The sequence below is a fragment of the Catellatospora sp. TT07R-123 genome (genome assembly GCF_018327705.1).
Taxonomy (GTDB): Bacteria; Actinomycetota; Actinomycetes; order Mycobacteriales; family Micromonosporaceae; genus Catellatospora.
The window spans coordinates 288,358-344,513 of sequence record NZ_BNEM01000001.1 but is presented as its reverse complement, the minus strand read 5'-3'; the positions used below and the strand labels follow the sequence as shown (position 1 = coordinate 344,513).

51 protein-coding genes and 1 pseudogene (2 of these 52 only partly in view) are annotated in these 56,156 nt (G+C 72.9%); 30 read left to right on the top strand and 22 right to left on the bottom strand.

What is annotated here, in order from left to right; all coding sequences use genetic code 11:
• Positions 1–436: the 5' portion of an OsmC family protein gene (locus Cs7R123_RS01435; RefSeq protein ID WP_212822842.1), read on the bottom strand. The gene continues 110 nt to the left of window position 1, outside the view; only the first 436 of its 546 coding nucleotides appear in the window; the start codon lies at positions 434–436; its stop codon lies off the left edge, out of view.
• An 85-nt stretch (positions 437–521) separates the two neighbouring features.
• Here Cs7R123_RS01435 and Cs7R123_RS01430 point away from each other — a divergent pair, with 85 nt between their 5' ends.
• The 9 genes from Cs7R123_RS01430 to Cs7R123_RS01390 all read left to right on the top strand — a co-directional run bounded on the left by Cs7R123_RS01430 (position 522) and on the right by Cs7R123_RS01390 (position 10,252).
• Entirely contained in the window at positions 522–1,739 is a 1,218-nt protein-coding gene (locus Cs7R123_RS01430; RefSeq protein ID WP_212822840.1) for a homoserine O-acetyltransferase, read from the top strand.
• Positions 1,740–1,756: 17 nt separating this feature from the next.
• Positions 1,757–3,082 carry an O-acetylhomoserine aminocarboxypropyltransferase/cysteine synthase family protein gene (locus tag Cs7R123_RS01425; RefSeq protein ID WP_212822838.1) on the top strand — a complete coding sequence of 442 codons (1,326 nt, stop codon included), beginning with the start codon at positions 1,757–1,759 and terminating at the stop codon, positions 3,080–3,082.
• A 3-nt stretch (positions 3,083–3,085) separates the two neighbouring features.
• Positions 3,086–3,568 carry a CoA-binding protein gene (locus Cs7R123_RS01420; protein ID WP_212822836.1) on the top strand — a complete coding sequence of 161 codons (483 nt, stop codon included), beginning with the start codon at positions 3,086–3,088 and terminating at the stop codon, positions 3,566–3,568.
• Positions 3,569–3,723: 155 nt separating this feature from the next.
• The gene (locus Cs7R123_RS01415) at positions 3,724–4,449 is read left to right on the top strand and encodes a GntR family transcriptional regulator (protein WP_212822834.1); all 726 of its coding nucleotides are present in this window, start codon (positions 3,724–3,726) and stop codon (positions 4,447–4,449) included.
• 2 nt (positions 4,450–4,451) lie between these two features.
• A complete protein-coding gene (locus tag Cs7R123_RS01410) occupies positions 4,452–4,679 on the top strand; it encodes a ferredoxin family protein (RefSeq protein ID WP_212822832.1) in 228 nt (75 codons plus the stop codon).
• Positions 4,680–4,687: 8 nt separating this feature from the next.
• A complete protein-coding gene (locus Cs7R123_RS01405) occupies positions 4,688–6,079 on the top strand; it encodes an ABC transporter substrate-binding protein (protein WP_212822830.1) in 1,392 nt (463 codons plus the stop codon).
• Complete coding sequence (locus Cs7R123_RS01400) at positions 6,076–6,921, top strand: ABC transporter permease (protein WP_212822828.1); 846 nt, start codon at positions 6,076–6,078, stop codon at positions 6,919–6,921. The genes Cs7R123_RS01405 and Cs7R123_RS01400 overlap by 4 nt, the downstream gene beginning before the upstream one ends.
• A complete protein-coding gene (locus Cs7R123_RS01395) occupies positions 6,918–7,598 on the top strand; it encodes an ABC transporter ATP-binding protein (RefSeq protein ID WP_212822826.1) in 681 nt (226 codons plus the stop codon). The genes Cs7R123_RS01400 and Cs7R123_RS01395 overlap by 4 nt, the downstream gene beginning before the upstream one ends.
• The gene (locus Cs7R123_RS01390; protein ID WP_212822824.1) at positions 7,580–10,252 is read left to right on the top strand and encodes a fumarate reductase/succinate dehydrogenase flavoprotein subunit; all 2,673 of its coding nucleotides are present in this window, start codon (positions 7,580–7,582) and stop codon (positions 10,250–10,252) included. Before Cs7R123_RS01395 ends, Cs7R123_RS01390 begins: the two co-directional genes overlap by 19 nt.
• A 76-nt stretch (positions 10,253–10,328) precedes the next feature.
• Here Cs7R123_RS01390 and Cs7R123_RS01385 read toward each other — a convergent pair whose 3' ends face one another.
• From Cs7R123_RS01385 to Cs7R123_RS01340, 10 genes are all read right to left on the bottom strand, one after another.
• Positions 10,329–11,123, bottom strand: a complete 795-nt coding sequence (locus Cs7R123_RS01385) for an ABC transporter ATP-binding protein (protein WP_212822822.1) — start codon at positions 11,121–11,123, stop codon at positions 10,329–10,331.
• A complete protein-coding gene (locus Cs7R123_RS01380) occupies positions 11,107–12,165 on the bottom strand; it encodes a glycine betaine ABC transporter substrate-binding protein (RefSeq protein ID WP_244871540.1) in 1,059 nt (352 codons plus the stop codon). The genes Cs7R123_RS01385 and Cs7R123_RS01380 overlap by 17 nt, the downstream gene beginning before the upstream one ends.
• 25 nt (positions 12,166–12,190) lie before the next feature.
• The gene (locus tag Cs7R123_RS01375; protein ID WP_212822820.1) at positions 12,191–13,033 is read right to left on the bottom strand and encodes an ABC transporter permease; all 843 of its coding nucleotides are present in this window, start codon (positions 13,031–13,033) and stop codon (positions 12,191–12,193) included.
• Between the two features lie 63 nt (positions 13,034–13,096).
• Positions 13,097–15,520, bottom strand: a complete 2,424-nt coding sequence (locus Cs7R123_RS01370) for an FAD-dependent monooxygenase (protein WP_212822818.1) — start codon at positions 15,518–15,520, stop codon at positions 13,097–13,099.
• 74 nt (positions 15,521–15,594) lie between these two features.
• Positions 15,595–16,428: an ABC transporter ATP-binding protein gene (locus Cs7R123_RS01365; RefSeq protein WP_212822816.1), complete on the bottom strand. Its 834-nt coding sequence runs from the start codon at positions 16,426–16,428 to the stop codon at positions 15,595–15,597.
• A complete protein-coding gene (locus tag Cs7R123_RS01360; protein ID WP_212822813.1) occupies positions 16,418–17,266 on the bottom strand; it encodes an ABC transporter ATP-binding protein in 849 nt (282 codons plus the stop codon). Before Cs7R123_RS01360 ends, Cs7R123_RS01365 begins: the two co-directional genes overlap by 11 nt.
• Positions 17,263–18,138, bottom strand: coding sequence for an ABC transporter permease (locus Cs7R123_RS01355; protein WP_212822812.1), 876 nt, complete (start codon positions 18,136–18,138; stop codon positions 17,263–17,265). The genes Cs7R123_RS01360 and Cs7R123_RS01355 overlap by 4 nt, the downstream gene beginning before the upstream one ends.
• A gap of 1 nt (position 18,139) precedes the next feature.
• The gene (locus Cs7R123_RS01350) at positions 18,140–19,138 is read right to left on the bottom strand and encodes an ABC transporter permease (protein WP_212822810.1); all 999 of its coding nucleotides are present in this window, start codon (positions 19,136–19,138) and stop codon (positions 18,140–18,142) included.
• A complete protein-coding gene (locus tag Cs7R123_RS01345) occupies positions 19,135–20,652 on the bottom strand; it encodes an ABC transporter substrate-binding protein (protein WP_212822808.1) in 1,518 nt (505 codons plus the stop codon). The genes Cs7R123_RS01350 and Cs7R123_RS01345 overlap by 4 nt, the downstream gene beginning before the upstream one ends.
• A 29-nt stretch (positions 20,653–20,681) precedes the next feature.
• On the bottom strand, positions 20,682–22,052 hold the full coding sequence (locus Cs7R123_RS01340; protein ID WP_212822806.1) for an NtaA/DmoA family FMN-dependent monooxygenase: 1,371 nt from the start codon (positions 22,050–22,052) through the stop codon (positions 20,682–20,684).
• Between the two features lie 406 nt (positions 22,053–22,458).
• Between Cs7R123_RS01340 and Cs7R123_RS01335 the strand changes: the two genes are divergently transcribed.
• Together Cs7R123_RS01335 and Cs7R123_RS01330 are read left to right on the top strand one after the other, a co-directional pair.
• Positions 22,459–23,346 (top strand): LysR family transcriptional regulator, encoded by an 888-nt coding sequence (locus Cs7R123_RS01335; RefSeq protein ID WP_212822804.1) that lies wholly within the window; start codon positions 22,459–22,461, stop codon positions 23,344–23,346.
• Between the two features lies 1 nt (position 23,347).
• Entirely contained in the window at positions 23,348–23,863 is a 516-nt protein-coding gene (locus Cs7R123_RS01330; RefSeq protein ID WP_212822803.1) for a cupin domain-containing protein, read from the top strand.
• A gap of 68 nt (positions 23,864–23,931) precedes the next feature.
• Here Cs7R123_RS01330 and Cs7R123_RS01325 read toward each other — a convergent pair whose 3' ends face one another.
• A complete protein-coding gene (locus Cs7R123_RS01325) occupies positions 23,932–24,720 on the bottom strand; it encodes a hypothetical protein (protein ID WP_212822802.1) in 789 nt (262 codons plus the stop codon).
• 256 nt (positions 24,721–24,976) lie between these two features.
• On the opposite strand from Cs7R123_RS01325, the gene Cs7R123_RS01320 reads away from it, so the two are divergent.
• The 4 genes from Cs7R123_RS01320 to Cs7R123_RS01305 all read left to right on the top strand — a co-directional run bounded on the left by Cs7R123_RS01320 (position 24,977) and on the right by Cs7R123_RS01305 (position 27,845).
• A complete protein-coding gene (locus tag Cs7R123_RS01320) occupies positions 24,977–26,149 on the top strand; it encodes a threonine synthase (RefSeq protein ID WP_212822801.1) in 1,173 nt (390 codons plus the stop codon).
• A gap of 70 nt (positions 26,150–26,219) precedes the next feature.
• Positions 26,220–26,837, top strand: a complete 618-nt coding sequence (locus Cs7R123_RS01315; protein WP_212822800.1) for a GyrI-like domain-containing protein — start codon at positions 26,220–26,222, stop codon at positions 26,835–26,837.
• A 193-nt stretch (positions 26,838–27,030) separates the two neighbouring features.
• Positions 27,031–27,327, top strand: a complete 297-nt coding sequence (locus tag Cs7R123_RS01310; RefSeq protein ID WP_212822799.1) for an STAS domain-containing protein — start codon at positions 27,031–27,033, stop codon at positions 27,325–27,327.
• Positions 27,328–27,416: 89 nt separating this feature from the next.
• Positions 27,417–27,845 carry a DNA-binding protein gene (locus Cs7R123_RS01305; RefSeq protein WP_212822798.1) on the top strand — a complete coding sequence of 143 codons (429 nt, stop codon included), beginning with the start codon at positions 27,417–27,419 and terminating at the stop codon, positions 27,843–27,845.
• Positions 27,846–27,898: 53 nt separating this feature from the next.
• On the opposite strand, the gene Cs7R123_RS01300 is transcribed toward Cs7R123_RS01305, so the two are convergent.
• On the bottom strand, positions 27,899–28,849 hold the full coding sequence (locus Cs7R123_RS01300) for an RICIN domain-containing protein (RefSeq protein WP_212822797.1): 951 nt from the start codon (positions 28,847–28,849) through the stop codon (positions 27,899–27,901).
• 224 nt (positions 28,850–29,073) lie between these two features.
• Here Cs7R123_RS01300 and Cs7R123_RS01295 point away from each other — a divergent pair, with 224 nt between their 5' ends.
• Entirely contained in the window at positions 29,074–29,781 is a 708-nt protein-coding gene (locus Cs7R123_RS01295) for a YcnI family protein (protein WP_212822795.1), read from the top strand.
• Positions 29,782–29,883: 102 nt separating this feature from the next.
• On the opposite strand, the gene Cs7R123_RS01290 is transcribed toward Cs7R123_RS01295, so the two are convergent.
• Complete coding sequence (locus tag Cs7R123_RS01290; protein WP_212822793.1) at positions 29,884–30,465, bottom strand: sigma-70 family RNA polymerase sigma factor; 582 nt, start codon at positions 30,463–30,465, stop codon at positions 29,884–29,886.
• Positions 30,466–30,579: 114 nt separating this feature from the next.
• Here Cs7R123_RS01290 and Cs7R123_RS01285 point away from each other — a divergent pair, with 114 nt between their 5' ends.
• On the top strand, positions 30,580–31,389 hold the full coding sequence (locus Cs7R123_RS01285) for a zf-HC2 domain-containing protein (protein WP_212822791.1): 810 nt from the start codon (positions 30,580–30,582) through the stop codon (positions 31,387–31,389).
• Between the two features lie 27 nt (positions 31,390–31,416).
• Here Cs7R123_RS01285 and Cs7R123_RS01280 read toward each other — a convergent pair whose 3' ends face one another.
• Entirely contained in the window at positions 31,417–32,589 is a 1,173-nt protein-coding gene (locus tag Cs7R123_RS01280; protein ID WP_212822789.1) for an ankyrin repeat domain-containing protein, read from the bottom strand.
• Between the two features lie 120 nt (positions 32,590–32,709).
• Here Cs7R123_RS01280 and Cs7R123_RS01275 point away from each other — a divergent pair, with 120 nt between their 5' ends.
• Together Cs7R123_RS01275 and Cs7R123_RS01270 are read left to right on the top strand one after the other, a co-directional pair.
• Positions 32,710–33,297: a helix-turn-helix domain-containing protein gene (locus Cs7R123_RS01275; RefSeq protein WP_212822787.1), complete on the top strand. Its 588-nt coding sequence runs from the start codon at positions 32,710–32,712 to the stop codon at positions 33,295–33,297.
• 104 nt (positions 33,298–33,401) lie between these two features.
• The gene (locus tag Cs7R123_RS01270; protein ID WP_212822785.1) at positions 33,402–34,262 is read left to right on the top strand and encodes a trans-aconitate 2-methyltransferase; all 861 of its coding nucleotides are present in this window, start codon (positions 33,402–33,404) and stop codon (positions 34,260–34,262) included.
• 16 nt (positions 34,263–34,278) lie between these two features.
• On the opposite strand, the gene Cs7R123_RS01265 is transcribed toward Cs7R123_RS01270, so the two are convergent.
• On the bottom strand, positions 34,279–34,833 hold the full coding sequence (locus tag Cs7R123_RS01265) for a TIGR03086 family metal-binding protein (protein WP_244871539.1): 555 nt from the start codon (positions 34,831–34,833) through the stop codon (positions 34,279–34,281).
• Positions 34,834–34,979: 146 nt separating this feature from the next.
• Positions 34,980–35,810: a class I SAM-dependent methyltransferase gene (locus tag Cs7R123_RS01260; RefSeq protein WP_212822783.1), complete on the bottom strand. Its 831-nt coding sequence runs from the start codon at positions 35,808–35,810 to the stop codon at positions 34,980–34,982.
• A 217-nt stretch (positions 35,811–36,027) separates the two neighbouring features.
• On the opposite strand from Cs7R123_RS01260, the gene Cs7R123_RS01255 reads away from it, so the two are divergent.
• From Cs7R123_RS01255 to Cs7R123_RS01245, 3 genes are all read left to right on the top strand, one after another.
• Positions 36,028–37,488 carry an RNA-guided endonuclease TnpB family protein gene (locus Cs7R123_RS01255; RefSeq protein WP_212822781.1) on the top strand — a complete coding sequence of 487 codons (1,461 nt, stop codon included), beginning with the start codon at positions 36,028–36,030 and terminating at the stop codon, positions 37,486–37,488.
• A 409-nt stretch (positions 37,489–37,897) separates the two neighbouring features.
• Complete coding sequence (locus tag Cs7R123_RS01250; protein WP_212828707.1) at positions 37,898–39,790, top strand: adenylyl cyclase; 1,893 nt, start codon at positions 37,898–37,900, stop codon at positions 39,788–39,790.
• A gap of 105 nt (positions 39,791–39,895) precedes the next feature.
• Positions 39,896–40,627 carry a hypothetical protein gene (locus Cs7R123_RS01245; protein WP_212822779.1) on the top strand — a complete coding sequence of 244 codons (732 nt, stop codon included), beginning with the start codon at positions 39,896–39,898 and terminating at the stop codon, positions 40,625–40,627.
• A 63-nt stretch (positions 40,628–40,690) separates the two neighbouring features.
• Here the strand turns inward: Cs7R123_RS01245 and eno are convergent, their stop codons facing one another.
• Both eno and Cs7R123_RS01235 read right to left on the bottom strand, forming a co-directional pair.
• The gene (gene eno / locus Cs7R123_RS01240; protein ID WP_212828706.1) at positions 40,691–41,974 is read right to left on the bottom strand and encodes a phosphopyruvate hydratase; all 1,284 of its coding nucleotides are present in this window, start codon (positions 41,972–41,974) and stop codon (positions 40,691–40,693) included.
• Between the two features lie 75 nt (positions 41,975–42,049).
• A pseudogene (locus Cs7R123_RS01235) lies at positions 42,050–42,883 on the bottom strand (MerR family transcriptional regulator); the annotation flags it as partial.
• Between the two features lie 178 nt (positions 42,884–43,061).
• On the opposite strand from Cs7R123_RS01235, the gene Cs7R123_RS01230 reads away from it, so the two are divergent.
• The 4 genes from Cs7R123_RS01230 (at position 43,062) to Cs7R123_RS01215 (ending at position 45,831) form a co-directional block, all read left to right on the top strand.
• On the top strand, positions 43,062–43,718 hold the full coding sequence (locus Cs7R123_RS01230; RefSeq protein ID WP_212822777.1) for a hypothetical protein: 657 nt from the start codon (positions 43,062–43,064) through the stop codon (positions 43,716–43,718).
• A 4-nt stretch (positions 43,719–43,722) separates the two neighbouring features.
• Positions 43,723–44,253: a sigma-70 family RNA polymerase sigma factor gene (locus Cs7R123_RS01225; RefSeq protein WP_212822775.1), complete on the top strand. Its 531-nt coding sequence runs from the start codon at positions 43,723–43,725 to the stop codon at positions 44,251–44,253.
• Positions 44,246–45,007: a hypothetical protein gene (locus Cs7R123_RS01220; RefSeq protein ID WP_212822773.1), complete on the top strand. Its 762-nt coding sequence runs from the start codon at positions 44,246–44,248 to the stop codon at positions 45,005–45,007. Before Cs7R123_RS01225 ends, Cs7R123_RS01220 begins: the two co-directional genes overlap by 8 nt.
• Before the next feature lie 101 nt (positions 45,008–45,108).
• A complete protein-coding gene (locus Cs7R123_RS01215) occupies positions 45,109–45,831 on the top strand; it encodes a VOC family protein (protein WP_212822771.1) in 723 nt (240 codons plus the stop codon).
• 30 nt (positions 45,832–45,861) lie between these two features.
• Here Cs7R123_RS01215 and Cs7R123_RS01210 read toward each other — a convergent pair whose 3' ends face one another.
• From Cs7R123_RS01210 to Cs7R123_RS01200, 3 genes are all read right to left on the bottom strand, one after another.
• Positions 45,862–46,389 carry a GNAT family N-acetyltransferase gene (locus Cs7R123_RS01210; protein ID WP_212822769.1) on the bottom strand — a complete coding sequence of 176 codons (528 nt, stop codon included), beginning with the start codon at positions 46,387–46,389 and terminating at the stop codon, positions 45,862–45,864.
• Positions 46,390–46,440: 51 nt separating this feature from the next.
• Entirely contained in the window at positions 46,441–48,213 is a 1,773-nt protein-coding gene (locus tag Cs7R123_RS01205; RefSeq protein ID WP_212822767.1) for a sodium:proton antiporter, read from the bottom strand.
• 66 nt (positions 48,214–48,279) lie between these two features.
• The gene (locus Cs7R123_RS01200) at positions 48,280–48,756 is read right to left on the bottom strand and encodes a VOC family protein (protein WP_244871538.1); all 477 of its coding nucleotides are present in this window, start codon (positions 48,754–48,756) and stop codon (positions 48,280–48,282) included.
• 178 nt (positions 48,757–48,934) lie between these two features.
• Here Cs7R123_RS01200 and Cs7R123_RS01195 point away from each other — a divergent pair, with 178 nt between their 5' ends.
• The 4 genes from Cs7R123_RS01195 to Cs7R123_RS01180 all read left to right on the top strand — a co-directional run.
• Positions 48,935–51,391, top strand: a complete 2,457-nt coding sequence (locus Cs7R123_RS01195) for a tetratricopeptide repeat protein (protein WP_212822765.1) — start codon at positions 48,935–48,937, stop codon at positions 51,389–51,391.
• 142 nt (positions 51,392–51,533) lie between these two features.
• Positions 51,534–52,319: a M23 family metallopeptidase gene (locus tag Cs7R123_RS01190; RefSeq protein ID WP_212822764.1), complete on the top strand. Its 786-nt coding sequence runs from the start codon at positions 51,534–51,536 to the stop codon at positions 52,317–52,319.
• Between the two features lie 147 nt (positions 52,320–52,466).
• Positions 52,467–55,352 (top strand): fibronectin type III domain-containing protein, encoded by a 2,886-nt coding sequence (locus Cs7R123_RS01185; protein ID WP_212822762.1) that lies wholly within the window; start codon positions 52,467–52,469, stop codon positions 55,350–55,352.
• Positions 55,353–55,713: 361 nt separating this feature from the next.
• Positions 55,714–56,156 carry the 5' portion of a phosphopantothenoylcysteine decarboxylase gene (locus Cs7R123_RS01180; RefSeq protein WP_212822760.1) on the top strand. 502 nt of this gene lie beyond the right edge of the window, so the window shows 443 of its 945 coding nt (coding positions 1–443); the start codon lies at positions 55,714–55,716; its stop codon lies beyond the right edge, outside the window.

Genomic DNA, 56,156 nt, shown 5'->3' with positions numbered 1-56,156 from the left:
CGTCGATCTTGAAGGTGACCTTGATGTCGTTGTACCCGTTGCGCACCTCGCTGTCGGCGCCGAGGATGCCGCGGATGTCGTGGTTGCCCTCGACGACCGACTCGACGGAGCGCAGCTGGATGCCGCGGTTCTGCGCCACGGACGCGACACCCGCGGTCAGGCAGCTGGCCAGGCCCACGAGCAGGTATTCGATGGGGGTGATCCCGTTGTCCTCGGCGGCGAAGACGGCGGGGTGGTCGGCGTCGAACACCGACTCGGCCTGGTGGCTCTGCTCCTGGCCCAGGCCGTGGAAGTTCTGGATCCGGACGGTGCTGTGGACGCCCTTCTGCCACGTCGAGGTCGCCCGCCAGGTGAACTGGGCCGCTTCGGCGGCGTTCTTCAGTGCCTCGCGCGCGTCGAGCAGTGCCTGGACGTTGACTCCGTTATCGACAGTCATGCGCTGGTGCCCCTCTCCCAGGGTTATCCTATAATTCCTATCGGGATTAGCTGACATTACATGGACCCGCGACCGAGGACCAGCCATGACCGCGTCCGAGACACCGCCCCCGGCGCCCACCGCCGGGTCGGTGGGCACTGCCCAGGCGCGCCACCTCGACCTGCCCGCACCACCGGCACTGGACTGCGGGCGGCGGCTGGCCGGGGTCCGCGTGGCGTACGAGACCTACGGCGCGCTGTCGCCCGAACGCGACAACGTCATCCTGGTCTGCCACGCGTTGAGCGGCGACGCCCACGCGGCCGGGACGTCGACGGCGCAGCCCGAGGCCGGCACCCGCGACGGCTTCGCCGCCGAGGCCCGCGACGGCGCCGCCGGGCGGTCACTGGGCTGGTGGGACGGCATGATCGGCCCCGGTAAGGCGTTCGACACCGATCGGTACTTCGTCGTCTGCACCAACGTGCTCGGCGGCTGCCGCGGCACGACCGGACCGTCCTCGACCGACCCGGCCACCGGCCTGCCGTACGGGCCGGACTTCCCGGTCGTCACCGTCGCCGACATGGTCCGCACCCAGCGCGCGCTGCTGGCCGGACTGGGCATCCACCGGCTGGCCGCGGTCGCCGGGGGATCGCTGGGCGGGATGCAGGCGCTGGAGTGGGCCGTCCTGTTCCCCGACCTGGTCGACGCCATCGTGGTCATCGCGAGCACGCACGCGCTGCACCCGCAGGGCATCGCCTGGAACGCCATCGCCCGGGACGCCATCATGCGCGATCCGGCCTGGCAGGGCGGCCGCTACCACGGCACGGGCCGGGCGCCCGACGCCGGCATGGGCGTCGCCCGGATGGTCGGCCACATCACCTACCTGTCCGCCCCGGCGCTCGGCGACCGGTTCGGCCGCAGGCTCCAGTCGGCGTCCGACATCCGGCACACCATCACCGAGCCGGAGTTCGCGATCGAGAGCTACCTGCGCCACCAGGCCGACACGTTCGTCAAGCGGTTCGACGCCAACACCTACCTGTACCTGTCGCGGGCGCTGACCTACTTCGACCTGGCCCGCCAGCACGGCGGCGGTTCGCTGGCCGAGGCCCTGCGAAACGTCGCGGCGCGTACGCTGCTGATCGCGTTCAGCTCCGACTGGCTGTACCCGCCGGCGGCGTCGGCCGAGATCGAGCAGGCCCTGCGCGGGCTGGCCAAGCCGGTCGAGTATCACCTGATCGAGGCGCCGTACGGGCACGACTGCTTCCTGCTGGAGGAGGCCCGGCAGACCCCCATCATCCGCCGCTTCCTCACCGGGACGGCGGCGTGACGTCGAGAAAGGACCCCGTGACCGACCAGCATCCCCGGGCCGAGCAGGACCGCGCGTTCGGCTTCGAGACCCGGCAACTGCACGCGGGCCAGCGGCCCGACCCCAACACGGGCGCGCGCGCCGTGCCGATCTTCCAGACCACCAGCTACGTCTTCGAGGACCCGGAGTCGGCTGCCGCATACTTCAACCTCCAGGAGTACGGCAACACCTACTCGCGGATCATGAATCCGACCGTCGCGGTGTTCGAGGAGCGCGTGGCCAACCTGGAGGGCGGCTGCGGTGCGGTCGCGTTCGCCAGCGGCATCGCCGCGCAGGCCGCGGCCCTGTTCACACTGCTGGAGCCGGGTGACCACGTGGTCTCCTCCGCCGCGCTGTACGGCGGGACGGTCAACCAGCTCAAGCACCTGCTGCGCAAGATGAACGTCGAGCTGAGCTGGGTCGACCCCGACGACCCCGGCGCGTGGCGCGCCGCGGTGCGCCCGAACACGAAGGCGTTCTTCGGTGAGACCATCGGCAACCCGTCGGGCAACGTGCTGGACATCGAGACCGTCGCGGCGATCGCGCACGAGCACGGCCTGCCGCTCATCGTCGACAACACGTTCGCCACCCCGTACCTGTGCCGCCCGATCGAGTGGGGCGCCGACATCGTGGTCCACTCGGCGACCAAGTTCATCGGCGGCCACGGCACGAGCATCGGCGGCGTCGTCGTGGAGGCGGGCACGTTCGACTGGTCCAACGGCCGCTTCCCGGTCGTGGCCGACCCGTCGCCCGCGTACCACGGCCTGCAGTTCCACGAGACGTTCGGGGCGTACGGATACCTGATGAAGCTGCGCGCCGAGACCCTGCGCGACCTCGGCGCGGCGCTGTCGCCGTTCAACGCCTTCCTGTTCCTGCAAGGCCTGGAGACGCTGTCGCTGCGGATGCAGCGCCACGTGGAGAACGCGCAGGCGGTCGCCGCGTTCCTGGACTCGCACGAGCTGGCGTCGAACGTGACCTACCCGGGCCTGCCGGGCAGCAGGTACCAGCCGCTGGTGCGCAGGTACCTGCCGCGCGGCGCCGGGGCGGTGTTCTCGTTCGACTGCGCCGGGGGCCGCGAGGGCGGCCAGGACCTGATCCGCGGCGTGACGCTCTGGTCGCACCTGGCCAACGTCGGCGACGCCAAGAGCCTGATCATCCACCCGGCGAGCACCACCCACCGGCAGCTCGGCGACGAGGAGCTGCGGGCGGCCGGGGTCGCGCCGGGCACCGTCCGGCTGTCGGTGGGCACCGAGTCGGTCGAAGACCTGCTCTGGGACCTCGAACAGGGCTTCGGGTACGTCGCCACCGCGCTGAAGGGCAGGTAGGCCATGAGCGAGCTCGCGCGATACCAGGATCCGGCGACGATCCAGCGGTTGCTGCACACGGCCAGGAACGTCGCGGTGGTGGGCCTGTCCAACAACCAGCTGCGCGCCAGCTACTTCGTCGGCTACTACCTCAAGCGGCACGGCTACCGGGTGATCCCGGTGAACCCCCGCGAGACGGAGATCCTCGGCGCGACGAGCTACCCGAGCCTGCGCGACGTGCCGGTGCCCGTGGACGTCGTGAACGTCTTCCGTGCGCCGGACGCGCTGCCCGGCATCGCCCGCGAGGCCGTCGCGATCGGCGCGGGATCCCTGTGGTGCCAGTTCGGCGTGGTCAACGAGGAGGGGGCGCGGATCGCGGAGGAGGGCGGCGTGCCGGTCGTGATGGACCGCTGCCTGAAGATCGAGCACGCGCGCTACCTGGGCCGGATGCACTGGCTCGGCTTCAACACCCACCGGGTCACCTCCGTCCGCTCCGGACTCCAGTAGCGGGTCGCCCTCCGGGGTGGCGCAACGGCTGCCCCGGAGGTGCCGAAGTCCTGCTGGCGGCGGGTGCGGCAAAGTCTTCAGGTGGCGTATCTCCACCGGTATTCCTCTAATCCTATGTGATTAGTAGGGTATCGCCGGACAGGAGGTTTCCGCAGATGACGGTAGATGTGTCCCGCCGCCGCCGGACCGACCGGGCCCGCCAGGTGGCCGACGTACTGAGGCACCAGATCGTGGCCGGCGGCTTCGCCGACGGAGCCCTGCCGGGAGAGGACGACCTCGGCGCCGAGTTCGCGGTCTCCCGCAACACGGTCCGCGAGGCGCTGTCGCTGCTGCGTGGCGAGGGCCTGGTCGACCGTACGCCCGGCCTGGGCACAACGACCTGCGGGGAGAAGTACCCGCACGGCCTGCACCGCCTGATGGGCCTCAACGAGACCATGCACGAGCACGGCACCGTCACCAACGAGGTGCGGGCCGCCGAACTGATTGACCCGCCCACCTGGGTCGGGCGGCGGCTGTGCACGACCGACCGGGTCGTCTACATCGAACGCATCCGCCGCCTCAACGGCGAGCCGCTGTCGCTCGACCTCACCTACCTGCCGCGCGCCGTCGGTGAACCCCTGCTGGCCGAGGACCTGGCCAACCGGGACATCTTCGTGCTGCTGGAGACCATCACCGGCCAGCGGCTCGGCACCGCCGACCTCACGCTGGAGGCCGTCAACGCCGACGCGCACAGCGCGAGCCTGCTCGGCACGCAGGACAACGCCGCCCTGCTGATGCTCGAACGCCTGACGCACCTGGCCGACGGCACGCCCGTCGACCTCGAATCCATCCGCTTGCGTGGCGACCGGCTCGCCATGCGCGCCCAACTTGAGAGGCGGTAGCCATGGCACTGGCCGACCAGCGCGTCGACCTCCCGGTCATCGTCGACCCGGACCTGTGCATCGACGGCTGCACCCTGTGCGTCGACGTCTGCCCGCTCGACTCCCTCGCCATCGACCCCGCGAGCGGCAAGGCCTACATGCACGTCGACGAGTGCTGGTACTGCGGCCCGTGCGCGGCCCGCTGCCCCACCGGCGCCGTCACCGTCAACATGCCCTACCTCCTGAGATGAGACCCCAGATGCGCAGGATCGCGATACTCGCGCTGACCGCCGCGCTAACGGCGACGAGCGGCTGCACGGTCGCGGGCGCCGCCGCCGACGGCGACGCCGAGCGGGTGGTGGTCGGCTACCAGTCCAAGACCATCAACACGGTCACCGCCGGGACGCTGCTCAAGGCCCAGGGCTTCTTCGAGAAGCGGCTGGCCGAGATCGCCGGCAGGAAGTTCCAGGTGGTGTGGCAGGACTACGACACCGGTGCGCCGATCACGGCCCAGATGATCGCCGGGAAGATCGACATCGGGTCGATGGGGGACTACCCGCTGCTCATCAACGGCTCCCGCGGCCAGCAGAACGCCGAGACCCGTACCAAGCTGATCTCGGCGACCGGGTTCAACATCCGGGGCGCGCTGAACATGGTGGTGACCACCCCGGCGTCGAAGATCACCAGCCTGGCCGATCTCCAGGGCAGGGCCGTGTCCACCAGCGTCGGCTCGGCCGCCCACGGCACCCTCGTGCAGGCCCTGGAGCGCTACGGCGTCGCCGATGTCAAGGTGGAGAACCAGGTTCCGCAGGTCGGCGCCTCGGCGCTGCAAGCGGGCAACGTCGCCGCGCTGTCGCAGTTCGTGGCCTGGCCCGCCCTGCTGGTGCACCGGGGCGAGGCGCAGCCGCTCTACGACGGCGGCGACCTGAAGGTGCCCACGTTCCACGGCGTCGTGGTGCGCGAGGCGTACGCCAAGGACCACGCCGACGTGGTCAAGGCGTTCCTGAAGGCGCAGATCGACGCGACGAGGTTCCTGTGGGCCGACCCGCTGGCCGCCGCGAAGAGCGTCGCCGACGCGACCGGCCTGCCGCCGGAGGTGGTCTACCTCTACAACGGCGCGGGCGGCCAGGTCACCTTCGACGTGCAGCTCAAGCAGGCGCTGCGCGACGCGCACGCGCACGACGTGCCGTTTCTGAAGTCGATCGGCGTGCTCCAGTCCATCGACCTGGCCGCGTTCGTCGACGACAGCTACCTCAGGGCCGTCTACGGCGACCAGTACGACGCCGACTTCGCCAGCACCGCGAACCGGGCCGCGATCACCGGCACCGACGAGGTGTGCGGCCGGCCGGTCACCGACCCCGCGCTCGCCGGTGAGCTGTGGCCCGTCGGCGCCGACCGGACGAAACCGGCCGCGACCCCGACGTGCCTGCTGCGGGCCGTACGCAAGGAGAAGCCGCGCGCGGCCTACGTGCCCGACGCGACCACCGGCACCCGCTGGTTCGCCGACCGGAGCCTGTGGGTCGTGGACCCGGCCGCCCCAGCCGACGAGCGCTTCAAACCGTTCGTGACCCGCTCCGCCGCCGACGCCTACACCGCCGCCCACCCTGGCGCCCGCGTCGTGACCTACGCCCAGGCCGTGGAGGGGGCATGACCGCGCTGCTGGAGCAGACCCGGGCCCGGCCCGCCGCCGCGGCCGGGCGGCGCCGGACCGGCTACCGGGCCCGGTGGGCGGTGCGGCTGGGCACCCTGGCCGCCGCCGCGGCCGCGTGGCAGTGGGTGACCTCGGCCGACGTGCGGCTGTGGGTACGGTTCGACCGCCTGCCCACGCCCGTCGAGGTCTGGCACGAGCTGGTACGCCAGCTGTCGCTGCCCGTGTACTACCAGGACGTCGCGCAGAGCCTGGTCCGCATTCTCACCGGCTTCGGCCTCGCCGCGGTGCTCGGCATCGGCCTGGGCATCGCGATCGGACGGTCCCGGCTGCTCGCCGACGTGCTGCAGCCGCTGTTCGAGGTGGTGCGGCCGATCCCCGCGATCGCCCTGGTGCCGGTGGCGATCCTGCTGTTCCCGACCAACGAGCAGGGCATCGTGTTCATCACGTTCGTGTCGGCGTTCTTCCCGATCCTGGTCAGCACCAGGCATGCGGTGCGGGCGCTGCCGACGGTGTGGGAGGACGCGATCCGCACCATCGGCGGCGGCCGCTGGCGCACCCTGGCCAGCGTGGTGCTGCCCGGTGCGCTGCCGGGCGTCTTCAGCGGCCTGTCGGTCGGCATCGGAGTCTCCTGGATCTGCGTCATCTCCGCCGAGATGATCTCCGGTGACTTCGGCGTCGGCTACCGCACCTGGAAGGCGTACACCATCGTCGACTATCCCGGGGTGCTGGTCGGCATGCTCACCATCGGCGCACTGGGCTGGCTGACCTCCTCGGCCGTGGAGCGCGTCGGCCGCCGGGCCACCCGCTGGCTGCCCGCGAGCCTGAAGGACGAGGCGCGATGAGGTTCGAACTGTCCGGCGTGACCCTCGGGTACGGCGCCGACGCCGTGATCGACGGTCTCGACCTGGAGGTGCGCGGCGGCGAGATCCTCGTCGTGGTCGGCGGCTCCGGCTGCGGCAAGTCCACCCTGCTCCGGGCCCTGGCCGGCCTCCTGCCGGCCCGGCAGGGAAGCATCCTCGCCGACGGGGTGCCCGTGCGCGGCCCGTCCAGGGAACGGGCCCTGGTGTTCCAGGAGGACGCGCTGCTGCCGTGGCGCTCGGCCCGGCGCAACGTGGAACTGGCGCTGGCCATCCGTGGAGCGTCCGACCGGCGGCGGCTCGGCGGGCACTGGCTGGCCGAGGTCGGACTCGGCGGGCACGGGGACCGGCTGCCCGCGCAGCTGTCCGGCGGCCAGCGCCAGCGGGTGCAGCTGGCCCGCACCCTGGCGGCGCAGCCCCGGGCCATCCTGATGGACGAGCCGTTCGGGGCGCTGGACGCGCAGACCCGCGCGGCCATGCAGCAGATGCTGCTGCAACTGCGTACCACCAATCCGGCCACCGTCGTCTTCGTCACGCACGACGTCGACGAGGCGCTGATCCTCGGGGACCGGGTCGCGGTCCTCACCCCGCGCGGCGTCGAGGCGGTCCTCGACGGCGGCACGGCCACGAAGGAAGAGATCCTATGCAGCCTGCGAGCCTGACCGACCGCCTCCAGCTCGACTGCGACGTCGTCGTGGTCGGCGGAGGGACGGCCGGGACGATGGCGGCCCTGTCCGCGGCCGAGCACGGCGCCCGGGTGATCGTGCTGGAGAAGGCGCACGTGCGCCACTCCGGAGCGCTCGCGATGGGCATGGACGGCGTCAACAACGCCGTCATCCCCGGAAAGGCCGTCCCGGAGGACTACGTACGCGAGATCACGCTGGCCAACGACGGGATCGTGAACCAGAAGACGGTCTATCAGACCGCCAGCCGCGGCTACGACATGGTGCGGCGGCTGGAGGGCTACGGCGTCAAGTTCGAGAAGGACGCCTACGGGGAGTACGCGGTGCGCCAGGTGCACCGTTCCGGCAGCTACGTGCTGCCCATGCCCGAGGGCCGCGACATCAAGAAGGTGCTCTACCGGGTGCTGCGCGAACGCCGCATGCGCGACCGGATCCGGATCGAGAACCGGCTGATGCCGGTGCGGGTGCTGACCGCCGGCGGCCGCGCCGCCGGAGTGGCCGCGCTGCACACCCGCACCGGCGAGTTCGCGACGGTGTCGGCCAGGGCGGTGATCCTCGCGACCGGCGCCAGCGGCCGGCTCGGCCTGCCCGCCAGCGGCTACCTGTACGGCACGTACGAGAACCCGACCAACGCCGGCGACGGCCACTCCATGGCGTATCACGCCGGAGCCGAGCTGTCCGGCATCGAGTGCTTCCAGATCAACCCGCTGATCAAGGACTACAACGGCCCGGCCTGCGCGTACGTCGCCAACCCGTTCGGCGGCTACCAGGTCAACAACCGGGGGCAGCGGTTCGTCGACTCCGACTACTGGTCGGGCCAGATGATGGCCGAGGTGGCCCGCGAGCTGGGCACCGACCGCGCACCGGTCTACCTCAAACTCACCCACCTGCCCGAGGAGACGATCTCCCGGCTCGAAGCCATCCTGCACACCACCGAGCGGCCCACCCGCGGCACCTTCCACGCCGGGCGCGGCCACGACTACCGCACCCACGACGTCGAGATGCACATCTCCGAGATCGGCCTGTGCGGCGGCCACTCCGCCTCCGGGGTGTGGGTCGACGAGCACGGCGCCACCACCGTGCCCGGCCTGTACGCCGCGGGCGACCTGGCCTGCGTGCCGCACAACTACATGATCGGCGCGTTCGTCTTCGGCGACCTCGCCGGCACCCACGCCGCCGGGCTGGACACCGCCGCCGCCCCGCTGCCGCTCGACCAGATCGAGGCCGCCCACGAGCTGGTCTACCGCCCCCTGCGCAACCCGGACGGCCTGCCCCAGCAGCAGGTCGAATACAAGCTGCGCCGGTTCGTCAACGAGTACGTCGCCCCGCCCAAGTCGGCGGCCAAGCTCGACCTCGCCGTCGAGGCGTTCGAGCGCATCCGCGCCGACATCGACCGGCTGGGCGCCCGCACCCCGCACGAGCTGATGCGCTGCGTGGAGGTGACGTTCATCCGCGACTGCGCCGAGATGGCCGCCCGGGCCTCACTCACCCGCACCGAGAGCCGCTGGGGCCTGTACCACCAGCGCCTGGACCACACCTCGCGCGACGACGAGCAGTGGCTGTTCCACCTCAACCTGCGCAAGGGAGCCGACGGGCGGATGGAGTTCCTCAAACGACCCGTCGCCGACTACCTGGTGCCCGTCGACGGGTTCACCCCCGTCGCCGCGCCGCCGCAGGTGCTCGCGGCGCCGGTGGCCGCCTACCGTACGGCGGTGACCGGCCCGGCCGCCCGGGCCACCACCGCCAAGGCCACGCGGCGGCTGCTGGAGGTGGTCCGGCTGGCCGAGCAGGACCCGGCCCTGGACGCGTTCGAGCCCTACCTCGCCGACGAGGACCCCGAGGTGCGCCGCACCGCCCTGGTCGCGCTCGTCGAGGCGGCGCCGCCGGGCACCCCCGCCACGCTCGTGCGCGCACTGTCCGACCAGGACCAGCTGGTTCGGGCCGCGGCCGTGGCCGGGCTGCAGGAGCTGGCCGACGTCCTGCCGACCGGGCTGGCCCTGCACACCGCCCTGGGCAGCACCGATCCCACCGTCCGCGCGATCGGCCTGGACCTGCTGCGCCTGACCGGTGAGGGCACCGCCGCGCAGTTCCGCGGCTGCCACGCCGACGACGACGTCGAGGTGCGCCTCAAGGCCGTGCTCGGCCTGGTCCGGCTCGACGACGGGGCCGGGCTGGCGCAGGCGGCCGCCGACCCCGACCGCGAGGTACGCGTCGCCGTCGCGCACGGCCTGCGGACCGTCGGCGCCCCCGAGGTCCTGGCCCGGCTGGCCGTCGACGCCGAGCCGCTGGTGCGCGCCGCCGCGTTCGCCTCGGCTGCGGCCGGTCCGGACGACACGCTGACCGCACTGGCGCTGGGGGCGGTCGCCGATCCCGCCTGGCAGGTCCGCGCCGGTGCCGCCGCCGCGCTCGGCCCGGCCGCCGCCGCCGAGCTGACCGTGCTGGCCACCGACGTCAACGCCGACGTCCGCAAGGCCGCGGTGCGGGCGATGGCACCGCACCGCGACCTGTTCGCCCCGGCGCTCGCGGACGCGCTGGCCGACGGCGACGCCGACGTGCGCGCCTATGCCCGCCACGCGCTCGGCGGCACGTCCCATGCCGACGCCCGCCCCGGCGACCGGGTCGCCGCACCGTAGAAGGCATCGGGAGTGCCTGTCGCGGCGGACCCGCGCACGGGGACCGGCACTCCCGATGCCTGGTCGCGCACCCGGCTCAGTGCGCGCCGCGCACCGCCGCCAGGACCCGTTCCCGGCGTGCCGCGAACTCCGGTGCCGCGCGCGGATGCTCGGCGCGGGGCAGCTGCGAGCGCTCGTCCAGCACCACGGTGCCCGGGCGCGGGCTCAGCACCACGATCCGGCTGCCCAGCAGCGCCGCCTCGTCCACGCTGTGCGTGACCAGCACCAGCGTCTTGCCGGTACGCAGCCAGATGCCGCGCAGCTCCTCCTGGAGCCGTTCGCGGGTCAGCGCGTCCAGCGCCGCGAACGGCTCGTCGAGCAGCAGGATGCCGGGGTCGGGCGCCAGCGCCCGTGCGATCGCCGCACGCTGCTGCATCCCACCGGACAGCTCGTACGGGCGCAGCCCGCCGACGTCGGCCAGCCCGACGAGCTCCAGCAGCTCGTCCACCCGCGCGGTCCGGGCCGGGCGGGGCAGGCCGGCCTCGCGCAGGCCGTACGCCACGTTGGCCCGCACCGACAGCCACGGGAACAGCCGGGGCTGCTGGAACACCACGCCGCGGTCCGGCCCCGGCCGGGTCACCGGCGCGCCGCCGACGTCGATCCGGCCGTGCGAGGGGCGCAGGAACCCGGCGATCATCCGCAGCAGCGTGCTCTTGCCGCAGCCGGACGGCCCGACCACGGCCAGCGCCTCGCCGGGCTCGATCAGCAGGTCGATGCCGTCCAGGGCGAGCACGTCGCGGCCGGCGGCACGGTACTGGTGCCGGACCCCGGACAGCGCCACCGCCGGGGCGACGGCGCTGTCCGGGGCAGCCTGGTCAGGCCTTGGCGGCATCGGCGAGCGCCTGTACGGCCAGGCCCTGGCGATACACGTCGAGGCTCGGCGCGGCGGTGAGCTTGCCCTGCGCGGTCAGGAACTCGGCGGCCGAGTGCAGGTTGTCGGCCAGCTTGCCGGGCGCGGCGGGTGTGCCCAGGTAGTCGGGCCCGGCCTGCTCGGCGGCGTCGAGCAGCACCAGTTCCGACAGCTGCGCCCCGGCCTCGTCGAAGTCGAGGTTGAGCTGGCGGCCGACGGCCTGGGCGGCGGCGGTCTTGTCGGTGCGGACGAGCTTGACCGCCCGGTCCTGCTGCTGGATCCAGACCTTGACCACCTGCGGGTACTGCTGCAGGAACGGCGTGCGCACGACGGCCAGGTCGGCGGTCAGCTTGCCTTTGCCGGCCAGCTGGCGGCTGGTGATCAGGACCTTGCCGGTCTTGCGCAGCTCGGCCAGGACCGGGGTCCACACGTAGGCGCCGTCGATGTCGCCGCGCTGCCAGGCCGCCTGGATCTCCGGCGGCTCCAGGTCGATGACCTTCACGCTGTTCTCGGGCACCCCCGCGTCGGCCAGCGCCGCGAGCAGGCTGTAGTGCGAGGTGGACGCGAACGGGGTGGCGACCTTCTTGCCCGCGAGCCCGGCCAGGTCGGTGATCTCGGGCTTGACCACCAGGGACTCGTTGTCGCCGATGACATCGAAGATCCACGGCACGGTGTACGGGATGTTCAGCGGCGCGGCCAGGCCCCGGGCGACGGGGCTGCTGCCGGCCAGGCCGATGTCCAGGCTGCCCGCCAGGATGGCGGTGTTGACGTCGCCGCCGGAGTCGAACTTGCTCCACACCACGGTCGTGCCGGGCAGCGCGGCCTCCAGCCAGCCGAGGTCCTTGACGATCAGATCGCCGTTGGGGATCAGCTGGTACCCGATGCGCAGCTGCTTGGGCGCGGCGGTGCCGCCGCTGCCGACCGGGGCGGGGTCGGCGTCGCCGGTGCAGGCCGCCAGCACCGGCGCGGCGGCCAGCCCCAGGGCACCCAGCAGCAGTCGGCGGCGGTCTACGGGATGGTTCACAGGATTCCTCTCATCGTTTGCGGGGTCATACGCGCCCGCGCCACGGTGTGAGGCGGCGCTGGGCGAGCTGGAGGAGGCCGTCGAAGGCCAGGCCGGACAGGCCGATCAGGATGATGCCGAGCACGACGACGTCGGTCTGGTTGTAGCGCTGGGCGTCGCGGATCATGCCGCCGATGCCGGGGACCCCGTTGACCGTCTCGGCGGCGACCACGGTGGTGTAGGCGACCCCGACCGCCAGCCGGACTCCGGTGAGGATCTCGGGCGCGGCGGCGGGCAGCAGCACCCGCCAGGGCAGCATCGCCCGGCCGGTGCCCAGCGAGCGGGCCGCGTGCAGGTAGTCGGCGGGCACCCCGCGCACCGCGTCGGCGGTGGCGACGGCGACCGGCGGCAGCGCGGCCAGCAGCAGCAGCCACACCTTGGGCGCCTCGTCGATGCCGAACCAGATCACGAGCAGGCTGAGGTAGGCCAGCGGCGGCAGGGTGCGTACGAAGGTGACCGCCGGGCCGAGCACCGTGCCGACGGCCGGCACCAGGCCGATCAGCAGTCCCAGCGCCAGGCCGCCGCCGATGCCGTACGCGCAGCCCAGGGCCATCCGGCGCAGGCTGGCCAGCAGGTGCTCGCCCAGAGAGTAGCCGGCCCAGCCGGGGCGGGCGGTATCGCTGAGCCCGGAGGTGTCGAGGAACTGGTGCCAGACCGACTGCGGGGACGGCACGAACACCGGCGGCCAGATCTCGGCCGCCGCGACCGCCCACCAGGCGGCGAGCAGCAGCGCGACGGCCCCGAGCCGCAGGGTGAGAGCCCGGAACTGCGGCGTCGTGGTGCGGTTGCGGCGCGGGGCCGTCGCGGAGGCGCGGGCGTGATCGGACACGCACGGAGCTTGCTGCCTACATCTCCTATCGGTCAAGTAGGGATTACATGTTGGGACGCCGCATCACCAGGTGCTGCGTTCGACCTGCACGATCGGCTCCAGCGGCCGGCCGGCCCGCACCGCCTCCAGGAAGGCCACCACCTCGGCGGCCACCGACCGGTGCTGCACGTCGTTGAGCACGTCATGGCGGGCACCGCGGACCACCGCCAGCCGCGCCGTCGGCAGGATCGACGCCAGCTCCGCCAGCCGCTCCCGGTCGGCGTACGGATCGGCGTCACCGGCCAGGATCAGGTGCGCCACCTCCGCCTTGCTCCGGTAGGCCGCGTCCAGCAGCGCCGACGGCACCGGCGCGGACAGCGCCCCCGGCCTGACCGCCGGATCGCCGCCGAGCACCCCCCGGTGCACCGGGCAGTGCGTCCGCCCGTCCAGTTCGTCCTCCCAGCCACCGGTACGGTGCGCGCCATACCCGGGCAGCCCGGCCAGCACCACCGCCGCGGGCCACCACGACGCGTCCGGACCCGACCGCGCCACTAGGCCGCCGACGACCGCCGCTCCGGCGTCGGCACCCACCAGCACCAGCGGCGCCACCAGCCCGTCGCCGAGCTCCGCGACCGCCTCGGCCAGCACCGGCTCGAACCGGTCCAGCGCACCGTCCGCGTCGGACTCGTCGAGCACCGGCGGCAGCACCACCCGCACCCGGTACGCGTCGGCGGCCAGGCGGCTGCCCAGCCGGACATACCCCGAGGCGCTCTCGCCCCGGCCCGGGACGATCAGGACGGTGCCCCGGGTGCGCAACCCGGCCGGGCCGGTGAAATCGAGGAACACGGCGGAGCCCTTCGCCTGGGGTGCGGCCCGCAGGCCGAGGACGTGGTCGAGGACGGCGGCGGCACCACCGGGCGGCAGCACCCGGCCCCGCCAGGCGACGTGCTGATCCGGCCGGACCAGCACCGCGCCCTCGCCGTAGCGCTCGCGGGCCGGGCCCTCGGGCAGGTGCACCACCGACAACCGCAGGCCCCGGTCCTGCGCCGCCGCGGCGAACTCCTGCTCCACCGCGGCGTCCGGGGCGGCCATCAGCAACCCGAAGCCGACCCCGAGCCGGTCGTAGAGGGTGTCGCCCCACGGATCCACGTACAGGTCGGGGGCCCGGTGACCGGGGCGCGGATCGTCCTCGTACACCGATGCCGCCCACGGCCGCTCGGCCGCGAGCTGCCCGGTCCCGTACCAGACCACCCCCGAGTCGTCGTAGCGCTCGTCGAACAGGACTCCGGGAGCCTCTCCGCGCGGCTGCGCGCTCAGCAGCTCGGCGATCTCACCCCGCCGCCGCCGCGCCGGGGCGCCGTCGTCGGCGTCGTCGGGGATTCCGCCGTCGCGGATCCGCGCCAGCAGCTCCCGTGAGCGCCGCGCCGAGGCCAGCGCGTGGTCGGCCACCCGCTGGTTGTGCGGGCGCCGCTCGGCGTCGTAGGAGTCCAGCAGCCCGTCGCCGCCGTGCCCGGCCAGCACCGCCGCCAGCTTCCACCCCAGGTTGGCCACGTCGCCGAACCCCTCGCCCAGGTTGCCGCCCGGGGTGCGCACGTGCGCGGCGTCCCCGGCCAGCAGCACCCGTCCCTGACGGAACGTCGCCGCGATCCGCGTCGCCTGGTGGTACGTGGTCCTCGACGCCAGCTCCAGCTCCAGCTCGGCCACCCCGAACGCCGCCCGCGCGACGTCCAGCAGCTCCGCCTCGGCCGGCTCGGCGTCCAGCGGGTACGGCCCGGCGTACACGCGCCACTCGGTCGGGCTGATCGCGGCGAGGAACCCCGACGCCCGCCCGTTGAAGACGATGTTGGTGCCGCTGGGCGCCGCTCCGAGCGCACCCGGCGCGTGCCGGACGATCAGGCGGAACATCTTCTCCGTGGCGTGCTCGCCCTCGCGCTCGATCCCCGCCAGTCGGCGCACGGTGCTGCTGCCGCCGTCCGCGCCGATCACGTAGCGGGACCGGATGGTGCGCGCCTGCCCGGCCGACGACACGGACGTCTCGACGTCGGCACCGGTGTCGGCCAGCCCGACGGCCCGCCACCCGCCGCTCACGGGCACCCCGTGCAGCCGCAGGTGGTCGAGGAAGACCTGCTGCAGGGCGGTCTGCGGGCGGCGGATCGGCCGGGCCAGCGAGAAGCCCGGCGGCTGCCGCCGCTCGCCGTCGGCGACCAGGTCGTGCCCGGCCAGCGACGTCGCCAGCCGGATGCCCCGGTTCCACTCGGGCGGGAACGTCCACGCGGTCCGGATCTGCTGAAGCAGCCCCCAGCGCCGGAAATGCTCGACCGTACGCGGCGAGTGCCCCATGGCCCCCGCCCGGACCAGCGTCGCCTCGGTGGCGGCGTCGACGACCGCGACCGAGACACCGCGGGCGGTGAGCTCGACGGCGGCCGACAGGCCGACCGGGCCCGCCCCGACGATGAGCACGTCGGTCTCGGCGGGCGGTTCGCCGGTGGGGAAACGGACGTCACCCATCAGGCACCCGCCTCGACCAGCGCGGTGTGCCGGGTGGTTCTGAGTTGACGGGCCATCGCTGGCTCCTTTCCGGATCAGACGTGCAGGAGTTCGCGCAGCGCCTCGCGGCGGGCGCGGTCGCCCGCCGCCGAGCTGAGCGTCGGCGCCGAGCTGACGAGCAGGCGGGTGTACGGGTGCTGCGGGGAGTCGACGAGGTCGCGGGCCGGGGCCGTCTCCACCACGCGGCCCTGGTACAGCACCGCGATCCGGTCGGCGATCCCGGCCACCGACCCGAGGTCGTGCGAGATGAACACCAGCGCCGCCCCGCCGGCGCGCAGTTCCTTGAGCAGCTCCAGCGCCCGCACCCGGTTGGCGGAGTCCAGCGCGCTCACCGGCTCGTCGAGGATGACCAGCTCCGGGTCGGTGACCAGCGCGCGGGCCACCGCGACCCGCTGGCGCTGGCCGCCGGACAGCTGGCCGGGCAGCCGCGTCAGCAGCTCCGGGTCCAGGTGCACCCGCTCCAGGTACGCCTGGGCGCGTGCGGTGGCGGCGGCGCGGGTGCGGCCCTGGATCAGCAGCGGCTCGACGAGCGAGTCGGCGACGGTCAGGTCCGGATCCAGGCTGCGCAGCGGGTCCTGGAAGACGTACTGGAGCACGCCGCGCCGGCGCAGGGCGCGCCACTGCCGGGCCGAGTGCCCGGTGACGTCCTCACCGGCGACCACGATCCGGCCCGCCGACGGGCGGACCAGGCCGAGCACGGCGCGGGCCAGGGTGGACTTGCCGGAACCGGTCTCGCCGATCACGCCGACGGTCTCGCCGGGGGCCACCGTCAGGTCAGCACCGCGCAGGGCGTGCAGCCGCCCGGTGCCGCGGCGGTAGTGCACGTCCAGCCCGGTCACCTGGAGCACCGGGCGGGGATCAGCCGACATGGTCGAGCTCCTTGCTGGGGACGGGTTCGGCGGCGGGGGCGAGGAAGCGGTCGAGGCCGTACTGCTCGTGCTCGGCGATGAGCAGCCGGGTGTACTCGTGGCGCGGGTCGTAGAGCACGCGGGCGGTCGGGCCCTGCTCGACGACGGTCCCGGCCCGCATGACGAGGACCTCGTCGCACAGCTGCGCGACCACCGCGAGGTCGTGGGAGACCACGATCAGTGCGAGGCCGGTGCGTTCGCGCAGGTCGGTGAGCAGATCGAGGATCTCGGCCTGCACGGTGACGTCCAGCGCGGTGGTGGCCTCGTCGGCGATGAGCAGCTGCGGGTCGGCGGCGATCGCGGCCGCGATCAGGACCCGCTGGAGCATGCCGCCGGACAGTTCGTGCGGATACTGCCGGTAGACCAGTTCCGGATCGCGCAGGCGGACGGCGCCCAGCAGCTCCACCGCCCGGCGCCGGGCCTCGCGCCGGGTCAGGCCCTTCTTGACCCGGACGACCTCGGCCACCTGGGCGCCGACCCGGATGGACGGGTTGAGATAGGACGCCGGGTCCTGGAACACGGCGCCGACGGTCGCCCCGCGCAGCCCGGTCCACTCGCGCGGGGTCAGCCGGGACGTGTCCCGCCCGGCCAGCTCGATCGAGCCGCCGCCGACGCTGAAGTGCTCGGGCAGGATGCCGAGGATGGCCCGGCAGGTCAGCGTCTTGCCGCTGCCGGACTCGCCGACGATGCCGACCACCTTGCCCGGTGTCAGCGCGAACGACACGCCGTGCACGACGTCGCGGTCACCGACGGCGTCGCGGACCCGGACGTCGGTCAGGCGCAGTACGGCGCTGCTCATGCGGCACCCCTTCCGGCGGCGGCGAGGCGGCCGCGCAGCTTCCTGGTGTTCAGCAGGGCCCGGCCCGCTTCGCCGGAGACGTCGCGGATCGCGTCGGCCAGCAGGTTGCAGGCCCAGACCGTGGCCATGATCAGAGCGGTGGGCAGCAGCGGCGCCCACGGCCGGTAGCTGAGGAACCCGAGGTCGGAGGCGAGGATCCCGCCCCACGTCGGCGCGGGCGGGCGTACGCCGATGCCGAGGAAGGTCAGGCTGGACACCACGACGAACCCGACTCCGGTGGTGTGGGCCAGCGCGATCGCGATCGGCGGCAGCACCTTCGTCCAGACGTGCCTGCGCACGATCCAGCCGACCGACGCCCCGGCCACGATCGCCGCCTCGACGTACTGCGACCGGGCCACCGACAGGGTCGCGGCCCGCGCCACCCGGTAGAACAGCGGCGAGACCATGATGCCGACCGTGAGCATGGCCTGCGGGATGCCGTTGCCCAGCAGCGCGGTGACGGCGACGGCGAAGACCAGGAACGGCAGCGCGATCAGGGTGTCGGCCAGCCGCAGCGTGACCCATTCGAAGGCGCGGCCGAGGTACACCGACAGGATGCCGGGGATCACCCCGACCAGCAGCGCCATCACGGTGACCTGGACCGCGCCCAGCACGCTGAGCCGTGACCCGGCCAGCAGCCGGCTGAACACGTCCCGGCCGAGGTAGTCGGTGCCGAGCCAGTGGTGCGCCCCGGGCGGGGCGAGGATGTCGGCGCTGCCTGCCAGCGGGTCCTGCGGGGCCAGCAGCGGCCCGAGCAGCGCCAGCAGCGCGATGAGGATGAGGATGGCGGCGGCGATGCGGCCGGAGGCGAGGCTGAGCAGGCGGCGTACCACGTCAGACCCCTCTGGCCGAGGCGGGCGTGAGCCGGGCCAGGATGAGGTTGACCAGCAGGTTGAAGACGACGACCAGCACGATCGAGACGACCAGCACGCCCTGCACCGCGGGCACGTCGCCGCGCTGGGCCGACGCCGCGGCGAACTGCCCGAACCCCGGCATCCCGAAGACCGCCTCGGTGACGACCGCGCCGCCCAGCAGGTTCGGGAACTTCAGCCCGAGCACCGTCAGCGCCGGGCCGATGCCGTTGCGCAGCACGTGCCCGAAGAAGATCCGGCGCGGGCCGAGGCCGCGCACCACGGCCCCGGTCACGTAGTTCTCCCGGTATGCCGCGACCAGCCCGGCCCGCAGCTGGCGGGCCACGTCGGAGACGGTGTCGAAGCTGAGCGCGATCGCCGGCAGCGTGATGTGCGCCAGCCATACGCCGAAGCCGCGCTCGGCCGGGACCCACCCGGCCGACGGCAGCCAGCCCAGCCCGACGGCGAACACGGCGACCAGCGCGATGCCGACGACGAACGACGGCATCACCGAGATGAACGTCATCGCCCCGGTGATCACCCGGTCCACCCAGGTGGTGCGCCGCAGCGCCGCCAGGATGCCGAACCCGAACCCGAACACCACCCCGATGAGCAGGGCCAGCCCGGCGACCGACAGGCTGATCACCGCGCCCTCGGTGAGCAGCTGCGCGATGTCGGCGCCGTTGTACCAGCTGGTGCCGAGATCACCGGACAGCACCTTGCCGAACCAGTCCAGGTACTGGGTGAGGAAGGGCCGGTCCAGGCCCCACTCGTGTTCGATGCGGGCCAGCGACTCCGGGGTCGCCGACTCGCCCAGTTGCAGGTGCGCCGGGCTGAGCCCGCTCAGCGCGCGCAGCGCGAACGTCACGAACGTCGCCACTCCGAACACCGGTACGAAGATCGCGATCGAGCGTGCCGCCACCGCGGCCGTCCGTCCAGCGGCCCGGCGCAGCCGGGCGGTGCCCAGCCCGGCGCCGCTCATGACGCGGCCACCGTGACGCCGGTCCAGTGGAGCTGGCCGGGGATGGCGGGCAGGGCCGAGACCCGGGTGCTCTTGACGAAGATGTTCGTCGGGGCGTACGTGAACACCAGCGCCCGGCTGGCCAGCCCGGCCCGGGTGGCCGCCTGGAGGTTCGCCGCGTAGTCCGGCGAGTCCAGCGGCGTCCGGCGCGCCAGCGACACCGCCGCCTCGAACCCCTCCGGCTCGTACGGCGTGCTCAGGTTCAGCGGGCCGTTGGGTCCGAAGTGGGCGGTCAGGGTCTGCACCGGCGACTCGCGGCCGGTGGTGCCGTACAGCGACAGGGTCAGGTCCTTGGCGAAGAACGGCGTGGACCAGTTCGGGTCGACCTTGATGCTGACAGTGATGCCGACGGCGGCGAGCTGGGCCTGCACGATCTCCGCCGCCGCCGACTGGGCCGGGATGACCAGGTCGAGCTTGATCTGCCCCGGCTGGTAGCCCGCCTCGGCCAGCAGCTGCTTCGCCTTGGCGGTGTCGTACGGGAACAGCCCGGCCGACTTCTCGTCGTAGGCGAGGTAGCCCGGCGGGAACGGCTGGTCGGTCGCCTTGCCGTAGCCGAAGGTGACCTTGTCGACGAACTCCTGTCGGTTGACGGCGTAGCGGACCGCGTCGACCACCTTCGGGTCGTCGAACGGCTTCTTGTTGACGTTGATGCTGATGTTGGAGGCGTTGAAGCCCGGCTGCAGCACCACGTCCAGGCCCGCGGCCTTGGCCGCCTTCACCTGCGCCGCGTCCAGGTAGGCCAGGTCGTACACGCCGGTCTGGAGGCTGGACACGATCGTGGCGCTGTCCGGCGCGGCGTGCAGCTCGACCCGGTCGAGGTGGATGTTCGCGGCGTCCCAGTAGTCCGGGTTCTTCTTGAGGTACACGTGGGAGCCGGGCACGAACTCGGTCACCGTGAACGGCCCCGCGCCGACCGGGTTCTGGTCGAGCTTGACCGGGTCCTGCGCCGCCTTCGGGCTGGTGATCTGCGCGACGCGCTCGCCGAGCAGCAGCGGGATCTGGTAGTCCACCTGGGTCAGGTTGACCACCACGTCCAGGTCGCCGGAGGCGGTGATCTCCTTGATCGAGGTCAGGTCGCCGAACAGGGCGGAGTTCTTCTGCGTCTTGGCCCGCTCCAGGTAGAGCTTGACCGCCTGGGCGTTCAGCGGCTCGCCGTCGCTGAACTTCAGGTTCGGCCGCAGGTGGAAGGTGACCTGGTCGCCGGTGCTGTTGTAGTCCCAGCCCTTTGCCAGGCTCGGCACCGCCCTGCCCTGCTCGTCGATCTCGGTCAGCGACGCGTACGCCAGCGACAGGATCCGGAACTGGGCGCCGCTGCCGCTGACCACCGGATCCCAGTGCGCGGGCAGCGCGACCGCCCAGCGCAGCGTGGATTCGCCGGCGGCCGACCCGGCGTCGCCGGCGCAGCCGGTCGTGGCCAGCGCCAGTACCGCCGCCGCGGCCGCGGCCAGCTGTCTGCTTCGTCGTACGAGGTTCATCGGGGTGCCTTTCGGAGGGGTCGGGCCGGTCACGGGACGAGGGTGGGGGTGCGGTCGGCCTGCTGCGCGGCGGTGCGCCGGGCCGTGGTGTGGGTGTTCTCGGGGATCGGCAGGCCGAGGTTGCCGCGCAGCGTCGAGGCGGCGTAGCCGGTGCGCACGACGCCGCGCTCGCGCAGGATCGGCAGCACCTCGTCGGTGAAGCGCGCGAACTCGCTGGGCACGGTGACGGTGATGTTCACCCCGTCGAAGGCCCCGGCCCGGAACCAGCGCTCGATCTCGGCCGCCACCGTCGCCGCCGATCCGACGAACGGCGAGCGGCGCGCGTCGAGCTGGTGCTGCACGACCTGCCGCAGCGTGAGCCCGTTGTCGCGGGCCAGCTTCTTGATCTTCTCGGCCTGCGTCTTGAAGCTGCGGTCGCCGAGGTCGCCGAGGTCCGGGAACGGCGCGTCCAGGTCGTACTGGGACAGGTCGTGCCAGCCGAACGGGCGGCCCAGCTCGGCCAGGGCCCGGTCGAAGCTCTTGCCGCCCAGGATCTCCTGCTCCTTCTCCCGGGCCTGCGCGTCGGTGTCGGCGATGATCGGGCTGATGCCCGGGAAGATCACGATCTGGTCGGGGTCGCGGCCCAGCGCGGCCGCCCGCGCCCGGATGTCGCGGGCGAACGCCTGCCCCTGCTCGATCGTCTGCGCGTGCGTGAAGATCGCGTCGGCGATGCTCGCGCCCAGGTCCCGACCCTCGTGGGAGTCCCCGGCCTGGAAGATGACCGGCTGCCCCTGCGGCGAGCGCTGGATGTTCAGCGGCCCGACCACCGAGAAGTGCTGCCCGACGTGGTCCAGCCGGTGCTGGCGGCCGCGGTCGAAGAAGACCCCCTGCTCCTTGTCGCGCGGGAACGCGTCGTCCTCGTACGACTGCCACAGGCCCTGCACCACGCGCACGTGCTCCAGCGCCCGGCCGTAGCGGGTGGCGTAGTCGTAGTGCTCGTCGCGGCCGTAGTTGCCGGCCGTGCCGCCGTCGCCGGTGGCCACCACGTTCCAGCCCGCCCGGCCGTCGCTGATCAGGTCGAGCGAGGCCAGCCGCCGGGCGATGTTGAACGGGTCGTTGTAGGAGGTCGTCAGCGTGCCGACCAGCCCGATCCGGCTGGTGTGCACGGCCACCGCCGACAGCAGCGTCAGCGGCTCCAGCCGGTTCAGGTAGTGGTGCGGCGAGTCCGGCGTGATGAACTGGCTGTCCACGATGAACGCCAGGTCGAAGCCGGCCGCCTCGGCCTGCTGGGCGCGGGCGATGTACCAGCGGATGTCGACGCTGGCGTCGCCGGGGATCTCGGGGCTGAGCCAGGTGTGGTGCTGGCCGGGGCCGCCGACGCCGAGCAGCACGGCGCCGAGTTTCAGGGTGCGCTGAGTCATGGGTACGCCTTTCAGGCAGTGAGGTGCGCAAGAAGCCGGGTCCGCCGCGGCGGCGGGCACGGGAGGCAGCCGTCGGCCGCGTGGCACGCGGACATGGCTGGAATCAGGTGGGGTGCTCGCGGCGGTGCGGGCGGGCCCGGGGCGCGGGCGGGACGGGCTGGCGCTCGATCAGCGCCGTGGCCGGGTCAGCGACAGAGCGTCGCGCCGTTGCGGGCGTTGTCGAGCCAGCGGCGGCGTGTCAGCAACACGGCGACTGGGCGGCTCATGGGAACGAGTCTGGGCTCCGAGCAGCCACGATGTCCAACAATGGATCGTGATGGCGACCCATCACGATCCGTGATGGGTGTTCGAAACCCGTGAAACGGCGTTCATAATCCGTGCTCATCCCGCCCTTAGGCTCATGGTCATGAGCCGCGTCCTGGACATCGCCCCGCTGCGCAGCTTCGTCGCTGTCGCGGACTGCGGCGGCTTCCAGCGCGCGGCCACCGCGCTGCACCTGAGCCAGGGCGCGATCAGCCAGCACGTGCGCCGCCTGGAGACGGCTGTCGGGCGCCCGCTGGTGGAGCGGCAGGGCCGCGGCTCGCGGTTCACGGCGGCGGGGGAGGCGCTGCTGCGCCAGGCCCGGCGCATCCTGGCCGTACACGACGAGGCGCTGCGCGGGTTCGGGATCGACACCGAGCGGGCCATGGTCATCGGGTCCACCGAGCACGCGGCGGCGCAGCTGCTGCCGGAGCTGTCCGGCGCGCTGGCCGACACGTTCCCGGACTGGCGGGTACGGTTCCGCATCGACCGCGGGGCGCAGCTGCGCACCGGCCTGGCCGACGGCCGCATCGACCTGGCACTGCTGCTCGGCCCGGCCGGGGACCCCGATGCGCAGACCGTCGGGGAACTGGAGCTGACCTGGTATTCGGCGCCCGGCTGGCACCCGCCGCGAGACGGCGGGCCGATCGCGCTGGTGGCCTTCGACGCGCCGTGCGCGCTGCGCACCCGCGCCCTGGACACCCTGGCCGAGTACGGCCTGCCGGCGGAGGTCGGCTGCGAGGCCGCGCACCTGGCCGGGGTGCAGGCGGCCGTCCAGGCGGGGCTGGGGGTGGGGCTGATGGCCACCCTCGGCCAGACCCCGCAGGGGCTGGTCGCGCGCGACGACCTGCCGCCGGTGCTGCCGCTGCCGCTGTCGGTGCGGGCGCGGCGCGGTCTGCGCGCCGACCTCGTCGCAGGGGCGGCCGAGTCGCTGCGCCGGGTCCTGCCGCCGGCCGGCGCCGTCGCGCGTGTCCTCGCCGTTCAAGGAGTCTGAGATGAACGTCCTGCATGTGCCCGCCGGTTCCGCCGACGGCCCGCTGCGCACCCCCAGCGGCGTGCTGCTGCCCGCCGACATCGACCCGTTCCACCGCCGCCTGCACCGGGTCGCCCCCGAGGGGCTGGTGTCGCAGACGACGCAGACCCCGGGCATGAAGCGGCTGGAGGCGATCAGCGGCAAGACGGTGGGTGCCCGGAACCTGTGGATGGGGCAGACGCACGTTCCCGGCGCCACCAGGTCGGCCGACCACCACCACGGCGCCTCGGAGACCGCGATCTTCGTCGTGTCCGGCACGCCGGTCTTCGTCTTCCTCGATCTGGAGGGCGACGAGCCGGTGGAGACGGCGGTGCGGACCGGGCCGGGCGACTACATCTTCGTCCCGCCGTACGTGCCGCACCGGGAGGAGAACCCCGACCCCGACACCGAGGCGGTGGTGGTGATCGCCCGTACCACGCAGGAGGCGATCGTGGTCAACCTCGACGGCCTGGACTGGTCGCAGGTGCGGGTGTCCTGAGCGGACCCGCGGACGGGCCGCGCCCGGTCAGCCGACCGGGCGCGGCCCGTCCACACCTCGTGGCGGCGTCACGGAGCGTGGCGAGTCCTGACACCGTCGGCCTCGAAGTCGTAGATCACGTCGTTGATCCGCAGGCCGTCGATGGCGCCGATCCACATGAAGTCGCGGCCCTTGCCCACCGCCGCGGTGTAGACCGTCGCCGGTTCGCCGCCGTCGGCGTCGAGCGCGGCCTTCACCGCCGCGAAGGTGCACGGGGTGGTCAGGTTGCAGCCGGTCGCGGTGCCCGCGGCGCCGGTGAGGAACCAGGTGCCGGTCAGGGTGGCGTCGAGGTACGGGCTCCACTGGTTGGTGACCGGGGATGCGGCCGGCAGCCATACCAGCGTGGAGTACGAGCTGGTCGACGCGGTCAGGTTCGGGTCGATCTCGAACCTGATGTTGGGCATGTTCGCCGGGCCGCCGTAGCCGATGTTCTCGCCCGTCTGGAAGACGTGGAAGCCGACCTGCGCCAGGCTCGACACCGTCCTGCCGAAGAAGTCCACCTCGTTGCCGAAGTCGACCTTCTCCAGGAAGGGGGTCGGTGTCACGGGCACGGCCGACACCTCGATGCCGAGGCTGCCGTCGCCGTACGGCGGGTGTGCCGCGGGTCCCACCACCCCGAACGAGCCGAACGGGCCGTTGCGCAGTGCGGCGACCGGGGACCCGATGGTGTTGCGGGTGATCACGCCCCAGTGGTCGCGGCCGTCCTGGTGCCCGCCGTCCGGTCCCGCCGCCGCCGGCCCGGCGACGGCGACGGTGGCCAGCAGCGGGGCGGCCAGCAGCGCCAGCACCGGACGGCGCCAACGAATACGACTCTTCACCATGCACTCCTCGATGAGCGTGGTCCTGTCAGGGCCCGCTCACCGTATCTACCTCTCCGTAGTCATATGACTACGACATGCAATGGTGATTGAGGTGATTCCGTCACGCCGCCTGGTGCCGCTCCGCCCGGTGCCGCTCCGCCAAGTGCCTCCCGGTCAGCCCACCGGCCGGGGGTCCCTGCGGGTTGTCGAAGGCTATCCATATATCGTCTGTATAAATAGTATGAGTTCGCGCGGGATGCGGAGCTGAGCGCTCATGTACCTGACCCACCTGGAGTGCCCCCGCTGCGGCAGTCGCCACGACGCGCACCGGTTGCAGAACCTGTGCGCCTGCGGCTCGCCGCTGCTGGCCCGCTACGACCTGGCCGCCGTCGCCCAGGCCGTCGAGCCGGCAGGGCTGGCCGGCCGACCGGCCGACCTGTGGCGCTACCGCGAACTGCTGCCCGTGCGCGAGGCGCGGCACGTGGCGACGCTGGGCGAGGGCTGGACACCGCTGTGGCACGCGCCCGCCTACGGCGCCCGGATCGGGCTCGAACGGCTGCTGATCAAGGACGAGGGCCTGGTCCCGACCGGGTCGTTCAAGGCAAGGGGCGCGGCCGTCGGCGTGTCGCGCGCCGTGGAGCTGGGTGTACGTCACGTCGCCATGCCGACCAACGGCAACGCCGGTGCCGCCTGGGCCACCTACGCCGCCCGCGCCGGCATCCGCGCCACCGTCGCCATGCCGCTGGCCGCACCCCTGATCACCCGGCAGGAGGTGGTCGCCGCCGGTGCCGACCTGCGCCTGGTCGACGGCCTGATCGGCGACGCGGGCAAGCTCATCGCCGCCCTGATCGCCGCCTCGGACGGGCAGATCTTCGACGCGTCGACGCTCAAGGAGCCCTACCGCCTCGAAGGCAAGAAGACCATGGGCTACGAGATCGTCGAGCAGCTGGGCTGGCGCTCGCCCGATGTCATCCTCTACCCGACCGGCGGCGGTGTCGGCCTCATCGGCATCCACAAGGCGCTGTCGGAACTGCGCGAACTCGGCTGGCTCACCGGGCCGCCGCCGCGCCTGGTCGCGGTCCAGTCCAGCGGCTGCGCGCCCGTGGTCGCCGCTTTCGAGCAGGGGCACCGCCGGGTGGTGCCGTGGCCGGACGCGCACACGGTCGCGTTCGGCATCACGGTGCCCGCCCCGCTGGGCGACGAGCTGATCCTGGACGCGCTGGCCGCGACCGGCGGCACCGCGATCGCGGTCGACGATGCCGATATCCTCGCGGACCTGAGCGAGTTCGGCCGGGCGGAAGGGCTGCTGCTGTGCCCGGAGGGCGCGGCGTGCCTGACCGCGGCCCGGCTGCTGCGCCAGCGGGGCTGGCTGTCGGCGACGGAGGAAGTGGTCGTGCTCAACACCGGCGCCGGTCTGAAGTACCCGGGCACGGTGCCGCACAGCTGAAGCCGGTGAAACGGACGACGGTCACCGCCCGGGCCGAGACCGTACTGCGCGCACCGACGGAGGAGACCGCATGGACAAGTACGACATCAAGCGGGCGCGGCGGGAGCTGTACGCACCGCCCGCGAAGGACTTCGTCCTCGTCGACGTCCCCGAACTGCGGTATCTCGCGGTCGACGGCCACGGCGACCCGAACACGTCCACGGCGTACGCCGAGGCCGTCGAGGCGCTGTTCACCGTGGCGTACACCCTGAAGTTCACCAGCAAGAAGACCCTGGACCGCGACTTCGTCGTCGGACCCCTGGAGGGCCTGTGGCGGGCCGACGACCCCGCCGTGTTCGTCACGCGGGACAAGGCGGCCTGGTCGTGGACGATGTTGATCAGCCAACCCGACTGGATCACCGAGGACCTGGTCCGTACCGCGGTGGCCGACGCGGCCGGGAAGAAGGACAACCCGGCGCTGGGCGGTGTCCGGTTGCTGAGCCTCACCGAGGGCACCTGCGTGCAGATCCTGCACGTCGGCTCCTACGACGACGAGGCGCCGACCCTGGACCGCCTGCACCGTAGCTACCTGCCCGCCCACGGACTGACCTTCAACGGCGACCACCACGAGATCTACCTCAGCGACCCGCGGCGCACGGAACCGGCCAAGTGCAAGACGATCCTCAGGCAGCCCGTCAAGCCGGTGTGACGACCCGACATCGTGATCATGTCGGCAGGTTGGCGGAGACCCGTGACTGGGTACTGCTGAGGCATAGATCAAGGCGGCCGGACGATGGCAGGTCGGGTGTGCGGGCCGGTTAGCCGACCGGCTGACGGACGCCGACCCGCCCGCGGGCGGGGGAGACTGAAGTATGGCGGGCGACCCGGGACAGGCATCCGTGGTGACCACGACCGTCGACGGCGACGACCTGGTCCGCGTACAGGGTGAACTGGATCTGGTCACCGCCGACGCCGTCGGCAGGCGGCTGCACGCGGCGATCGACTCGTCCACCTGCCGCCGGGTGCGGCTGGACCTGCACCAGGTGCGCTTCATCGACGCCAGCGGCCTGTCGGTCCTGCTCGGCGCCGCAGCCTATGCCCGCGCGCGGCAGTGCCGCTGGGACGTCGTCGGCGCCGACCCGCAGGTCCGCCGGATCATCGACATCACCGGTACGGGTCAGGCGCTGGGCATCGTCTGACAGCGGTGTTGAACAGAATGCGGCGATGTTGAACAGAATGTTGAAAACAATCCGTTGACAACGGAAGGTTCATCGCGTTTGCTGGGGGCATGGCACAGACCGAGGACCCCTTCCTGCCGCCCGACTCCGGCCGGGCCCGGGCCCAGCGCGACTTCGCGGCCCTGACCCGCATCGCCGAGCGCCACGCCGTGACGGACACCCAGCGGCGCCGCTGGACCCACGCGCACGTGCTCGACCCGTACGAGGCGGTGTGCCTGTCGATGTCGCTGGCTGCCGGCTCGGCGCTGCTCGAACCGGGTGAGGAGCCGTTCGACGAGGTGGACCTGACCGCCGCGCTCACCTTGATCCCCCGGGTACGGGCCGAACTCGACGCGCTGGAGACCGGCATGCTCGACCTGGCGCGTGCCCGCGGACTCACCTGGCAGGCGATCGCCTTCGGCCTCGGCCTGGGCACCCCGCAGGCGGCCCGCCAGCGCTACGAGCGGCTGACCGGCCGCAACCGGCCCGCAGGAGAGTGAACAGACGGCGGGCACGTCCCCGGGTGGACCGGGGACGTGCCCGCCGTGAGACGTCAGCCCAGCGGTTCCCAGACGGGCAGCCAGGTGTCGTTGGGTGCGCCCTGCGGCTGGCAGGTCCACTGGATGATCCAGTTACCGGCGCCGGTCCCGCCGCGGACGTTGACACACAGTCCGCTCTGTACGCCGACGAGCTGGTAACCGCTGCCCGCAGCGTTGAACGTCCACTGCGAGTTGGTGAACGGGCCGCACGGCCACTGGATGATGCTGGTGCCGTTGGCGGAGCCGCCTCCGGCGACGTTCATGCACAGCCCGCTGTTGACGTTCTCGAACGCGTACGCCCCCGGCTGGAAGACCCTCGGCATCCACTTGTAGTGGGGCTGGTTCTGCAGCGGCCACTGGATCAGGATCGCGCTGTTGTTCGGCGAGGCGCCGATGACGACGGCGGCCTGGTCCGGCTCGGTGCTCAGGCGCAGGGTGATCGTGCCGGGCAGCTTGGGGTTGCTGGTGCCGCGGTGCTCCCATACCGGCAGCCACACGTCGTCGGCGTCGCCGAGGCTGCTGCACGGGGACGTGACGGCGACGCCGGAGGCCGCGGTGAGGCAGCCGCCGAAGCGGCGGTCGACCAGCTGGTAGCCGATGCTCTTCTGCACGAACGACCAGCCGTCCGGCCAGGCGCAGTCACCGGCCCCGATGGGCCTGCCGGCGTTGGCGATGGTGTGCTCGCACAGCCCGTCGTGGGCCGACTTGAACTTGACGTGCTCCCCGTCCGGGTCGAGCAGCGGTTCGAACAGCTCGTGCTCGCTGCCGGTCCACGCCCCGACGGTCCACGTCGTCCCCAGCCGCGAGCCGTCGGGCACCCGGAGCACGGTCTGCGGGTCGCCGGCCAGCCGCAGCGTGATCCGCGCCGGTACCTCGTTCGGACTGATCACCGCCGCGGCGGGGACAGCGGTTCCCGCCACCACGGCGCCGATCACCGACGCGGTGAGCAATAGATGCCTGATCATGCCTACTACAGTCCTTTCGCCGTATTTGCCCTGGTCAAATTAGCATTGAGCGAAATTCTCGGAGCCGGTACGGAAAATTCGGCCAAGCCCCGCCGCCCGGCAACTCGCGGTGGTGTCCGGGAACCAGGGGGCGCGGGTGGTCGACACGTGGGGTTGCGGGTCGGCCTGTCGGCCCGCCGGGCGCCGCAGGGTGCCCCGTACCCCTCTGTCGTGAAGGACAGCTGATGAAGTTCGGTGCAACTGGCCGCCGCCGCGCGGGTGTGGTGACCGCCGTGGTCGCGGCGGTGGTCGCCCTGGCCGCGGGGTCCGCCGCCGCGCACGTGACCGTCAACCCGAAGGAGGCCGTCGTCGGCGGCTACGCGAAGCTGACCTTCCGCGTACCCAATGAGAAGCCCGACGCCTCGACGGTGAAACTGGAGGTGGCGCTGCCGGAGGACGCACCGTTCGCGAGCGTGTCGGTCAAGCCGGTCGCGGGCTGGACGACGACGGTGGAGAAGCGCAAGCTGGCCGTACCGATCAAGAACCACGACTCGGAGATCACCGAAGCCGTCTCGAAGATCACGTGGACGGCCGACGCCGCCTCGGCGATCAAGCCGGGGCAGTTCCAGGAGTTCGACGTCTCGGTCGGGCCGGTGCCCGACGTGGCGCAGGTCGTGTTCAAGGCGCTGCAGACCTACTCCGACGGCGAGGTCGTGCGGTGGATCGAGGAGGCCAAGCCCGGCGAGGAGGTCGAACACCCCGCCCCGGTGCTCAAGGTGCTCCCCAAGGCTGCCGCCCCGGCCTCGGCCGCTCCGGCTGCGGTCACCGCGGCGGGCGGTTCCGGTGACGAGGACGGCGGCAGCGGATGGCCGCTGGGGCTGAGCATCGCCGCACTGGTGGTCGCGCTGGTGGCACTGGGTGCGGCCGTACGCCGCCACCCTGCCGCTGCCTGACCGGCCGCGGTCCGGTGGCCCGCCGCGCGGCGGGCCACCGGCCACGTCCAGATCTTGTGCGTCTGATGTCGCCCCAGCAGCATCAGACGCACAAGATCTGAGTCAGACGGCTCGCAGATGCCGATGGGTGGCGGTGTCGCGGGCCGACAGCGCGGCGGCCAGATCCTCGCGGGCGCGCGACACCCGCGACCTGATCGTCCCGACCGGACAGCCGATGACCTCGGCCGCCTCCAGGTAGGAGAGGCCGAGGACCTGGGTCGCCACGAACGCCTCCCGGCGGTCGGGATCGAGTTGGCTGATCAGCCGGTTGATGAGGACCTGCTCGTCGAAGCGCTCGCCGTGCGCCGCCCGCGAGCCGTCGGCGGCGGCCGCCCAGTCGGTGAGTTCCGCCGTCCGGGGACGGCGCGTCAGCGAGCGCAGGTGGTCGATGGCCACATGCCGGGCGATCGCCAGCAGCCAGGTGCGGGCGCTGGCGCGGCCCTCGAAACCGGGCAGGGCCCGCATCGCCCGCAGGAACGTCTCCTGGGCCAGGTCCTCGGCGTCGGTGTGGCCGGTCAGGTGGGCCAGGAACCGGATCACGTCGCGCTGGGTGGCGGCGATGAACGCCTCGGCCGCCTGGACGTCGCCCGCGCGGGCGGCCAGGGCCAGGGCGGTCGTGCTGTCGTCGTCGGCGCCGTAGGGCATGGCGCGAATCGTATCGTTCCACGAGCGTCGATGCGACGAGCCGGTCGCGGCATGCTGCGCAACTCACAGGCCCCGTCCGGAACTTTCCGGCCGGGGCGGACGACAATGGGGGACATGGCCGTGGGCATGGACTGTGAGCAGGTACGCGAGCAGCTGTCGGCACGCCTCGACGGTGAGCACGACCCCGCCGCCGTCGGCGCCGTCGACACGCACGTCGCCGGATGCGGCGACTGCCGACGCTGGGCCGAGCGGGCCGATCAGGTGACCCGGCTCGCCCGTACCGCCGCCGCGCTGCCCACCCCGCGCCTCGGCGAGAACGCGCTCGCCGAGATCCTCGCCGCGGCGCCCGGCGTGCCGCCGACCGGTCCGTCCCGGGCCCGGGGCCGGACCGCGCAGACGGTCCTGCGGATGCTGCTGCTGGCCGTCGGGGTGGCCCAGTTCCTGCTCGGGGTCGCGCAGATCAGCAGCCTGGCCGCCGCCGACGCCCACCACGGCGGGTTCGGGCCGGTGACCTCCGGCCACCTGTGGCACGAGTCGGCGGCCTGGAACGTCGCGATCGGAGCCGCGCTGGCCTGGCTCGCCTGGCGCCGCACCCGCCCGAACGGGCTGCTGCCGGTCATGACCGCGTTCGTGGTCGTGCTCGGCCTGCTCACCGCCAACGACGCCCTGACGGGCCGGGTCGAGGCCGCCAGAGTCCTGTCCCACGGCTTCGTGCTCGCCGGGTACGCGCTCCTGCTGCTGCTGAACCTGCCGCGCTTCCGCGGCGAGCAGCCACCCGGCGCCGCCCGCCGCCCCGGTTCCTCCTGGCGGTTGACCGACACCGGCCCCGACGACGGCGAAGGGCCGCTCGCCCCGGTGCTGCCGCTGCCGGTGCGCGTCCGCTCCGGCAGCCCGGTCGTGGCCGAGCACCGGCGCGCGGCCTGATCCTTCGCCGTCCACCGGCGGAGCTGCTCAGCCGAGCTGGCGGTCCAGGTCTGCGAGCAGGTCTCCAAGCTGCACCCGGGTGACACCTGCCGGCAGCGTCCGGGTCGAGCCGTGGACGAGCTCCACCAGGCTCGACCGGGCCGTCGCGAACTCCGCCACGGTGGCGTCCAGCCGGTGCCAGGAGCCGTGCTCGTCGGCCACGGGTTCGTCCCGCAGCCGGGTGGCGAACGCCGTCGCCGTCGACGCCTGCCTGCCCGTGTGCGCCTCCCAGCCGTCCTCGCCGAGGTCGGCCAGCGCGACGTCGATCACCTCTGCCAGCAGCCGCAGCAGCCGGGGATCCCCGGCCAGCCGTACCCCCGTGGAGGTCAACCGGATCGTGGTCCGCACGACCGGCACCCTGTCCAGGCCGGCGCGGTCCTCGCCCAGCGTGAACTGCATCCGCTGCCGGTGCCAGCCCTGCGCAAGCCGTACGGCTGTCGCACCGTCACCGTCGACCGCGGCGGCGTCCGCACCTGCCGTGAGCAGCACCGTCGCGGCCTCGTACGCGCCGCGCTCCACCGCGTGCATGAGTGCGGTGCGGCCCTGCGCGTCACGGGCGTCGATGTCGGCACCGGCCTGTACGAGCACGTCGAGCGCGGCGTGGTCGCCGCGGCGGGCGGCCACGGCGATGACCGGTGCCGCGTCGGAGCGCCGCTGGTCGACGTCGGCGCCGTGCTCGATCAGCAGGCGCAGCACCGCCGGGGGAGCCGCGCACATGACGGCCTGGACCAGCAGCGGGTCATCGTCGGGGCCGGGCACGGCACCGGCCTCCAGCAGCGCCCGCACCGTGGCCACCGCGGCCGGGGCCGGCCGGGCCGAGGTGAGCGACAGGGCGTCGGCGAGCACGCTGCGGCGGCCGGTGGGTTCCTGGCCGATCGCCCCTCGGGCAGCCAGCAGCCGCACCACCTCGGGGTGCGACCGGACGACCGCCGTGCGCAGCGGTGACCGCCCCCGGACGCCCGGGGGTGTGGTCGCGGCTCCGGCGTCCAGCAGCAGGCTGACGAGATCCGTCCGTCCGGCGCCTGCCGCCTGTTCGAGCACGGAGCCCGTGAACACGCTGAGCAGGGTGTCGGGGTCGGCGCCGCCGGCCAGCGCCCGCTCGGCCGCAGCCAGGTCGCCGGCCTGCACCGCCTCGGCAAGGGCTTGGTCAAGGTCCGTCATCCCCGCTCCCGTCTGTTCGCCCCGCTGCCGCGCGGCCACAAAGGACATGCAGCCTATCCGCTGGGCGGTGCCGTGCGGCGGCCGCGCTTGATCTTGCGCAGGCGACATATGATATTGCGTATGACGCAAAAGGAAGGCGACCTGGACGGCCTGGTACGCAAACGCCTGCGCGCCCTGCGCGTGGCTCAGGGCTGGTCGCTGGAGGAACTGGCCACCCGCGCCAGGTTCAGCCAGTCCACGCTCAGCCGGATCGAGAACGGTCAGCGCCGCCTGGCCCTGGACCAGCTCGTCGCCCTGGCCCGCGCGCTGGACACCACCCTCGACCAGCTGGTCGAGACGGCCGACGACGACGTCATCACCAGCCCGATGATCGACGCGGCCCACGGACTGATGCGCTGGCCTGTCAAGGCCGACCCCGGGATGACCGTGGTACGCCAGCGCATGACCGGCCCACCGCCCGACAACCCGGCCCGCATGCGCGCCCACCCCGGCCGCGAATGGCTCGTCGTCCTGTCCGGCACCGCCGTGCTGCTGCTGGGCAACCGGCGCCTGCGCATCGAGACCAACCAGGCCGCCGAGTTCCCGACCATGCTTCCGCACGCCATCGGCGCCGAGGGCGGCCCGTGCGAGATCCTGGGCATCTTCGACCGCGACGCCCGCCGCAGCCACCAGCGGGCCGACGCCCCGGCCGGAGCGGACCGCAGCTGAGCCCCGCCGCCGTTGCTTGCGCCTGGCGCCAGCCGATCCGGCATCGTCTTGCGCATCCGGAAACCGAACCGGCCGACCCGGCGCGTCCGGCCTAACGTGGCCGCATGACCCACCCGGCCCATCACGGCACCCACCACGCCCACCAGCACGGTCACGGCCCAGCCGATCAGACGGAGATCCTGGACCTGGACGCCGAAGTCCTCGCCGAACACATCGCCGCCATCACCGCCTCGCTGCCGGTCCAGGCGAGCCCGCACCAGATCGTGGATCTGGGCTGCGGTACGGGAACCGGCACCCTCGCCCTGCTCCGGCGCTTTCCCGACGCTCAGGTCACGGCCGTGGACGCCTCCGACGCGCACCTGCACCGCCTGCGGCACAAGGCGGAGGCGGCCGGCGTCGGCGACCGGGTGGTCCTCATCCCGGCCGACCTCGACGCGCCCGCCTGGCCCGACCTCGGCACCCCGCAACTGGTGTGGGCCTCGGCGTCGATACACCACCTGGCCGAGCCCGACCGGGCGCTGCGCCTCGTGTACGACCTGCTGGCGCCCGGCGGCCTGTTCGCCGTCGTCGAGCTGGCCGGGTTCCCCCGCTTCCTGCCCGCGACCGCGCCGCCGGACCGCCCCGGCCTCGAAGACCGCTGCCACGCCGCCCTCGACCACCGCCACGCCGAACACGTCCCCCACCGCGGGGCCGACTGGGGGCACCGGCTCACCGCTGCCGGCTTCACCGTCGAGGACCAACGCACCATCACCGTGCACATCGACGGCACGAGCGACGCGGCGGTCGGCCGATACGCGCTGGCAGGCCTCACCCGCCTGCGCGCCACCGTCGGCGACCTGGTCGCGGCCGAAGACCTCGCCGCCCTCGACCGGCTGCTCGACGTGCACGCCGCCCACAGCATCCTGCACCGCGACGACCTCGCCGTACGCACCGAACGCACGGTGTGGGCCGCCCGCCGTCCCTGATCCGCCACCCGGCAGATCAGGGCGTACGGCCGATGAAGGCGAGCAGGCGGGTCTGCACGTCGGCGTCCTGCGGCACCTCGACGCGCGGCCCGTAGTGTCCGCTGGTGCGCAGCGCGGCGTCCATGGGCAGCATCCCTTCGAGCAGCTGCGCGCACTTGTCCGGGTCGAGGCGCTCGTCCTGCCCGGTGGCGCGGGCCAGGTCCCAGGTGTGCATGAAGACGTCGCTGGTGTAGACCATGTCGATCGCCTGGCCGAGCGGCAGCTCGCCCAGGTGCGGGTTCGACAGGATCCGGCCCTCGGTCGCCGGGTCGTCGAGTAGCGCCTGCACACCGTCGCTGTGCACGGTCCAGGCCCCCACCGGGTCGTCGTCGACAGGCGGCCCCTGGGGCAGGTCGATCCCGGCGCCCGCCTTCAGGAACGCGGGGAACCATTCGACCAGGTGGCGCACCACGTCCCGGGCCACCCAGTCCGCACACGGCGCCGGGTCGTCCCAGGTGCCGGGGGCCGCACCCCGGACCCGGTCGGTGAAACCGGCGGCGATCCGGCGGTGCTCGTCAGCTGCACTGGACACGTCTCGAAGTCCCCTCTGGACGGCGTTCGGTCGGGCCGACACCGAGATCATGCCCCAGCGGTACGTCATCCACACGCTGCCGGCGCGTGCCGCGCCAGGTGTGGATGGACGCGGGTGCCGCAACGATGCGGCACCCGCGTCGCGGTTCACGCCCGGCGGGCGGTGAACAGCAGGTACTCCCAGTCAATCGCGCCCCAGCCGAGGTCGTTGCGCATGGCCAGTTCGACCAGGTCGTGGTCGAGCGCCGCGACCCGGTCCGGGTCGTCGCCGATGTTGCGGTACGCCGCGATCGTCGGCCCGTAGCACCGCTTGAAGAAGTCCCGGAACGCCTCCGCATCCTGGAACCGGTCGACGCGCACCGTCCGGCGCTGCGCCCGCACCTCGGTGACCCGGTCGCCGAACAGCTGCCGGACATGCTGCTCGCTGCCCCACAGCGGCGGCGGCTGCGCCCCGGGCGGCGGCGGTGCCGCGTACGGCCTCATCACGGCGAACATCTGCCCGATGAAACCCTCCGGCGTCCAGTTGACCAGCCCGATCGTGCCGCCCGGCCGGCACACCCGCACCAGTTCGTCGGCGCTGGCCTGGTGGTGCGGTGCGAACATGACGCCGACGCACGACATCACCACGTCGAACTCGGCGTCGCCGTAGGGCAGCCGCTCGGCGTCGCCCTGCTCCCACCGCAGCGACAGGCCCAGCTCGTCCGCGGCCCGCCGCCCGGTGTCCAGCAGTTCGGGGGTCAGGTCGCTGGCGACCACCTCGGCTCCGGCCCGCGCGGCGGCCAGTGCCGCGTTGCCCGAACCGGCGGCGACGTCCAGCACGCGCTGCCCTGCGGCCGCGCCGCACGCTTCCACCAGGACCGGTCCCAGCTCGGGGATCACCTCGGTGGCGACGCTGGGATAGTCGCCCAGCGCCCACATCGCCCGATGCCGCGCCTTGAGCGCCTGGTCGGCCTCGGACGGTCCGGTCGTAGAACTCATCTGCCTGCTCTCCTCAGATCGTGAACGAGACCACGCTAGGGAGGGGCTTACGGCGAGCCTAAAGCGCGTTTCATAAGGCTGGGAACCGTTGCCTGCCAATGGGTCATAGCGTTGGTCTGCCACCTGTCGCGGGTTGCGTGTAGGGGACTTGCTGATGCTCGGCGTGGATTAGCGGCGTTGGGTTTGTTGTCGGTGGTGTGTGGCAGGGTGTGCTGCCGTGGCCCGTTTCACGACGTTCCGGTTCTGTCTGGACCCGTCTGCCGAGCAGGAGACGGTGTTGCGTCGGCATGCGGGTGCGGCCCGGTTCGGCTACAACCAGTGCCTGCGGCTGGTCAAGCAGGCCCTGGACGGCAAGCGCCGTGGAACGGCGAGCAAGGTGCCGTGGTCGGGCTTCGACCTGATCAACGCGTTCAACGGGTGGAAGCGGTCCGGTGACGCGGGCCGGGTGCTGGTGGCCGCCACTGACGGGACCACGACGGTGCAGGTCACCGGCCTGGCGTGGCGCGGTGAGGTGTCCCAGCAGGTGTTCGAGGAGGCCGCCGTCGACCTCGGCCGCGGTCTGGCCGCGTTCACAGCGTCCCGGACCGGCGGCCGGAAGGGCAGACAGGTCGGGTTCCCGAGGTTCAAGTCGAAGAAGCGGACGGCGCTGTCGTTCCGGGTCCGCTGCAAGACCTCCGCCACGGGCCGGGCGAGTATCCGGGTCGGTGATCAAGCGCCACGCACGGTGACCCTGCCCGGTGTCGGCACGGTGGCGGTGCGGCAGGACACCCGCCGTCTGCGGCGGATGCTGGCCAAGAGCCGGGCGAAGGTCGTGTCGGCGACGGTTGCGCACCGGGCCGGGCGGTGGCAGGTGTCGCTGGTCTGCGAGGCCGCCGACCTGCACCACGACCGCCGCCACCAGCCGGACCCCGCCGCGGACTGGGTGGGTGTCGATCGGGGCTTGGCCGTGTTCGTCGTGGCCGCCCGCGCCGACGGCACCGAGCTGCTGCGGGTGGATGACCCGCCACGGCCGTCACGCAACGCGATGGGGCGTCAGCGGCGCCTGGCCCGCGCCGTCACCCGCAAACAACGGGGCTCCCGCAACCGCGCCAAGGCCGCAGCCCGGCTGGGCCGCCACCATGCCCGGGTACGCGCGATCCGGGACCGTTTCCTGCACCAGGTCTCCAACAAGCTGGTCAAGACCCACGCCCGGCTCGCCATCGAGACCCTCAACATCACCGGCATGCTCGGCAACCGGCACCTCGCCGCGGCGATATCCGACGCCGCGTGGGGCGAACTGGCCCGTCAGCTCGCCTACAAGCAGCAGTGGCGGAGCGGGCACCTCACCCACGTGGACCGCTGGTACCCGTCGACCAAGACCTGTTCCTCATGCCGGACCGTGGCCCCGACCGTGCCCCTGCACCAGCGCACGTTCACCTGCGCAGTGTGCGGGTATGAGGCCGATCGGGACCACAACGCCGCGGTCAACCTCGCCGTCTGGGCCGAGCAGCACCACGCCCAGGCCCGGGACCTCCACGCAGGGGGCCCGGTCACCAACGCCCGCCGAGGGGAAGGCTCTGGCCGGCGCACCCGCGCAGGCGAAACCGGCCCCGACGACGCGGGAACCGTACCCACCCCACCAACGGTGAGGCGCGGACGCCCGAGAAGGGCGCTGTCACACAACTCCAACGAGTTATGAAACAGGCTTTAGTGGACGTGCTGCCGATGCCGTTCACCTCGACGTTCGTGTCCGTGCCGCGCCCGGCGGCGGTGGAATCGGCGCGACCTGCCTGACCTGACGCGTTCCGCCCGATCCACCAGTGCAGCCGTCTGTCGGAAGTTGCTCGGCTGAACGGATGAGGCATACCCGCCGCCACCCCTGGCACCTGCTGCGACGGGCCGAAAGCGGGGCCGGGCAACGGTTCGGCGCCGTCGGGAGATGGGCCCATGGAGATTTCCAGAATGATTCCGTTCGGCTACGCTCCATGAGACCGGGCCGGAGAGCGCTCTCTCTGTTGTCTGCCAAGCAGATCACGCCTACCTGTCATGGGCGAGAGCGCTGCCACCGTGCCCGGAAGTCCCCACCAGAGAGGACCCTCCCCGTAATGATGAGCACGAGTCCCAGCGGCGCCACCACGGCGCCGTCGCCGGACCGGCGCGCCGTTCGCCGAAGAATCACCCTGGGCCTGGCCTCGGCTGTCGCCGTCGCGATCGTCGGCACCACCGGATCCGCCGCGGTCGCGACCCCGCTGTCGTCCGGCTCGCCCGACCTCGGCGTGAACGTCACCGTCTTCGACCCCAGCACCCCGGTGGGCCAGATCCAGGCCGCCCTGGACGCGGCGAACGCCACCCAGGTCACCAACGAGATGGGCACCGCCCGGTACGCGTTCCTGTTCAAGCCCGGCACCTACGGTACCGCCGAGCAGCCGCTCCAGATCAAGATCGGTTACTACACCGAGATCGCGGGCCTGGGCGCCAACCCGACCGACGTCGTGCTCAACGGCAAGGTCGAGGTCTACAACCGCTGCCTGGCCGACGGCGGCACCAGCAACTGCCTCGCCCTGGTCAACTTCTGGCGCACCCTGGCCAACCTGACCATCAACGTCAACGCCGCCGGCCAGGACGGCTGCCGCGCCTCGGCCAACTTCTGGGCCGTGTCGCAGGCGGTCTCGATGCGCCGCCTCAACGTCACCGGCGCCAACCTGTCGCTGATGGACTACTGCACCGCCGGCCCGCAGTACGCCAGCGGCGGCTTCATCGCCGACTCCAAGCTGCCGTTCGTCATCAACGGCTCGCAGCAGCAGTGGCTGATCCGCAACAGCCAGGTGGACGGCTGGTCCAACGGCGTGTGGAACCAGGTGTTCAGCGGCGTGGTCGGCGCACCCGACGACGCCACCTTCCCGACCGCGACCTACACCACCCTGGACGCCACCCCGGTCAGCCGGGAGAAGCCGTACCTGTTCGTGGACGGCAACGGCAAGTACCAGGTCCGCGTCCCCTCGGCCCGGACCAACTCCAGCGGCATCTCGTGGGCTGACGGCCTGACCCCGGGCCGCACCATCCCGCTCAGCGACTTCTACGTCGCCAAGCCGGGCGACTCCGTCACGAAGATCAACCTGGCGCTCGCCCTCGGCAAGAACCTGCTGCTCACCCCGGGTGTGTACGACATCGCCCGCAGCATCGAGGTGTGGCGCCCCGACACCGTGGTGCTCGGCCTGGGCCAGGCGACCCTGACCGCGGTCAACGGCTCCACCCCGCTCAACCTCGCCGACGTGCCCGGCATCGTCGTCGCGGGCGTCACCATCGACGCGGGCCTGCAGGAGTCCTCGGTCCTGCTGCGCGTCGGCCGCAAGCACAACTTCCTGGCCTGGTCGCAGGCGAGCAACCCGACCACCCTGTCCGACGTGTACTTCCGCGTCGGCGGCCCGCACGTCGGCAAGGCCGACACCGCGCTGGAGGTCAACAGCGACAACGTGCTCATCGACCACACCTGGGTGTGGCGCGGCGACCACGGCGTGGAGGGCTTCACCGACACCGAGCGGTGGAACACCAACACCGGCCGGTACGGCGCGGTCATCAACGGTGACCACGTCACCGCCACCGGCCTGTTCGTCGAGCACTTCCAGCGCTACAACACCGTCTGGAACGGTGAGGACGGCACCACCATCCTGTACCAGAACGAGCTGCCGTACGACCCGCCGACCCAGGCCGACTGGATGAACGGCGCGGTCGAGGGCTTCGCCGCGTACAAGGTGGGCGACAACGTGCGCACGCACCACCTCTACGGCGGCGGCGTGTACGTGTTCAACCAGAACAACCCGTCGATCCACACCGAGAACGGCTTCGAGGTGCCGAACCGTCCCGGCGTGAAGCTGTACCACATCATGACCGTCAACCTGAGCGCCGGAACCATCGACCACGTGGTCAACGGCGTCGGCGACCCGGCGGACACCACCCGGATCGGCAGCCCGGTGTTCATCACCGAGTACCCGGCCCCGTAACACCCGTACGGCACACCGCGGCCGGTCGAGGCGACAGCCTCGGCCGGCCGTCTGCGTCCGGCCCGTGCCGCGGCCGCCGTCCGGCGCCGGGCATAGGGTCGGCGGGTGGCGCGGGAGGAGCGGACGGTGGCGGGTTACCTGTGGGTCGATCACGCGGCCCCGGAGCACGAGCGGGCGGCTGAGGTCGGCGGCCGGGTGCGGCTGCCGGAGCTGCGGCCGCCGTGGCTCGTCGTGTACGAGACGCCGGGCCGGGTCCTGGTGAACCGGTGGCCGGGGCGGCTGCTGCACGTGGAAACGGTGCCCGCGGCGTCCGAAGCGGAGCGCTCGGCGCTGGCCGAGGTGACGGCGAGGATCGTCCCCGGCGCCGGTTACACCAACGCCGTCTGCGTGGACGTGGTCGCCGAGCTGTCACCCGCGCTGCCGTTCGGGACGTACGGCGAGGCGGTGGTGCGGGTCGTCGAGGCCGCACTGGCCCTGGACGAACCGACGGCGCACCGGCTGGCGGAGGCCCGGCACCGCGATGCCGAGGACGCCTGCCGCGCCGCCTGGAGGCGCTGGTCGGAGCAGCCGAAGACCTGGGGCGTCGGCTCGCCGGTCGGGTCCGGGTTCGGGCTGCTGCACCGCCTGGTGCGCGACAGCGCCCGGGAGCGCGGCGGTCAGGACGCGTGGGTCGTCGACGGCGACGGGGACGAGGAGGCGGCCGAGCCGTGGCGCTCGGCGTACGGCGCGCTGCGCGAGGCGGCGATGGCCCACGGCGCACCGGACCTGTGCGACAGCGCCGCCAGGACGGCCATGTCGACAGCCTGGAACGCGGTGTACGGGCCGATGCCCGGTTAGCCGTGCGGTCGACGGCTGGTGCCAGCCGCCGACCGCCCCCCGTCGCCGGCCGCGGACGACCGGTTACGCCGCCCCGGCCAGAGTGCTCCGGCCCGCGTACACGGCGCGCTCGCCCAGCTCCTCCTCGATCCGCATGAGCTGGTTGTACTTCGCGGTCCGGTCGCTGCGCGACAGCGAACCCGTCTTGATCTGCCCGCAGCCGGTCGCCACGGCCAGGTCGGCGATGGTGGTGTCCTCGGTCTCGCCCGAGCGGTGGGACATGACCGAGCTGTAGCCGGCCTCCCGCGCGGCCCGCACCGTGGCCAGCATCTCGGTCAGCGTCCCGACCTGGTTGACCTTGACCAGGACCGCGTTGGCGATGCCCCGGGCGATCCCGTCGCGCAGCAGGGCGACGTTGGTGCAGAAGACGTCGTCGCCGACGAGCTGGCAGCGCCCGCCCAGCCGGTCGGTGAGCGCCTTCCACCCTTCGAAGTCGTCCTGGGCGACGCCGTCCTCGATCGACACGATCGGGTACGTCTCCGCCAGCTCGACCAGGTAGTCGACGTGCTCGGCCACCGTGCGCACCCGCCCCTCGCCCGCGTAGTGGTAGGCGCCGTCGCGGTAGAACTCCGACGCGGCCGGGTCCAGCGCGATCGCGATGTCGACGCCCGGGGTGTATCCGCTGTCGCTGATCGCGGAGCTGATGAAGGCGAGCGCCTCGTGCGCGGTGTGCAGCGTCGGGGCGAAACCGCCCTCGTCGCCGACGGCGGTGTGCTGGCCCGCGGCGTGCAGGGCCGCGCGCAGGGTGTGGAACACCTCCGAACCCATCCGGACCGCCTCGGCGAAGGTGGCCGCCCCGACCGGGGCGATCATGAATTCCTGGAAGTCGAGCGGGTTGTCGGCGTGCGCGCCGCCGTTGACGATGTTCATCAGGGGCAGCGGCAGCGTCACGGCGTCGGGCCCGCCCAGGTACCGGTACAGCGGCTGACCCGCCGACACCGCCGCGGCCTTCACCACCGCCAGCGACACCCCGAGGGTCGCGTTGGCGCCCAGCCGCGACTTGTTGGCGGTCCCGTCCAGCTCGATCAGCACCCGGTCGACGGCGGCCTGGTCGCGGCCGTCCAGCCCGGCCACCGCGTCGGCGATCTCGCCGAGCACGGCGTCGACCGCCCGGCGCACCCCCTTGCCGTGGTATCGCCCGGTGTCGCCGTCGCGCAGCTCGACGGCCTCGGCGGTGCCGGTGGACGCCCCGGACGGGACGGCGGCCCGCCCCAGCGAGCCGTCGTCGAGCAGCACGTCGACCTCGACGGTCGGGTTGCCGCGGCTGTCCAGGATCTCCCTGGCGTGGACGGTGTCGACGGCGGTCATGTTGCTCCTCGGGTTCGGGTGGTCGGCGAGCCACCGCAGCACCTGGTCGGCGTGCAGGGCCGGTTCGGTCACCGGGTGGAACACGTGCTCGACCACGCCGTCGTTCACGATGAGCGTCAGCCGCCGGTAGTAGGCCGTTCCGGCGATCTGGAAGGTCGGCACCCCCAGCGCGGCGGCCAGGCTCAGCCGGGGGTCGGCCAGCAGCGGGTACGGCAGCCGCAGCCGGTGCGCCAGCTCCCGCTGGTAGCCGGTGGACTGCGCGGACAGGCCGTAGACCTGGTCGCAGCCGGCGGCCAGCAGCTCGCTGTGCAGATCCCGGAAGCCGCACGCCTGCACGGTGCAGCCGCGGGCTCCGGGCACGTCGTCCCAGCCGGTGGGCAGGTCGGCGCCGGGGCGGCTGGTCAGCGCGTACAGGAACAGCACGGTCCGGCGCCCGCCGAACGCCGCCGGGCCGACCGCCGTGCCGTCGGTGGCGCGGAAGGTCAGGCCGGGCATCAGCGCACCGGCCAGGCCGACCGGATCCGGGCCGCCGGACCCGAAGACCCGGCCGCCGACGGAGGGGACGCCCGGCCCGGCGGCCGCGTCCACCAGGGTCAGCAGCGCGTCGCGCTGCCCGGCCAGCCGCTCGATCCGCTGCTCCAGGCCCGCGATCGCCCGCCGGTAGGTGCTCAGCGCCGCCGGACGACCGTCGGCGCCGTCGCTGTCGATCATGGATTCGACGAACGGCCTGGTCTCCTCGACGCTGAACCCGAGCGCGGTCAGCGTCCGGATCTGCTCGACCAGGCGCACGGCCACCGGGTCGTACTCCCGGTAGCCGTTGCCCAGCCGCCGGGGCACCACCAGTCCGGCGGCCTCGTAATATCGCAGCGCCCGGACCGTGGTCCCGGTCCGGTGCGCCAGTTCACCCACTCGCACCCGACGACCGTAAACCTGTACCTACGGGTACAGGTCAAGCGGCGCCCACCCGTACACCAGGTGCGGCGTCATGCCCTCGTAAGTTCTCTGCCGCCGGATGCAACCGGCGCCCGCGGTCGGGCGTCAGTGGTGCGCTCCGCACCGGAGCTCGCTGACGACGGAAGGAACCACGATGCGTACACGGTGGATCGCAGGATGCTGGCTGGGTGCGGTGATCCTGGCCGGGACCGCGGGCTGCGCGGCCCGGCCGGAGCAGAGCGGGCCGGGCGCGGCGCCGGTCACGGCCACGCCCGCCTCGGCCGCCTCGGCCGCACCGTCCCCCTCGGTGTCGGCCGGCTCGCCGCGCCCGACGGCGGCCGCGGGCGGCACCGCGGTGCCCGGACCGGGCCAGGCGTTCCTGTTGCAGGCCGTGGACCGGATCGAGGACCCGGTGCTGACCGTCACGGCGAGCGGCCGGATCGGCACCTACCCCGGCGGCGCGGACACCGGCGAGCGCGAGCAGTTCCAGCTGGTCCCGCTCTCGCCCGGCGCGACGGTGTACCTGCTGAAGACGGCCCGGCTGCGCCTGGGCGGCGAACCGCTGTGCGCCGGGATCCAGGCGGGCGTCCTGCACACCGTCGCCTGCGACGCCGCCGCGACCGGGCAGCGGGTGAAGCTGGTGGCCCGCGGCACCGACGCCTCGGGCAGCGCCACCTTCGACCTGGTCGTCGGCCCGTACGACGTGGAGGTCTCCCAGGATGACAAGGTGTCGCTGAAGCGGCACGGCAGCACCCCCGCCGGGACCCGGTTCAGGTTCATCCCGGCCGGGACCGTCGGCCAGTGGCCGTAGCCTGATGACCGACGCCGAGGAGTTCGACGCCTTCTACGCCGACACGTCGTGGCGGGTGCTCGGCCAGCTGTGGACCATGACCGGCAGCCGCGCCGAAGCCGAGGACGCGGTCGCCGAGGCGTACGCCCGGGCCTGGCAGCGCTGGCGGCAGGTGCGCGAGTGCGACAGCCCCGAGGCGTGGGTCCGCCGTACGGCGTCCCGGATCGCGATCAGCGCGTGGCGCAAGGCCGTCAACCGCGTCCGCGCCCACCACCGCGCCACCCCGGACCAGGACCTGGTGGGCCTCGGGCCCGACCACGTCGCCCTGGTCCACGCGCTGCGCCAGATCCCCGCCGCGCAGCGCCGGGCCATCGTGCTGCACCACCTGGTCGGGCTGAGCGTGGCCGAGGTGGCCGCCGAGGTCGGCTCGCCGCAGGGCACGGTCAAGGCCCGGCTGCTGCGCGGGCGCCAGGCACTGGCCGGCTGGCTCAGCGACCTGCCGCCCGCCCAGACCCCGAACCAGGACACGACAGGCAAGGAGACCAGGCATGGCTGAGCAGAACAGCCGGGACGGGGCAGGCCTGGACCGGCGGCTGGCCGCGCTCGCCGACCACGGTGCCCGCGTCGGCCGGCTGGGCACCGCCGAGCAGGCCCGGCAGCGCGGCGACCGGCGGCGCCGCGGCACCCGCCTGGCCACCGCCGCCTGCGGCCTGGTCCTCGTCGCGGTCGTGGCCGGGGCGTACGCCACCCAGCGCGGCCACGGCGCACCGGGCCTGCCCGCCGCGACCCGACCAGTCCGGCCGGTCGCCTCGGCGTCACCGTCGGCAGGTCCCGCGCCCGAGGTCACCCCGAGGACCGACCCGTCGGCGGTGCCGGGCGACGGCGTGCCGGACCGGCAGCAGGCGGTATGGCTCCAGGCCACCACCACCGACGGCTACCCCCTGCTCACCGCGCTGCCCGACGGCACCCTGGCGGTGACGGACCAGGGTGCCGCGACCGACGGCGCCCTGTTCGCGCTTGTCCCCCTCGCCCCGGGCGCGACGGAGTACCTCCTCAAGACCGGCACCGTCACGTCCTGGGGGGAGCCGGGCTGCGCCGCCCGCGACGGCGCCGGGTTCGCCGTCGTCGCCTGCGACGCCGTCCGGCCCGAACAGCGCGTCACCCTGCGCGGCCGGGCGGCGCCGTACCAGGTGGTGGTCGGCGGGAAGGCGCTGGAACTCACCCGGGCCGGCCTGGCCGCCGCCGCACCCGGGCAGGGCACCCCGCTGACCTTCATCGTCCGCGGCCGCGCCCAGGACCCGTTCGGCTGAACCGGCGCTGCCTGCCGATACTCGGGTGCGACCGAATTGGATCGCTCATACGCTGCCAGTCGGCGGCGCCGACAGGGGCGCCACGAGAGACAGGCGGCACCATGACCTCACGACTGTTCGCGGTGACCTTCGACGCGAACCGGCCGCACCAGCTGGCCCGCTTCTGGTCCGGGCTGCTCGGCTGGCAGGCCGCGGACGATCCGTACGGCGGGGTGGCGCTCCTGCCCGGCGACGACACCGGGTTCCGGCTCCGCTTCGTCGCGAGCGAGCAGCCCAAGACCCTCCAGAACCGGATGCACTTCGACCTGACCAGCCAATCCCTGGAACAGCAGCAGCAGACGGTGGCCCGGGCACTGGAGCTCGGCGGGCGGCACATCGACATCGGCCAGTCGCCCGACGATCCCCACGTCGTGCTCGCCGACCCCGAGGGCGACGAGTTCTGCGTCATCGAGCCGGGCAACAAGTTCCTGGCCGAGTGCGGCTTCGTCGGCGCGCTGGCCTGCGACGGATCACAGGCGGTCGGGTACTTCTGGAGCCGGGCCCTGGACTGGCCGCTGGTCTGGGACCAGGGTGAGGAGACCGCGATCCGCTCGCCGCACGGCGGCCCGAAGATCACCTGGGGCGGCCCGCCCCTGATGCCCGTGGACGGCAGGCAGCGCGTGCACTTCGACCTGGCCGTCGCCGGGTCGGGGCGGCAGGCCGAGATCGAGCGCCTGCTGTCGCTCGGCGCGACCCTGCTCGGCTCCGGCCGCTGCGAGTCCGGCCAGGTGGCGCTGGCCGACCCCGACGGCAACGAGTTCTGCCTGCTGGCACCGGCTGAGTAGCGCCCGGCCGCGGCGAGGCGGCCCGGCGGATCACAGCCGGAGGCTGAGGACCTGGCCGGGCCACTCGCCGAAGGGCTGCGCGACGGTGAACGCCTGCCCCGGGGTGAACCCCTGTGCCTCGTAGTAGCGCACCAGCGCGCCCTCGCCACCGGCGAAGCAGTCCAGCCGCAGCAGCCCGACGCCCTGCCGTACGGCCAGTTCGCGGGCGTGTGCCAGCAGCACGGCGCCGGCACCGCGCGCGGCCGGAGACCGGTCGGAGATCAGCAGCTGGACGTAGAGCTCGGGCTCGTCGACGGGCGGCGCGTACGGCAGGGCCTGGCCGACCGAGAGCGCGCCGACGGTGCTGCCGCCGATCTCGGCGATCCAGAGGCCGCCGCCCCGGGCGAACCCCTCGATCTGCGCGATCCGCTTGGGGTTGGTCGAGTGGGGCTCCGAGCCCCACTGGTCGGCACGGCCGATCGACACCAGCCACGCGGTCGCCCGGTCCATCAGGGCGAGCACGTCGGCGACGTCGTCCAGGCGGCCAGGGCGGATCGTCGGCGGGGTCGGGTCAGCCATCCGATGATCGTATAGCGGCCCGCCCGGTGCAGCGGGGCGGCCGGGCGGCCGTCAGCGGTCCTCGGCGACCGACGCCGTCCGCATCTCCACCATGATCTGCTCCGCGTCCAGGATGTCGAGCACCTTCTCCAGCTCCCGCGAGTCGTGGCGGCCGGTCGCCCGCGCCGCCAGCAGCGCCGACCGCTGCCGGTCGATGACCCGCAGCCTCAGCTCGCGGTACTGCCGGATCCGCCGGGCCGTCTCCAGCTCGTCGAGGTCCTGGACGGCGTCGTCGCGGACCATGTCGGTCCGGACCCGGGCCAGGACCTGCGGGTCGTACCCGCTGCCGTCGGGCTGGGCCAGGCCGGCGTCGTCGAGCAGCTCGCGCGCCGCGTCCTGACCGGTGCGCCGCAGCGCGGCCACGTCCTCGGCGACGGCCGAGGGCGCCTCGCTCAGGCCCAGGCGCCGGACCAGCCACGGCAGGGTGCCGCCCTGCACCAGCAGGGTCCCGGCCGCGACGGTGAACGCGACGAGCACCACGAACGAGCGGTGCGGGAAGTCGACGGGCAGTGACTGGGCGGCGGCCAGGGTGACGACGCCGCGCATGCCCGCCCAGACCAGCAGGATGCCCTCCTGCTGCCGCAGCGGCCTGCTGGTGAGGTAGTCGATGTCGGCGATGCGCCGCATGACGGCGTGGCCGATGCGCTCGGCCCGCGCCGCCGGCACGGCCCGGGGCCCGCCCGACCTGCCTTCGATCATCACCGTGTCGTCGCCGTCGGCCTGGGCCAGGGCCACGTGCCGGCCGACCGCGTCGTAGTACACCTGCGCGGCCTCGCGCTGGCCGACGGCCCGACGGGCCCGCCGCGCCAGCGACCACAGCAGCGGCGCCAGGTACGCCGCCCGCACGGCCAGCACCGCGGCGGCGGCCAGCGCCCCGAGCCCGGCCGCGGTCAGGGCGCTGTCGCCCTCGGCCTGCACGTTCTCGACGAGGCCGAACAGTTCGAGACCCATGAGCAGGAAGACGCCGCCTTCGAGCAGGACCTCCACGGTGTGCCAGTTGGACCGCTCGGAGAGCCGGTCCTGCGGGCTCAGGTAGCGTGCCGAGCCGACCCCCGTGACCAGGCCGGCCGTGACGACGGCGACCAGGCCCGAGGCGTGCAGGTGCTCGGCGGGCAGGTACGCCGTGAACGGGACGACGAACGACAGCGCGGTCGACAGGGTCGCCCCGCCGACGCGGCGGCGGGCCTTGAGCCCGAGCCAGCCCACGACGGCACCGCATACCACCGCGGCGGTCACCGCCCACAGGAAGTCGCCGATCACGCTGCCCACGCTCACGACCGCGGCCGTCGCGGCGACGGCCGAGCGCAGCAGCACCAGCGCGGAGGCGTCGTTGAGCAGGCCCTCGCCTTCGAGCACGGTGATCACCCGCGGCGGTGCGCCGAGCCGTTTGGCGATGGCGGTGGCCACGGCGTCGGTCGGGCTGACGATGGCGCCGACCGCGACGCCGCCCGCGAACCCCAGGCCCGGCACCAGCGCGGCGAACAGCAGCCCGAGCAGCAGCGAGGTGATGACGACGAGGACCACCGACAGGCCGCTGATCGCGGTGAAGTCCCGCCGGAAGTCCATCGCGGGCAGCGACACCGCGGCCGAGTACAGCAGCGGCGGGAGCACCCCGGCGAGGATCACCTCGGGCTCGACCTCGACGGCCGGCACGAACGGCAGGAAGCTGACGGCGACGCCGACCGCGACCAGCAGCAGCGGCGCGGCCACACCGGTCCGGCGGGCCAGTGCGTTGACGACGACGACGGCCACGACCGCTGCCACCGCGATGATCAGTAGTTCCATACGTCCCCGGCATGGTGGAAGATCGCGTTCGGTATCCCTCCACAGAGGCCCGCTGCCCGTTGCGCCTCAGCGGCCGGGCGCCCGCTGCGTCACCTCCTGTAGCAGCCAGGTGTTGCCGTCGGGGTCGTCGAACGTGGCGAAGCTGGCGTAGCTGCGCCCGTCGGGGCTGGGGCCGTCGACCCGCTCGGGCTCACCGCTGTCGTACGTGTTGTGGTAGACGCCGCTCACCTCGACGCCCCGGCCGAGCAGGTCCTCGCGTGCCTTCGAGAGGTCGTCGACCACGAGGTAGGTGCCCCGGGCCGAGCCGGGCGGGGCCGAGGTGAGCCCCCGCCCGAAGTGGACCGAGCAGGCCGAGCCGGGCGGCGTCAGCTGCACGATCCGGAACTTGGGGCCGGCCTCGTAGTCGGCGTCCACCCGCCACCCCAGCCCCCGGTAGAAGGCGAGCGCCCGGTCGACGTCGGCGACCGGCAGGACGACGACCTCCAGCCTCATGCCCACCGCCGGTGGCCTGATGTCCGCCTGGTCCGCCTGTGTGCCGCTCATCCCGGTCTCCTGTCCCCGTTAGCCGAACGTGAAATGCCCTATTTGCGGTCATTCTAGCCCCGATCCACCGGCGAGGCGGGACGGTCGGCGTTCGCGTCGGCTCGGCGGTGTCGTCGATGCGCCGTTCTACATAGAACAGTCCACATGAGACGATAAGATCCGTGCGGGAGGCCGGGCGGTGACGGAGCTGAGCGAGCATCTCGGCGCGCTCATGCGACGGGCCGGGGTGGGGACGCAGACGCTGAGCAAGCTGACGGGCGTCCCGCGTACCGCCATCGACAACTGGCGGGACGGCACGGTGCGCCGCCCGCGCCACTGGGAGCCGCTGCTGCGCATCGCGCGGGTGCTGTCGCTGTCGCGCGACGAGGTGGACGCGCTGCTGTGCTCGGCCGGGCAGCGCCCCGTGGCCGAGCTGGCCGCGGCGGTCGGAGCCGACGATCCGCGTGGCGCCGAGCTGTCCTGGTGGACCGACGGACCCGCGGCGCCACGCCAGCTGCGGGCGCCGACCCCGGACTTCGTCGGCCGCGTACGGGAGCTGGGCCTGCTGCTCGGCGCGCTGCGGCCGACCGGGGACGGCGCGTACGGCCCGGTCGTGGGCGTGCGCGGCATGGCCGGGGTGGGCAAGACCGAGCTGGCCCTGCTGGCCGCCGCCCGGGTACGGGCCGACGGGCCGCAGGTGCAGCTCATGGTGAACCTGCACGGCATGCGGGAGGCGCCGGTGCCCGCGGCGCAGGCGCTGCGCCAGGTGATCCACGCGCTCACCCCGCGGGCCCGGCTCGGCGAGGACCTGGACGAGCTGCAGCGGCACTACTGCGCGGTGCTCAGCGGCCGCCGCGTGCTGGTGCTGGCCGACGACGCCACAGATGCGGCCCAGGTGCGCCCGCTGCTGCCGCCGCCCGGCTGCGCCCTGCTGGTCACCACCCGGCACCGGTTCCTGCTGCCCGGCATGGTGACCCTCGACCTGGAGCAGCTCGACGACGACGAGTCGGTGCGGCTGGTGCGCGGGATCTGCGACCGGGTCGGCGAGGAGCAGGCCCGGGGGATGGCCCGGGCGTGCGGCGGCCTGCCGCTGGCACTGCGGGTCAGCGGCAGCCTGCTGGCCAACGACCACGCGCTGGCGGTCGACGGCTACCTGGCCGGGCTGGCCGAGCCCAGCCGTACGCTCCAGCACCTGCGCGATCCCGACGACCTCGGTGCCGACGTGCCCGCGTCGCTGCGGTTGAGCTACGCCCGCCTGGAGGAGCCCGTGCGCACGCTGTTCCGGCAGCTGGGCGTGTTCACCGCGGACTTCGGTGCCGACCTGGCCGCGCAGATCGCGGTGCCGCCGGGGGACCAGCCGGTGGAGCCGGCGCTGCGGCACCTGCTGCGGCGCAACCTGGTCGGCTACGACCCGATCCACGACCGCTGGCGGCTGCACGACCTGGTCGGCGAGCTGGCGCGGTCGCTGCTCGCCGAGTCGGGCGAGGCCGAGCCGGTGCGGTGGCGCCATGCCGAGGCGTGCGTACGGCTGGTGCAGGGCCTCCAGCAGCGGTTCCAGGCCGGTGACGGCGCCGCGGCGCTGGCCGGGTTCGACCTGGAGCGGCCGCATCTGGACGCCGCTCGGGCCTGGGCGCTCGGTGCGGTGGGCACCCCGGAGGGCGACCGGCTGGTCGTCGCCGAGGCCGTGGCCGCGTCCGACCATCTCGGGTTCCTGCGCTACCAGCGGCGCGGCGAGATCATGCCGTGGATCCGGCGGGCGCTGGCCGCGGCCCGGCGGCTCGGTGCCCGCCCGGACGAGGCGGTGCTGCTCAACCGGCTCGGGCAGGTGCATCTGGATCTGGGCGAACCGGCGCAGGCCGCGGCGGCCTTCGGCGAGCAGCTGGTGATCATGCGGGACTGCGGCGATCGGCTGGGCCAGGCCCGCGCGCTGAACAACCTCGGGCTGTCCTGCCTGCGGCGCGGTGACCCGCACCAGGCCGCCGCGCGGCACCTGGACCAGCTCGTGCTGGTGCGGGAGCTGGGCGACACGCGCGGGGAGGCGATCGCGCGCTGCAACCTCGGCGGCGTGTACGCCCAGTTGGGCGACGCGGTGCGCGGGCTGGCGGAACTGGACGCGGCGCTGCGCGCCGTACGGGTGCTGGGCGACCGCTACGGCGAGGCCGCGGTCCTGCACAACCTGGCGCTGTGCGTGGCCGGTCAGGACCGGGTGGCCGACGCCGAGCGGCTGCTGGAGCGGGCGCTGGCGATCCGCGGCGAGCTGGGCGACCGCCACGGTGAGGCGCTGACCCTGGCGGAGCTCGCCCGGCTGATGCCGACCGCCGGCCGTCCCGAGCAGGGCGTCGCCTACGGCCAGCGGTCGCTGGCGCTGGCCCGGCAGGCGGGCACACCGCACGCCGAGGCGGGCGCGATGCGGGCGCTGGGGCAGTGCCGGGTGGCGGCCGGTGCCCCGCAGGCGGGGCTGGCGCTGCTGGAGACGGCGTACGCGCGGTTCGGTGCGGTCGGGGACCGGCTGGCGGTGGCCGACTGCGGCTGGCTGCTGGCCGAGCATCCGGCGCAGCAGCCGCAGCGGCGGCAGGCGCTGCGGGAGGCGTCGGTGCGCTACTGGCGCGAGATCGGCCATCCGCGGGCCGCCGCGCTCGACAGCGCGCCGGTCTGACGGCGACAGGTGCAGATTCGGGGGTTGTCCGGCTTCGGGCGGATCTCGGAGGATCGTGCTACGGCATCGATGAACATCGAAGTATGCCGTGGTGCGGGTGGCCACCTCGCCTACCGACGATCCGAGTCTCGAAGGAGCATCCATGCTCGCAAGGACCGTACGCATCGGCGTCGTGGCCGCGGTCGCGGCGGCGGCCGTGCTCGTCGCCGCGGCGCCCGCCTCGGCCGCACCCGTGTACAAGCTGCCCTTCCCGTGCGGCGAGACCTGGGGCGGGGGCACCCGGGCCGACCACAGCCCGGTCAACGCCATCGACTTCAACCGTACCGACGACGTGGACGACTGGGTGATCGCGAGCGCGCCGGGCACCGTGGAGACCGTCGCCGACCAGGGCGCCACCGGGTACGGCAAGTACATCAAGATCAATCACGGCGGCGGCAACTCCACCTACTACGCCCACCTCAACAGCCAGTGGGTGGGTGTCGGTGCCGTGGTCGGCTACGGCACGGTCATCGGCACCGTCGGTTCCACCGGTGACTCCACCGGCCCGCACCTGCACTACGAGCAGCGCCTCAACGGCACCCCGAACCAGGTCGCCTTCGACGGGGTGACCGCCCTGTACTACGGCAGCAAGAACTACGTGAGCAGCAACGCCTGCGGCGGCACCACCCGCACCGGCGCCGGCTGGATCGACACCACCTCCAGCGGCCCGCAGAACGTGTACTCCGGCGCCGGCACCACCTTCAGCGTGGTCGGCTCCCTGCCCGACGGCGCCGCCGTGACGATCTGGTGCCAGGCCGCGGGCCAGAGCGTCACCGGCAAGTGGGGGACGAGCAACGTCTGGAACCGCATCGACACCGGTAAGTTCGTGCCGGACGTCAACACCTACACCGGCTACTCCGGCTTCATCCCCTCGGTCCCGCGCTGCTGACCTGGCGCCCGCCGCGTCAGGTGCAGATTCGGGGGTTGAACGCCCGGTGATCCGAACCCGACGATGCTCATCGATGTGAAGCGGTGCCCGCCCTGCGGCGGGCACCGCTTCACACATGTCGCGACCCTTTTCGAGAGGACATCTCGCATGCCCGTGTCAACCCCGCGCCGACCACGCGCGCGGCTCGTGCCGCGCGCCCTGGCGACCGCGGCCGTCACCCTGCTCACCGTGCTGCTGGGCGTGTTCGTCAGCCCGCAGGCGGCCTCGGCCGCGCTGGGCAGCCAGGGCATCCAGTGGGGCTGGTCGGTGGATCTGGGCACCTGCCAGCGCTACTCCGACACCGACCTGATGCTCAACAACGCCGACATCCTGTCGCACACCAGCTGGGTGCGGCTGGACCTGCGCGGTGCCGGCGGCAACGCCTGCGGCGACATCGCCACCCGCTACCAGGAGATCCTGGACGCGCTGTCGTCGCACAGCATCAAGGTGATCGGCCTGCTGTCGCACGAGGTGGTGTACGGCGCCGACGTCAACGGGCCCACCGCCGACTACGCCGCCGCCGTCGGCGCCGTGGCCTGCAACTCCGCCTACAGCCAGGTGGACGTCTGGGAGGTGGGCAACGAGCCCAACTACTCCGGCACCCACATGGAGCCGAGCGCCTACGCCGAGAAGCTGGCCGCGGCCGTCAACGCCATCCGCGCCTGCCCCGCGTCGAACGGTGACAAGATCATCAGTGCCGGCGTCGTACCGGACAACGAGGGTTCGCCGAACCAGCCGGTCACCTACCTCAACGCCGTCCAGGACGCGCTGCCGCAGTTCGGCTTCAGCTCGCTGGCGGCGGCGGTCGACGGCATCGGCGTGCACCCGTACGTCATCCCCAAGCCCGACAACGCCGCCGGCCACCAGCCGCTGAAGGACTTCATCTGGGCGCTCAAGGCCTTCGGCCTGCCCCAGTACGTCACCGAGTACGGCTGGCGCCTGCCCGACGACAGCGGCAGCCTCGAAGGCAACGAGGTGCCCGACGACATCACCCAGTGCGAGAACCTCGTCAACGCCGTGAACCTGCTCGACGGCCTGTCGGACAGCATCGTCGCCGCGGCCACCTGGTTCAACCTGCGCGACATCCCCGGCGTGCCGGGCAAGCGCTACGGCCTCTACGCCGAGAACGGCACGACCCGGGCCTCGCTGAGCGGCTACACCGGCGGCGGCTGCGGCGGCGCCCAGACCGGCTACTACGACCCCACCGACGAGCAGCTGGTCTGGACCGACCCGGGCGGCACCGCACTGGCCGGGGCGACCTACGAGGTGGCGCTGGCCCGGTCCACCGACGTCAACTACACGCTGACCACCACCACGGCCGACACCCGCGCGCTGCTGGCCGTGTTCAACCCGGTGCTGACCGCCGACACCTACCGCTGGCGGGTCACCACCATCCGCAACGGGGTGCGCTATCCGAGCCCGCAGTGGGAGTTCACCTACCTGGGCCGCCCGGCCCGGCCCGCGGCAGTCTCGGCCTCGCCGCTGACCGCGAACGCGATCAACGTCAGCTGGCTGGACAAGAGCAACAACGAGTCCGGCTTCGAGATCTCCAACGGCTCGGGCACGGCCTCGGTCGGGCCCAACAGCACCCTGTACACGTGGGGCGGGCTCGCCCCGGGCAGCACCACCTGCTTCACCGTCCGGGCGGTCAACCCGGTGGGCGCCTCGCCCTGGACGACGCAGACCTGCGCCACCACCCCGGCCCTGCCCGCCGCGCCGAGCAACGTCGCGGTCACCGTGGTCACCGGGACCAGCGTGCAGATCAGCTGGACCGACAACTCCAACAACGAGACCGGCTTCGAGATCGCCGACGGCACCACCTCGAACGTCGTCGGCACCAACACCACCTCATACACCTGGGGCGGCATCGCCAACGGCGCCACCAGGTGCTTCCGGGTGCGCGCGTACAACCTCGGCGGCTACTCGCCCTGGACCGGCAACGTCTGCGCCACCACCCCGACGATCCCGACCGCCCCGACCAGCCCCGCGGCCGCCGTCGCCAGCGGCACCAGCATCCAGGTGACCTGGGCGGACAAGTCCTCCGACGAGTGGGGCTTCGAGATCTCCAACGGCGTCACCTCGCAGGTCGTGGGGGCCAACAGCACCTCGTACACGTGGACGGGCCTGGCCAACGGCACCTACATGTGCTTCCGGGTGCGGGCGTACAACCTGGCCGGGTACTCGGCCTGGACCGCCTACGCGTGCAACACCACGCCGACGATCCCGATCGCCCCGACCAATCCGGCGGCCGTGGTGGCCAGCGGCACCAGCATCCAGGTGAGCTGGGCCGACAAGTCGAACAACGAGATCGGGTTCGAGATCTCCAACGGCGTCACCTCCCAGGTCGTGGGCGCCAACAGCACGTACTACACCTGGGGCGGGCTGGCCAACGGCACCTACATGTGCTTCCGGGTGCGGGCGTACAGCCTGGCCGGGTACTCGGCCTGGACCGCGTACGCGTGCACCACCACCCCGACCATCCCGACCACGCCCACCATCGGCGCGGCCGTGGCGATCAACGGCACCCAGATCACCGTCACCTGGACCGACCGGTCGGCCAACGAGACCGGCTTCCAGCTCTACAACGGCGTCACCTCGGTCGTGCTGGGCGCCAACAGCACGTCCTACACCTGGAGCGGCCTGGCCCCCGGCACCTACATGTGCTTCGCGGTCCGGGCCTACAACGTCGCCGGCTACTCCGCGTACACGCCGTACGCGTGCACGACGACGCCGACGGTCCCGGTGGCGCCCGCCGGGCAGACCGCCACCGCGCTCAACAGCTCGCAGATCCGGGTGACCTGGCAGGACCGCTCCAACAACGAGACCGGCTTCCAGGTGTACGACGGCGTCAACACGTTCACGCTCGGGGCCAACAGCACCGTGTTCACCCGGACCGGGCTGGCCTCGCACACCTACATGTGCTTCGCGATCAGGTCGTACAACGCGGCGGGCTACTCGGCCTGGACGCCGTACGCCTGCACCACGACGCCCTGACCGGCACCGCCGCGGCCGCCCGCAACGGCGGCCGCGGCGGCGTATGTCCAGTCTGGACTGTGCAGATGCGACAGAGCCGATCGGTTGTCGCATTGTGGGGCATGCCATGAGCCGGGTTTACGACACCTGTTCGATTCTGCGGGTTCAGAGCCTGGTGTCGTATGCCCTGGCCTGCGGCGCGGTGGAATGAGCCGACCGCTCGGCGGCCTCGGGCCGCCCGGAAAAGGGCACACAAGCGGTTGCTGGCGCTGGCATCATCGCGGACATGTTGCCTGGTCGGATCCTGTTGTTAATGGACAGTGCATCAACTGTTCACCTTGGACTCGAATTGGCGCGAGGGCTGTCCGGCCAGGGCTGCGAAGTGCATGTCCACATCGGACCGCAGGCTCGCGGACTGATCGCCGAGAGCGCCTGGGTGCTGGCGGGCTGCCGCACCCCGGACGGCCGCCCGGTCGACGCGCCCGCGGTGCACCTGGCCGGTGGGGGTCCCGAGGTCCCCGGCGTCCTGGTCGCCGTACCGGAGACCGGGCCCGGGCAGCGGCTGGCGCTGCGGCTCGACGGCGGCTCGGCGCGGCTGGAGCCGGCCGAGGACGGCCTGCCCTTCGTCGAGGCGGTCCTGGACGCCGTGGTCGCCGCGTACGGTCGCCGCGTCGGCGGCCTGGCCGGGCGGCGGATCGTGGTGACCTCGGGCGGCACCCGTGAACCGATGGACCCGGTGCGGTTCATCACCAACCGCTCCTCCGGGAAGATGGGTTTCGCGCTGGCGTCGGCGGCCCGTGACCGGGGTGCCGAGGTCACCTACAT

Excerpts from the sequence above, each read along its gene's own strand:
- Cs7R123_RS01225 (WP_212822775.1), top strand. The coding sequence starts at position 43,723 with ATGACCGACGCCGAGGAGTTCGACGCCTTCTACGCCGACACGTCGTGG.
- Cs7R123_RS01320 (WP_212822801.1), top strand. The coding sequence starts at position 24,977 with ATGTACCTGACCCACCTGGAGTGCCCCCGCTGCGGCAGTCGCCACGAC.
- Cs7R123_RS01315 (WP_212822800.1), top strand. The coding sequence starts at position 26,220 with ATGGACAAGTACGACATCAAGCGGGCGCGGCGGGAGCTGTACGCACCG.
- Cs7R123_RS01300 (WP_212822797.1), bottom strand. The coding sequence starts at position 28,849 with ATGATCAGGCATCTATTGCTCACCGCGTCGGTGATCGGCGCCGTGGTG.
- Cs7R123_RS01365 (WP_212822816.1), bottom strand. The coding sequence starts at position 16,428 with ATGTCGGCTGATCCCCGCCCGGTGCTCCAGGTGACCGGGCTGGACGTG.
- Cs7R123_RS01295 (WP_212822795.1), top strand. The coding sequence starts at position 29,074 with ATGAAGTTCGGTGCAACTGGCCGCCGCCGCGCGGGTGTGGTGACCGCC.
- Cs7R123_RS01200 (WP_244871538.1), bottom strand. The coding sequence starts at position 48,756 with ATGAGCGGCACACAGGCGGACCAGGCGGACATCAGGCCACCGGCGGTG.
- Cs7R123_RS01370 (WP_212822818.1), bottom strand. The coding sequence starts at position 15,520 with ATGGGTGACGTCCGTTTCCCCACCGGCGAACCGCCCGCCGAGACCGAC.
- Cs7R123_RS01250 (WP_212828707.1), top strand. The coding sequence starts at position 37,898 with ATGAGCACGAGTCCCAGCGGCGCCACCACGGCGCCGTCGCCGGACCGG.
- Cs7R123_RS01260 (WP_212822783.1), bottom strand. The coding sequence starts at position 35,810 with ATGAGTTCTACGACCGGACCGTCCGAGGCCGACCAGGCGCTCAAGGCG.
- Cs7R123_RS01335 (WP_212822804.1), top strand. The coding sequence starts at position 22,459 with ATGAGCCGCGTCCTGGACATCGCCCCGCTGCGCAGCTTCGTCGCTGTC.
- Cs7R123_RS01215 (WP_212822771.1), top strand. The coding sequence starts at position 45,109 with ATGACCTCACGACTGTTCGCGGTGACCTTCGACGCGAACCGGCCGCAC.
- Cs7R123_RS01280 (WP_212822789.1), bottom strand. The coding sequence starts at position 32,589 with ATGACGGACCTTGACCAAGCCCTTGCCGAGGCGGTGCAGGCCGGCGAC.
- Cs7R123_RS01305 (WP_212822798.1), top strand. The coding sequence starts at position 27,417 with ATGGCACAGACCGAGGACCCCTTCCTGCCGCCCGACTCCGGCCGGGCC.
- Cs7R123_RS01350 (WP_212822810.1), bottom strand. The coding sequence starts at position 19,138 with ATGAGCGGCGCCGGGCTGGGCACCGCCCGGCTGCGCCGGGCCGCTGGA.
- Cs7R123_RS01230 (WP_212822777.1), top strand. The coding sequence starts at position 43,062 with ATGCGTACACGGTGGATCGCAGGATGCTGGCTGGGTGCGGTGATCCTG.
- Cs7R123_RS01405 (WP_212822830.1), top strand. The coding sequence starts at position 4,688 with ATGCGCAGGATCGCGATACTCGCGCTGACCGCCGCGCTAACGGCGACG.
- Cs7R123_RS01210 (WP_212822769.1), bottom strand. The coding sequence starts at position 46,389 with ATGGCTGACCCGACCCCGCCGACGATCCGCCCTGGCCGCCTGGACGAC.
- Cs7R123_RS01390 (WP_212822824.1), top strand. The coding sequence starts at position 7,580 with ATGCAGCCTGCGAGCCTGACCGACCGCCTCCAGCTCGACTGCGACGTC.
- Cs7R123_RS01285 (WP_212822791.1), top strand. The coding sequence starts at position 30,580 with ATGGCCGTGGGCATGGACTGTGAGCAGGTACGCGAGCAGCTGTCGGCA.
- Cs7R123_RS01420 (WP_212822836.1), top strand. The coding sequence starts at position 3,086 with ATGAGCGAGCTCGCGCGATACCAGGATCCGGCGACGATCCAGCGGTTG.
- eno (WP_212828706.1), bottom strand. The coding sequence starts at position 41,974 with ATGACCGCCGTCGACACCGTCCACGCCAGGGAGATCCTGGACAGCCGC.
- Cs7R123_RS01290 (WP_212822793.1), bottom strand. The coding sequence starts at position 30,465 with ATGCCCTACGGCGCCGACGACGACAGCACGACCGCCCTGGCCCTGGCC.
- Cs7R123_RS01395 (WP_212822826.1), top strand. The coding sequence starts at position 6,918 with ATGAGGTTCGAACTGTCCGGCGTGACCCTCGGGTACGGCGCCGACGCC.
- Cs7R123_RS01415 (WP_212822834.1), top strand. The coding sequence starts at position 3,724 with ATGACGGTAGATGTGTCCCGCCGCCGCCGGACCGACCGGGCCCGCCAG.
- Cs7R123_RS01275 (WP_212822787.1), top strand. The coding sequence starts at position 32,710 with ATGACGCAAAAGGAAGGCGACCTGGACGGCCTGGTACGCAAACGCCTG.
- Cs7R123_RS01430 (WP_212822840.1), top strand. The coding sequence starts at position 522 with ATGACCGCGTCCGAGACACCGCCCCCGGCGCCCACCGCCGGGTCGGTG.
- Cs7R123_RS01330 (WP_212822803.1), top strand. The coding sequence starts at position 23,348 with ATGAACGTCCTGCATGTGCCCGCCGGTTCCGCCGACGGCCCGCTGCGC.
- Cs7R123_RS01400 (WP_212822828.1), top strand. The coding sequence starts at position 6,076 with ATGACCGCGCTGCTGGAGCAGACCCGGGCCCGGCCCGCCGCCGCGGCC.
- Cs7R123_RS01220 (WP_212822773.1), top strand. The coding sequence starts at position 44,246 with ATGGCTGAGCAGAACAGCCGGGACGGGGCAGGCCTGGACCGGCGGCTG.
- Cs7R123_RS01190 (WP_212822764.1), top strand. The coding sequence starts at position 51,534 with ATGCTCGCAAGGACCGTACGCATCGGCGTCGTGGCCGCGGTCGCGGCG.
- Cs7R123_RS01270 (WP_212822785.1), top strand. The coding sequence starts at position 33,402 with ATGACCCACCCGGCCCATCACGGCACCCACCACGCCCACCAGCACGGT.
- Cs7R123_RS01385 (WP_212822822.1), bottom strand. The coding sequence starts at position 11,123 with ATGCCGCCAAGGCCTGACCAGGCTGCCCCGGACAGCGCCGTCGCCCCG.
- Cs7R123_RS01410 (WP_212822832.1), top strand. The coding sequence starts at position 4,452 with ATGGCACTGGCCGACCAGCGCGTCGACCTCCCGGTCATCGTCGACCCG.
- Cs7R123_RS01360 (WP_212822813.1), bottom strand. The coding sequence starts at position 17,266 with ATGAGCAGCGCCGTACTGCGCCTGACCGACGTCCGGGTCCGCGACGCC.
- Cs7R123_RS01205 (WP_212822767.1), bottom strand. The coding sequence starts at position 48,213 with ATGGAACTACTGATCATCGCGGTGGCAGCGGTCGTGGCCGTCGTCGTC.
- Cs7R123_RS01185 (WP_212822762.1), top strand. The coding sequence starts at position 52,467 with ATGCCCGTGTCAACCCCGCGCCGACCACGCGCGCGGCTCGTGCCGCGC.
- Cs7R123_RS01340 (WP_212822806.1), bottom strand. The coding sequence starts at position 22,052 with ATGACTCAGCGCACCCTGAAACTCGGCGCCGTGCTGCTCGGCGTCGGC.
- Cs7R123_RS01345 (WP_212822808.1), bottom strand. The coding sequence starts at position 20,652 with ATGAACCTCGTACGACGAAGCAGACAGCTGGCCGCGGCCGCGGCGGCG.